The organism is Pseudomonas sp. AF32 (assembly GCF_022342325.2).
Classification (GTDB): domain Bacteria; phylum Pseudomonadota; class Gammaproteobacteria; order Pseudomonadales; family Pseudomonadaceae; genus Aquipseudomonas; species Aquipseudomonas uvaldensis.
The window spans coordinates 113,706-171,376 of the sequence record NZ_RQJK02000013.1 but is presented as its reverse complement, the minus strand read 5'-3'; the positions used below and the strand labels follow the sequence as shown (position 1 = coordinate 171,376).

Here is a 57,671-nt window from a genome sequence, read left to right as displayed (position 1 = left end):
ACCATTTCCCCGGCTTGCAATTGTTCCGGTACTTCTTTTGGCCAACCGAGGCAGTAACCCCCGGGGCTATGGTTGATGATCGGCAGTTCGTAGGTTGGGAAATGGTGCCGGTGGTCCGAGCCGCTGCCATCTTCGTCGGACGGGTTGGCCGGATACTCGATTTCTTCGTAGGGCAACAGGTCGCTGTCCCCGGCGGGTGCGGCGTCGAAGGCCTGTTTCCAGGTGTCGTTGGTCTTGCTTGTGGACGCTTCGAAGCGGGCCTTGCGTGTGGTGGGGGTCTTTAGAATTTCGCTGAAAGAGCGTTCGCCGCCGAGGTAGTAATGCAGCGCGCTCATGCCCACGCACAATGTCAGCGTGCCGTTGCCCTCGGTACGCTGGAAGCTGCGCTCGACGGCCTCGCCCCAAGCCGCTTGCAGGTGCTGCAAGGTATCTGCACTCATTCCGCCAGGTACCGGCAAGGTGTGGTCGGCAGGTTGCTGCAGATGGAGGGCGATGGCGCGTACCAGCGGTTGAGGATCGAACCCCAGCAGGCTTGGTTGTTGCTCGGGCCTGAATTTGGAGCGGTAGCGAGGCCCGACATCGAGTTCCGGTGCGACGGCAAACAAGCTGGCGGCCGAGTTGGCCGGGTCCAGCTTGATCGACTGGCTCCAGGTTTCAAGCACTTCGGCCAATCGGGCTATCTGGCCCTGGCGTAGCTGATTGCTGCGTGCTGCGCCCAATAGCAGGGCAACAACATAACTCTGTTCCGGGCTCAGTTGCTGGACCTGACTGGCCAGCTCGTCGCTGACGCCCTGATGCTGTAACCGATGTTGACAGGCGATTTGGTACAGCTGGTGCAAGTCGAGCCATAACCCTTCAGGCACCGGACTGTACAATTCCGTGGCGCGCATCAGCGGGCCGTTAAGGGCATGTATGGCCCGTTGCAGTGCGGTGGTCAGCAGGCGGGCGCGGTCTTTAGTGAATTTCGGTGCGATGCGCGCCGCGATCTGTTTGTAGCCCATCGCCAGATGGCTTTGCAGGGCCTGGCACAGGTTGACGATTTTGCGCGAGCGGTCGTCCAGCACGATAGCCTGCTGCAGGAAGTGCCGCTCCAGGTGCTTGCAGACGTAATACACCTCGGGGCGCAGCAATTCGAGCAGCTGCAGGCGGTTATCGCTGGGGGTGAGCATCAGGTTGAGTTCGCCGATGGCCTGGTACAGCAGGCGAGCCGTTTCGCCGATATTGGCCTTGGGCAGGTTGGCGATCCAGCGTTTGAGGTCGCGCGGTGTGGCATCGCAGAACGACAGGCGTGATTGCGTCGGGGTCAAGACGCGCAATAGCTGGAGAGGGCGGGTCTCATTCATGCCGTGGACGGGCTCCGGCTGAAAACGAAAAGGATGCCTTCAACTCTAGCAGGTGTGGCCGAAAGAGGTGTTTGATCTGTACTGGATACAACTGTGGGAGCGAGCAGGCTCGCTCCCACAGGGTGGTGGGTGACTCAGGCCTTGGGCAAAGCCAGGCCTTGGCCCATTCGTACCGGCGAACCGGCCACCAGTTCCTCGGCCCATTTCACCTGGCCCGGTCCGAACAGGACGATGGCCGTGGAGCCTAGCTTGAAGCGTCCCAGTTCGGCACCCTTTTCCAGATGGATCGGCGCACGGGCGGCTTCGTCGTAGCGGAAGGTCTTGAGCTCGCGCTTGGGGGGCGTGACCAGCCCGGCCCAGACGGTTTCGATGGACGCCACGATCATCGCGCCCACCAGCACCACGGCCATGGGGCCGCGTTCGGTGTCGAAGATGCAGGCTACGCGTTCGTTACGGGCGAACAGTTCCGGAACGTTTTCAGCGGTGGTCTGGTTGACCGAAAAGATCCGTCCCGGAATGTAGACCATCTCCCGCAGCGTGCCGGCCAGCGGCATGTGCACGCGGTGATAATCCTTGGGTGACAGGTAGATAGTGGCGAAATCGCCGCCCATGAATGGCGCTGCATTGGCCGAGTCGCCACCCAGCAGTTCCAGTACGCTGAAGCTGTGGCCCTTGGCCTGGAACACCCGGCCGTGCTCGATCGGGCCGAGCTGGCTGACAGCGCCGTCGGCGGGGCTGAGGATCGCGCCTGGCGTTTCGTCCAGCGGGCGGGCGCCGTCCTTCAGGGCGCGGGTGAAGAAGGCGTTGAAATGCTCGTACGCAGTCAGGTCTTCCACCAGGGCTTGGGACATATCCACTTGATAGCGCTTAGCGAACCAGGCGGTGAATGCATTCTTGAACCAGCGCACGCGGCATTCGGCGATGCAGCCGGCCAGCCGCGACAGCAGGTGGTGAGGCAGCAGGTACTGGGTGAGGATAAACAAGCGGTTTTTCATTAATTGTCCTTTTTTGGAACCTTCAAAGCTCGATAGGGGTATCGGGGTGGTTGCCCCATTCGCCCCAAGAGCCGGCATAGCCTTTGACCCGTGGGTAGCCGAGCGCCTTGGCCACCAGGTAGGTGAAGCCGGAGCGGTGGTGAGTCTGGCAATGGGTGATGATTTCTTTGTCCGGTGTGATGCCCAGGCGTTCGAGGATCTGGGGCATGTCCTGGCGGATGCGCAGGTTGCGTGCCGAGTCCATGCCGGCGGTCCATTCGAAATTGATCGCGCCAGGGATGTGTCCGCCTCGGGCCGCTACGACTTTTTCCCCGGAGTATTCCAGCGGGCCGCGAGCGTCCCAGATCGCCAGGTCGGCGGCGCCGAGACGGCTCTGCAAATATTCGCGGGTGGCGGTGGGCTCGTCGTGCAGTGTGAGCGCCACCGGGCCGCCAGCGCTGGCCGGTACTTCGGTGGTCACCGGCAGGCCTTCGTCCAGCCACGACAGCAGGCCGCCGTCGAGGTAGTGGTAGTTCGAGTGGCCGATGACATCCAGCAGCCAGATAAAGCGCCCGGCCCAGCCGCCGCCTTCGTCGTCATAGACCACGTAGACCGCATCCGGGTTGTGCCCGAGCTCGCCAAACAGCATTTCGAGATCGGCCTTTGCCGGCAACAGGCCTGGCGCCGGGGGCTGGCCCAGTTGCGTACGCTTGGGATCGACGAAGCGCGCGCCGGGAATGTGGCCGGTGCTGTAGCGGGCGGCGCTGGTCAGGTCCACCAGAATCAGTTCGCGGGCATCGAGGCGCGCAAGCAGGTCGCTCGGTTCGATCACCAGCGGCAAGCCAGAGAAGTCAGGCATGTGAGGTCTCCTGGGGCGCAAAGGGAAAGGATTGTACCAAGTTCAACGGCCGCGGTTGGTAAAGGTGTGCAGGGCCCGCTCGATACATTGCACGGTTTTGCCGAAAGCCTGGACTGTCACGTCCGAAAACGGTCCGCCGCCCTGATCCACGACCACCAGCATGATGACTCGACCATTGCAGGTCAGTGAGCGCAACAGCAGGTGCTCGCCCTTGAACAGGCCGCGCAGGACCGGCGGCAACAATGCCGAAAACTGGGCATTGTTTTCCGGGTTCAGGCGAACCTGTGCCTGTTGTGCCAGCAACCGTTGCAAGACCTTGCTCTGGCCGATGGGAAAGCTCATGGCCGTCGCCTCGCTGGGCAGGCCGGCGGTCTGGTGTACGCGCACGTTGGTCTGGCTGCGGTCGGCCATCAGAATCATCACCCGGCGCATGCCGCACGCCGCCAGGGCGTCGCGGGCGGCGGTGGTCAGGTGCATGGCGTTGCTGAAGGGGCTCGGTTCCACCAGCAAGGCGGTGCACTGTTGACGCCACCGGGCCAGGTCGACGGTGCTGGAGGGGGCGGTCGACGGTCGTCCAGAGGGAATGCGGCGGCTGCCAGGGGGCCAGATCAGGGCCACGGCCGGGTGCCAGAGGTCTGGCATGCTGTGCTGGCGGGCACTAATGGCTGCTTGCTGGTGCAGTTGCTGCTGGATCTCCTCTACGGGGATTTGCAGGTACAGGCTTGTGAGGTATTGCCAGCGTGCGCTGTGGGCGTCGTCCCAGGCATGGTGCGCCGAAAGCGCCAGGCCATTGGCCAGCAGCACGGTGTTGGCCGGTTGATTGAGCCAGCGCCGCAGAGTCGGGTCATCATCCAGGCGATTCTGCTGGCGCAGCGGATGTTCACTGTCCCGGGCGATGCGCAAGACCTTCACCAGCTCGCGACGTTCGTTGAGCAGCAACCGATAACCCTGTGCTACCCAGATCGGCAGGCGCCACGCTTCTACCATCGCCAGGCAGATGTTCAACAGGCCGACGCCGAACAGCTCGTGCTCTACCTCGCTGGCCTGCTGGCCCTGATGGAGGACCCGCTGCTCCCATTCTCCCAGCAGGCGCGGATGCGTCAGCGCCATGGGCCAGAGTGGCGAGAGGAACAACAAGCTGCCCCAGTGAATGTCCTGCCACAGCCGCGCCAGGCGGCTGGCGAAAAAACCATTGGCTTGTTGCGTGGCGTGTTGGCTTATCAATTGCAATTGGCGCAGCGCGACGGGAATCTCTCGCTCCGGCAACGAGGGCAGGCGTACCAGCAGCTCCTCGGTGCGCTTGAGGCCGAGACGGTTGATGGCCACTTCCAGATTTTCCGCGGGCGCGGCGAGGTTGCCATGGGTGTGATGGTTGGCTTCGCGGATGACGCTCAGGGCGAGGGCGGGGCTGTCCTGCATCAGCTCGGCGATATCGCGCAACGAGCGGTTGCTGTCGGCGACGGCCTTGCAGACCAGGTCATGACTGGCCTGCGGCACCGGCAGATGGACGCCCGCGAGCAGCTTTACCCAGCCTTCGAGCGTGGTCGGTCGCGGAGTTGGAACTTTCGTTTCGTTAGCCATGGCTGGACGTGATCATCCCATGCTGCAACAGGGCAAAATTGGCTTTTCGCCAGAACTGGCTATAGTCTGGCGCAGTTTTGCCGATAAGGAGAAGAAGAGATTTTCCAGCTTCCGAATATGACCTTGAACCCGACTTAAATAAGTACTTTCTATCTATGGCTAAAATTATCGGCATCATTGTCGTGTTCGCGAGCGTGCTCGGCGGATACGTGCTCTCCCATGGCAAGATTGCCGCCCTGATCCAGCCCTTCGAGGTGCTGATCATCGGTGGTGCGGCCCTTGGCGCATTTTTGCAGGCCAACCCCGGCTACATGACCATGCACGTGCTCAAGAAATCCCTGAGCATGTTCGGTTCGCGCTTCAGTCACACTTTCTATCTGGAAGTGCTGGGCCTGATCTACGAGATCCTCAACAAGAGCCGCCGCGAAGGCATGATGGCGATCGAAGGCGACATCGAAGACGCCGCCGCCAGCCCGATCTTCGCCAAGTATCCCTCCGTGCTCAAGGACGCCCGGATGACGGCGTTCATCTGTGACTACCTGCGCATCATGTCGTCCGGCAACATGGCTCCCCATGAGCTGGAAGGCCTGTTCGACATGGAACTGTACAGTCTCAAGGAAGACCTGGAGCACCCGTCCCACGCCGTCAACGGTATCGCCGACGGTATGCCCGGCTTCGGTATCGTCGCTGCGGTATTGGGCATCGTGGTGACCATGGCCTCCCTGGGCGATGGCGACCAGAAGTCCATCGGCCTGCACGTGGGTGCGGCGCTGGTCGGTACCTTCTTCGGTATCCTGGCTGCCTACGGGTTCTTCGGCCCGTTGGCTCATTCCCTGGCCCACGATGCCAAGGAAGAGCTCAACGTCTATGAAGCCATCAAGGCGTCCCTGGTGGCCTCGGCCTCGGGCATGCCGCCATCGTTGGCGGTGGAGTTCGGTCGCAAGGTCCTGTATCCGGCGCACCGTCCAAGCTTCGCCGAGCTGGAACAAGCGGTTCGCGGTCGTTAAGTTATGGAAAATAACCAGCCGATCATCGTAAAACGCGTCAAGCGCATTGCCGGCGGGCACCACGGGGGCGCCTGGAAAATCGCGTTCGCCGACTTCGCGACGGCGATGATGGCGTTCTTCCTGGTGCTGTGGCTGCTGTCCACCGCGACTCCGGAACAGAAAATCGCCATTGCCGGCTACTTCAAGGACCCGGTCGGTTTTTCCGAAAGCGGCACGCCGTACATCATTGACCTGGGCGGTTCTCCGGTCCTGGCACCGGAAAACACCCTCAACCCTGAAGTCAAATCCCAGCCTCAGCCCGACAAGGCAACGGTCGATGCCAATGAGGCCGAAGGCATGGCCGAGCAGGTCGAGCGCGAACGCCTGGAACTGCTGCTGCAGGAGTTGCAGAACAAGGTCGAAGAGAACCCGCAGTTGCAGAAGTTCAAGGACCAGATCCTGTTCGAGATCACGCCGAATGGCTTGCGCATCCAGATTATGGACGCCGAGAACCGGCCGATGTTCGACTCCGGAAGCGCGCGCCTGAAGCCTTATTTCGAGGACATCCTGCTGGCCATGGCCGACACCATCAAGGCGGTGCCGAACAAGATCAGCATCAGCGGCCATACCGATGCCACGCCTTATAGCGGTAAGGGCGACTTTGGTAACTGGGAATTGTCCGCCAACCGCGCCAACGCGGCCCGTCGTGCGCTGGTGGCGGGCAGTTATCCGGACGAGCAGGTGGCGCGGGTGGTCGGTTATGCCTCGTCGGCGTTGTTCGACCGCAAGGACCCGTTCAACCCGGTGAACCGGCGTATCGACATCGTGGTGCTGACCAAGAAGGCCCAGCAGGCCATCGAAGGTTCCCAGACCGATGAACCGTCGGCAGATCCTGCCCAGGGGCAGGGCGCCCCAGGCGAGGCGCCACCGGCCGCGACGCCGGGTGCAGCGGTTGATCCGAACGCCTTGCCGGCTGATCAGCAGCCGGTGCCGGCCCATGAGCTGCGCGAGCGCCTGAACCTGTTCGAGGATGCCGCGCCGAAGCCGGCCGCACCGCCCGCGCAGTGAACCCAAATAAAAAAGCCGCGATTATCGCGGCTTTCTTATTTGATGCGCGCCACAGAAGAGCGCCCTGCCGGGTCAGTAACTGCTTTCCGGCAAACTGGCAATGATCGAGCGATAGCTGTTCATCCGCTGCTGTTGCACCCGACCTTCTTCCAATGCCTTGAGCAGGGCGCAACCCGGCTCGCGGTCGTGTTTGCAGTCGCGGAATCGGCAAGTGCCGATCAGGTCGTTGAACTCGATGAACCCGGCCTCCACGTCAGCCCGGCTGACATGACCCAGGCCGAATTCGCGAATGCCCGGCGAGTCGATCAGCTCACCGCCGCCTGGGAAATGGAACAGGCGCGCGGTGGTGGTGGTGTGGGTGCCCTGGCCGGACAGTTCTGACAACGGCCCGACACGGGTTTCAACGTCTGGCAGCAGGCTGTTGACCAGCGAAGACTTGCCGACACCCGACTGGCCGACGAACACGCTGATGCGCCCGTCCAGTTGCCGTTGCAATTGTTCCATGCCGTTACCGTGATGGGCGGAGACTTCCAGCACTGGATAACCCAGCTGCCGATAGACCGCCAGCAAGGCGTTCAGCGCCGGGGCGTTGTGCTCATCGATCAGGTCGAATTTATTGAGCAGCAACAACGGGCGGATGCCCGCGTGTTCCGCCGCTACCAGGTAACGGTCGATCAGGTTGGCGTGGGGTTCGGGCATTGGGGCGAACACGATCACAATCATGTCGACGTTGGCCGCCACCGGCTTGAGCTGGCCGCGGCTGTCGGGACGGCACAGTTCGGTATGGCGCGGCAATTGGGCCACGATCACACCGATACCCTGGTTGCCGGCCCGCCAGACCACCTGATCGCCCGTCACCAGGGCCGGCAGGTTGGCTCGCAGGTGGCAGCGGAACACTTGTCCAGCCAGTTCGCCTTCCTGGGCCTCGACCTCGACTTGCACACCGAAATGGGCGATCACCAGCCCGGTCTGTTCCGGGCCCAGATCGCCGCCTTCCAGCGCCTGCACCGCGCTGGATTCACGTTTGGCGGCGCGGGCTGCGCGCTCGCCCTGGATCTTTTCGATGCGCCAGTTCTGGCGGCGATTGAGTTGGCGTTTGGCCATGGGTGTTCCGTATAGAAGAATGCAGCGATTGGATAAAACGGCGGCGAGTTTAGCACGCCCGATGGCCTGCCTAGGCTAAACTGCGCAGCTACGCCGAGGAGCCCCCCCATGCAAAATCCGCAAAACCTGATCTGGATCGACCTGGAAATGACCGGTCTGAATCCTGATACCGACGTCATCATCGAAATGGCCACTATTGTCACCGACAGTGATCTCAACACCCTGGCCGAAGGCCCGGTGATCGCGATCCACCACAGCGATGAAGTCCTGGCCCGCATGGACGAATGGAACACTCGCCAGCACGGTGGTTCGGGCCTGACCCAACGGGTGCGCGACAGCAAGATCAGCATGGCCGAAGCTGAAGCCCAGACCATCGCCTTCCTTGAGCAGTGGGTGCCCAGAGGCAAGTCGCCGATCTGCGGCAACAGCATCTGCCAGGACCGTCGCTTCCTCTATACCCATATGAAGTCCCTGGAAAGCTACTTCCATTACCGCAACCTGGACGTCTCCACCCTCAAGGAACTGGCCGCCCGCTGGGCGCCACAGGTGCGCGACAGCTTCCAGAAAGGCGGCAGCCACCTGGCATTGGACGACATCCGTGAGTCCATCGCCGAGTTGCAGCATTACCGCAAGCATTTCATCAAGTTCTAGGACGCTGCTGAAAAAGAGCTTTTGTGGCGAGGGGATTTATCCCCGCTGGGTTGCGCAGCAACCCTCAAACCTGACTGCCTCGCTGTGTCCGGTTGGCTAGGGGCTCGGCTGCATGGGGCTGCTGCGCAGCCCAACGGGGATAAATCCCCTCACCACAGATCCTGTGCTTGCCGAGTCGATGGCTGCCCTCTTTTGGTGCCTGCCCGAAATGGCTAGACTGCGCGCCTTCCTGCCAGGACCGCCGCCATGTTGCTGATGCTTTATCTGATCGCCATTACCGCCGAAGCCATGACCGGCGCCCTGTCCGCCGGGCGGCGTGGCATGGACTGGTTTGGCGTGGTGTTGATCGCTTGTGTCACGGCCTTGGGTGGCGGCTCGGTGCGCGACGTTCTGCTGGGCCATTACCCGCTCACCTGGGTCAAGCACCCGGAATACCTGGTGCTGACTACCGCGGCGGCGATGCTGACGGTGTTCCTGGCACGCTGGATGCGTCATCTGCGTTCGCTGTTTCTGGTGCTCGACGCCGCAGGCCTGGTGGCGTTCACACTGATCGGTTGCATGACCGCCCTTGAAATGGGCCATGGCATGCTGGTGGCGTCGGTCAGTGGGGTGATCACCGGTGTATTCGGTGGCATCCTGCGGGACATTTTCTGTAACGATATTCCACTGATCTTTCGTCGCGAGCTGTATGCCAGTGTGTCGTTTGCCGCGGCGTGGTGCTACTTGCTGTGCGTATACCTGCAGTTGCCGAGCGAACAGGCGATCCTCATCACGCTGTTCGGCGGGTTCCTGCTGCGGCTCCTGGCGATCCGCTTCCACTGGGAAATGCCGAAGTTCGTCTACAACGACGAGGTTTGACGCCCGTTGTGTTGCCGCAGCGCCCATTCCACATGTTCGCGTACCAGCTCTGAAGGATGATCGCGCCGCGCTTCCAACGCTTGCAGTACCGGAATCGTTGACGGTGCATTGCCCAGGCCCACCGCCAGATTGCGCAGCCAGCGCTCGTAGCCGGCCCGGCGCAGCGGCGAGCCTTCGGTGCTCTTGAGGAAGGTGTCCTCGTCCCACAGGAACAGTTCGGCCAGCCCGGCGTTGTCCAGGTTGTGACGGGGCTTGAAGTCGCTTTCCCCGGACGGTCGGGCAAAGCGATTCCATGGACAAACGATCTGGCAGTCATCACAGCCAAACACCCGGTTGCCGATCAACGGGCGCAGTTCTTCCGGAATAGCGTTCTTCAGCTCGATGGTCAGGTAGGAAATGCAGCGGCGAGCATCCAGCTGGTAGGGGCCGACAAAGGCGTTCGTGGGGCAGATATCCAGGCAGGCGGTGCATTTCCCGCAGTGCTCAGTGGCGTGGGGTGGATCGACTGGCAACGGCAGGTCGACGAACAACTCGCTCAGGAAGAAATAACTGCCGGCCTTGCGGTTCAGTACGAGGGTGTTCTTGCCGATCCAGCCGAGGCCGGCCTGTTCGGCAATGGCTTTTTCCAGTACCGGGGCGCTGTCGACAAAGGCACGGTAGCCGAAAGGGCCGATGACCGCCTGGATTTTTTCTGCCAATTGTTGCACGCGTTTACGGATCAATTTGTGGTAATCGCGGCCCAACGCATAACGCGAGACGTAGGCTTTTTCCGGTTGGCCGAGCATTTGCGCCATTTGCGTATCGCCCGGCAGGTAGTCCATGCGCAGGGATACTACGCGCAACGTGCCTGGCACCAGCTCCTCGGGGTGTGAGCGTTTGCTGCCATGGGCGCCCATATAGTCCATTTCGCCGTGGTAGCCGGCCTCGAGCCAGCGTTGCAAATGCTGCTCGTGCTCGGCGAGGTCCAGGCCGCTGATGCCGACCTGCTGGAAGCCCAGCTCGCGGCCCCAGTCCTTGATGGATTGGGCGAGGGCGGGGAGATCTGTGGAAGTGGCAGGCATGTGGCGAGAGAAACCGGAGCTGAGATGCGTATAATTCTGCCAGACATCGGAGCCCGAAGACGCATGCCGCACACTAAAGATGATTTTCCCGACGCGCTGTACAGTGCCGCGCAGATCCGGGCCCTCGACGCACAGTTGATCGCGGCAGGTACCAGCGGCTTCGAATTGATGCAGCGCGCCGCCCGTGCCACCTGGCGGGCGATCGTCCGGCGCTGGCCAAAGGCCGGTGAGCTGACCGTGATGACCGGCCACGGCAATAACGCCGGCGATGGATTTCTGGTGGCGACCCTGGCCCGCCGTGCCGGCTGGTCGGTGCGAGTGCTGACGGTGGGCGAGCCTCGTCGCCTGCAGGGCGACGCTGCCATTGCCCATGCCGAGGCCGTGGCGGTGGGCGTGCCGCTTGAAGCATGGACCGACGAATCCGAATTGCGTGGCGTGCTGCTGGACGCCTTGCTCGGCACGGGCTTGAGTGGCGATGTGCGTGAGCCCTATGTGCGAGCAATCGACACGATCAACGTCAGTGGGCTGCCCGTCACCGCGGTCGATATCCCTTCCGGCCTGTGCAGCGACACCGGACGTGTGCTGGGTACGGCGGTCACGGCTGACCTGACGGTAACGTTCATTGGCCTGAAGCAAGGCCTGTTCACCGGCGATGCGGCGGACCGAGTCGGCGAGCTGGTCTTTGATGACCTGCATGCCGATCCGGATCTCGTTGAATCGGCGGCGTTCAGTGCACGATTGCTCTCACAAAAAAATCTGCCTCGTCTGACGCCTCGCGCACCCACTTCCCACAAGGGCTCGTTCGGTCACGTCCTGTTGATCGGCGGCGACCGGGGGTTTGGCGGAGCGATCCTGATGAGCGCTGAAAGCGCCCTGCGTTGTGGCGCAGGAATGGTTTCCGTGGCGACCCGCAGCGAACATGTCTCGGCGTCGCTGACGCGTTTGCCGGAGGTCATGGTGCAGGGCACTCATTCGGCGAATCAGTTGATGGGGCTGCTGGAGCAGGCTGACGTACTGGTGGTCGGTCCCGGATTGGGGCAAGCCGCCTGGGGGCGCAGCCTGTTGTCGGCGGTGGCCAATGCGCCGTTGCCGCAAGTGTGGGACGCCGACGCGCTGAACCTGCTGAGCACCGATGCTGTCAGCTTGCCCGAGCACTGCGTGATCACTCCGCATCCGGGGGAGGCGGCACGGCTTCTGGAGATTTCCACCGCCCAGGTGCAGGCCGACCGGCCGGCAGCGGCCCTGGCGTTGAGCAAGAAATACACCGCCACGGTGATCCTCAAGGGCGCCGGCAGCCTGATTGCCAGCCCGGACGGTCGCCTGGCCGTTTGCAGTCAGGGCCATCCGGCCATGGCGACCGCCGGCCTGGGGGACGTGCTGGCTGGCGTGGTTGGCGCCTTGCTGGCCCAAGGCATGGAAGGCTTCGAGGCCGCGTGCCTGGCGGTCTGGCTGCACGCCAATGCCGGTGCGCAAGCCGGCCGGTCGGGCCGTGGCCTGGCGGCGACCGATCTGATCCCGGCCATTCGTCAGTTGTTGGAGGAGCAATCACCTTGCCTGAAGTAACCCTGTACGTGGCTGACGAGCAAGCCATGACGCAATTCGGTGCCCGCATTGCACGTACTACGGCAGGCCACGGCCTGATTTTTCTCGAAGGCGACCTTGGCGCGGGCAAGACCACGCTGTCCCGGGGCATCATTCGCGGCCTCGGGCATGTCGGCGCGGTAAAAAGTCCTACGTTCACACTGGTAGAGCCCTACGAAATCGGTGATATCCGCGCCTTCCATTTCGATTTGTATCGGTTGGTGGACCCTGAGGAGCTGGAGTTTCTCGGCATCCGTGATTATTTCGAAGACGACGCCTTGTGCCTGATCGAATGGCCCTGCAAGGGTGCAGGCTTTTTGCCAAAGCCTGACCTGACCATTACCATTGGCGCGCAGAATGGCGGGCGTTCGGTGAAACTGACCCCGCAAGGCTCGCGTGGCGAGTCGTGGTGTGCCGAGTTGGCACTGGAAACTAATTGATGATGGGGTTTGGTATGCGCTTTCGCGCGGTGGTTGCTGTCGTAGGACTGTTGCTTACGGCACTGGCCGTCGATGCTGTGGCTGAGACGAAGGTCAACAGCGTTCGCCTCTGGCGGGCGCCGGACAATACTCGGCTGGTGTTCGACCTGACGGGCCCGGTACAGCACAGCGTATTTACCCTGACCGCCCCGGATCGCCTGGTGATCGACATCAATGGCGCGTCCCTGGGCGCGCCGCTGAACGTGGCCACCGCCAACACGCCGATTACCGCGATGCGTTCGGCCCAGCGCACGCCGACCGACCTGCGGGTGGTCATCGACCTGAAAAAAGCCGTGACGCCGAAAAGCTTTACCCTGGCCCCCAATGCCCAGTACGGCAACCGGCTGGTGGTGGACCTGTTCGACAACCCGGCCGATGCCGCACCGCCGCCACCGCCGCCGACCAATGTCGCCACGGTCCCGGCGGTACCGGTGACGCCTGCCGAACCTGCAATCAAGCTGCCGCCGGCCCCTGCCGGCAAGCGTGACATCATCGTGGTGATCGACGCCGGCCACGGTGGCGAAGACCCGGGGGCCTCGGGCTCGCGCGGGCAGCGGGAAAAAGACGTGGTGCTGTCCATCGCCCGCGAACTGCAACGCCAGGTCAACGGCATGAAAGGCTTCCGCGCCGAATTGACCCGTACCGGTGACTACTTCATTCCATTGCGCGGCCGTACCGAGATCGCCCGCAAGAAGGGCGCCGACCTGTTCGTCTCCATCCATGCCGACGCTGCCCCTTCGGCAGCCGCGTTCGGGGCCTCGGTGTTTGCGTTGTCCGACCGTGGCGCCACGTCCGAGACGGCCCGCTGGCTGGCCGACAGCGAAAACCGTTCCGACCTGATTGGCGGTGCCGGCAACGTCAGCCTCGACGACAAGGACCGGATGCTTGCCGGCGTGTTGCTCGACCTGTCGATGACGGCCTCGCTGACGTCCAGCCTGAACGTCGGCCAGAAGGTCCTGAGCAACATCGGTCGTGTCACGCCGTTGCACAAGCAGCGCGTCGAGCAGGCCGGGTTCATGGTGCTGAAGTCGCCGGACATCCCGTCGATCCTGGTGGAAACCGGTTTCATCTCCAACGCCAACGAAGCTTCCAAACTGACGTCCTCCAGTCATCAGCAGGCGCTGGCCCGGTCCATCAGCAGTGGCGTGCGGCAATTCTTCCAGCAGAACCCGCCGCCGGGCACCTACATCGCCTGGTTGCGTGATTCCGGCAAGATTGCCCAAGGCCCGCGGGACCACCGGGTCACCCCTGGCGAAACCCTGGCGATGATCGCCGTTCGCTACCAGGTATCGCCCGCGCTCTTGCGCAGCGCCAACAACCTCAAGAGCGACGAGCTCAAGATCGGCCAGACCCTGACCATCCCCGGCAATGAAGTGGCGGCCCAGCAATGAGTGATGAAGTGATTGGCGGCAACGCCCGCATTGAGCTGCTCAGTCCCCGGCTGGCGAACCAGATCGCCGCTGGCGAGGTGGTCGAGCGCCCGGCGTCGGTCATCAAGGAACTGCTGGAAAACAGCCTCGATTCCGGTGCCCGGCGCATCGATGTGGATGTCGAGCAGGGCGGCGTCAAGCTGCTGCGGGTGCGCGACGACGGCGGCGGTATTCCCGCCGATGACCTGCCGCTGGCACTGGCGCGTCACGCCACCAGCAAGATCCGCGACCTGGAAGACCTCGAACGCGTCATGAGCCTGGGGTTCCGTGGCGAGGCCCTGGCGTCCATCAGTTCGGTGTCGCGCCTGACCCTCACCTCGCGCACCCGTGATGCCGAGCAGGCATGGCAAGTCGAGACCGAAGGCCGGGACATGGCTTCCCGGGTCCAGCCCGCTGCTCACCCGGTGGGCACCTCGGTGGAAGTGCGCGACCTGTTCTTCAACACCCCGGCCCGACGCAAGTTTCTAAAGGCCGAGAAAACCGAATTCGATCACCTGCAGGAAGTCATCAAGCGCCTGGCCCTGGCGCGTTTCGACGTGGCCTTCCATTTGCGCCACAACGGCAAGACCATCCTCAGCCTGCACGAGGCCCGTGACGATGCCGCCCGCGCCCGGCGCGTGGCGGCGGTGTGCGGCTCGGGTTTCCTGGAGCAGGCATTGCCCATCGAGGTGGAGCGCAATGGCTTGCACCTGTGGGGGTGGGTCGGGTTGCCGACCTTCTCCCGCAGCCAGGCGGATTTGCAGTACTTCTATGTGAACGGCCGGGCCGTGCGCGACAAGCTGGTGGCTCACGCGGTACGCCAGGCTTATCGCGATGTGCTGTTCAATGGTCGGCATCCGACCTTCGTATTGTTCTTCGAAGTCGATCCGTCGGTGGTGGACGTCAACGTGCACCCGACCAAGCATGAAGTGCGCTTTCGCGATGGGCGCATGGTGCACGATTTTCTTTACGGCACCCTGCACCGTGCCTTGGGCGATGTGCGCCCGGAAGACCAGTTGGCTGCGCCGGCTGCGGTGGCGGGCATGGTTCGCCCGACCGGCCTGGAAGCTGGCGAGTTCGGTCCCCAGGGAGAGATGCGCCTGGCAGCCAATACCTTGCTGGAGCAACCTCAATCCCAACCGAACTACAGCTCGGCGGGCAGCGGTGCAAGCAGCGGCTATCAGTATCAATACACCCCGCGTCCGCAGTCGAGCGTGCCGGCCGCCGAAGCCCAGGCGGCCTATCGGGAGTTTTTCAAACCCCTGCCTGAAACCGGCGCCCCGACGCTGCCCGATGAGCAGGGCGATGTCCCACCGCTGGGCTATGCCCTGGCGCAGCTCAAGGGTATCTATATTCTCTCGGAAAACGCTCAGGGCCTGGTCCTGGTGGACATGCACGCGGCCCACGAGCGGATCATGTATGAGCGGCTGAAGGTCGCCATGGCCAGCGAAGGCCTGAGCGGCCAGCCGTTGTTGGTGCCTGAATCCCTGGCTGTGAGCCAGCGCGAAGCCGATTGCGCCGAAGAGCATGCGAGCTGGTTCCAGCGCCTGGGCTTCGAGCTGCAGCGCCTGGGTCCGGAAACCCTGGCGATCCGGCAAATCCCGGCGTTGCTGAAACAGGCCGAGGCCAATCGCCTGGTCAGCGACGTGCTGGCGGACCTGATGGAGTACGGCACCAGCGACCGGATCCAGGCGCACCTGAACGAACTGCTCGGCACCATGGCCTGCCACGGCGCAATCCGCGCCAACCGGCGCCTGGCCCTGCCGGAAATGAACGGCCTGCTGCGGGACATGGAAAACACCGAGCGCAGCGGTCAATGCAACCATGGCCGGCCGACCTGGACCCAACTGGGCCTGGACGACCTGGACAAACTGTTTCTGCGCGGTCGTTGATGAGCCAGTTGCCACCCGCCATATTCCTGATGGGGCCGACCGCCGCCGGCAAGACCGACCTGGCCATCGAGCTGACCAAGGTCTTGCCTTGCGAGTTGATCAGTGTCGATTCGGCGCTGGTCTATCGGGGCATGGACATCGGCACCGCCAAGCCATCGAAAGCACTGCTGGCCGAGTTTCCCCATCGGTTGATCGACATCCTCGACCCGGCCGAAGCCTACTCGGCCGCCGATTTCCGTCGCGACGCCCTCCAGGCCATGGCCGAGATCACCGCACGGGGCAAGATCCCATTGCTGGTGGGCGGTACGATGCTGTATTACAAGGCCCTGGTCGACGGGCTGGCCGACATGCCCGCGGCGGACCCCGAGGTGCGCGCGCAGATCGAAGAAGAGGCCGCACGCCTTGGCTGGCAGGCGTTGCACGAGCAATTGGCAGTCATTGACCCGGTGTCGGCAGCCCGTATTCACCCCAACGACCCGCAGCGCCTCAGCCGGGCCTTGGAAGTTTATCGGGTCAGCGGCCAGAGCATGACCGCCCTGCGCCAGCGACAATCTGCGCAAAGTACTGAAGCAGCCGCTTCGGGACTGCAACAATTGCCCTATACTGTCGCGAGTCTGGCCATCGCTCCGGCGAACCGGCAAGTGCTGCATCGGCGAATTGAACAAAGATTCACATTAATGTTGGAACAGGGATTCATCGACGAGGTCGTAGCCCTGCGTGAGCGAAGTGACCTGCATGCCGGGTTGCCGTCTATACGTGCGGTGGGTTATCGACAGGTCTGGGATTACCTGGACGGCAAGCTGACGTCAGCCGAGATGCGGGAGCGTGGGATCATTGCCACGCGCCAGCTGGCCAAGCGCCAGTTCACCTGGTTACGCAGTTGGACTGACCTGCATTGGCTCGACAGCCTCGATTGCGACAATCTGCCACGCGCCTTGAAATACCTCGGGACCATCTCCATATTGGGCTGAGTCCTTGCAATTGCCGTCTATCCTTGGGGGTGTGACGGCCCAAGCCATCTGATTCCGTTTTTTATTATTGATCCTTAAAGGAGTGCGGCACATGTCAAAAGGGCATTCGCTACAAGACCCTTACTTGAACACTTTACGTAAAGAGAAAGTTGGGGTGTCCATCTATCTGGTCAACGGGATCAAGCTGCAAGGTACGATCGAGTCTTTCGACCAGTTCGTGATCCTGCTGAAGAACACCGTCAGCCAGATGGTCTACAAACACGCTATCTCGACAGTCGTGCCGGTTCGTGCAATTCGTCTGCCAAGCGCAACCGAATCCGATGGCGGTGACGCTGAGCCGGGTAACGCCTGATAGGAGTCTCCTTTGTTCTTTGAGCGCCACGGTGGTGGTGAACGGACTATTCTCGTTCACTTGGAAGGACAGGACCCTGAGGCGCGCGAAGATCCGCAGGAGTTTCAGGAATTGGCACTTTCGGCCGGCGCCGAGACCGTCGCGTTTTTCAACGTGCCGCGTCATCGGCCAACCGCCAAGTTCCTGATCGGCAGTGGCAAGGTCGAGGAGTTGCGCGACCTGGTCAAGGCCGAACAGGTCGATCTGGTGATTTTCAATCACATCCTCACGCCCAGTCAGGAACGCAACCTCGAACGTGTCTTCGAGTGCCGCGTGATTGATCGAACCGGGCTGATCCTCGATATTTTCGCCCAACGCGCCCGTACCCATGAGGGCAAGCTCCAGGTCGAACTGGCCCAGCTCGAGCACATGAGCACCCGGCTGGTCCGTGGCTGGACTCACCTTGAGCGGCAAAAGGGCGGTATCGGCCTGCGTGGTCCAGGTGAAACCCAACTGGAAACCGACCGGCGTCTGCTGCGGGTCCGCCTGCGCCAGATCAAAGGGCGCCTGGAAAAGGTCCGCAGCCAGCGCGAGCAGTCGCGCCGTGGCCGCAAGCGCGCAGACATCCCGACGGTTTCGCTGGTGGGCTATACCAACGCCGGCAAATCCACGCTGTTCAATAATGTGACCGAATCGGACGTCTACGCCGCCGACCAGTTGTTCGCCACCCTCGACCCGACCTTGCGCCGGCTTGACCTGGACGACCTCGGGCCGATCGTGCTGGCCGACACCGTGGGTTTCATCCGGCACCTGCCGCATAAGCTGGTCGAGGCTTTCCGGGCTACGCTCGAAGAGTCGAGCAACTCCGACCTGCTGCTGCATGTGATCGACGCCGCCGAGCCGGATCGTATGTTGCAGATCGAACAGGTCATGGTGGTGCTGGGCGAGATCGGGGCCCAGGACTTGCCGATCCTCGAGGTATACAACAAACTCGATTTGCTCGAAGGCGTGGAGCCGCAGATCCAGCGCGATGCCGATGGCAAGCCGCAGCGGGTCTGGTTGTCGGCCCGGGACGGTACCGGCCTCGATCTGCTCAAACAGGCCGTGGCCGAGCTGCTGGGCGACGATCTGTTTGTCGGCACCTTGAAGCTGTCGCAACGTTTCGCCCGGCTGCGTGCCCAGTTCTTCGAGTTGGGGGCCGTGCAAAAAGAAGAACACGACGAAGAAGGCACCTGCCTGCTGGCGGTACGCCTGCCTCGATCGGAGCTGAACCGTCTGGTCAGTCGCGAAGGGCTGCAACCGATGGAGTTCATCGAGCAACACACTTTGCAATAAAAGCCTGAGAACGCTGTGTCAGGCATTCTGTAGCATTGGTCGGCGCGCCGAGGGTGCGTCTTTGCTTTATCAGATGGAGAGCGCTATGGCTTGGAATGAGCCGGGTGGCAACTCGAATAATCAGGATCCCTGGGGTGGCAAGCGTCGTAACAATGGCGATCGCAAGGGGCCTCCGGATCTCGACGAGGCCTTCCGCAAGCTGCAGGAAAGCCTGAACGGTTTGTTCGGTGGTGGTAAAAAACGCGGTGACGATGGCGGTCGGCCAGGCAAGAGCGGCGGTTTTGGCCTGCTCGGCATCGGCCTGGTCGTGCTCGCGGCTGTCTGGCTGTACAGTGCGGTCTACGTCGTGGACGAGCAGGAGCAAGCCGTGGTGCTGCGCTTCGGCAAGTACTACGAAACCGTCGGCCCGGGCCTGAACATCTATTTCCCGCCGATCGATCAGAAATACATGGAGAACGTCACGCGTGAGCGTGCCTACACCAAGCAGGGCCAGATGCTGACCGAAGATGAAAACATCGTCGAGGTTCCACTGACCGTGCAGTACAAGATCACCAACCTGCAAGACTTCGTGCTGAACGTCGACCAGCCGGAAGTCAGCCTGCAACATGCGACCGAAAGTGCCTTGCGCCACGTGGTGGGTTCCACCGCCATGGACCAGGTGTTGACCGAGGGTCGTGAGTTGATGGCCAGCGAAATCAAGGAGCGCCTGCAGCGGTTCCTCGACACCTATCGCACCGGCATCACCGTCACCCAGGTCAACGTGCAGAGCGCCGCGGCGCCACGCGAGGTCCAGGAAGCGTTCGACGATGTGATCCGTGCCCGAGAGGACGAACAGCGTTCGCGCAACCAGGCCGAGACCTACGCCAACGGCGTCGTGCCCGAAGCTCGTGGTCAGGCCCAGCGCATCATCGAAGATGCCAACGGTTACCGCGACGAAGTGGTTTCCCGTGCCAAGGGTGAGGCCGACCGCTTCACCAAGTTGGTGGCCGAGTATCGCAAGGCACCTGAGGTGACCCGCCAGCGTCTGTACCTGGAAACCATGCAGGAAGTCTTCAGTAATACCAGCAAAGTCCTCGTGACCGGCAACAAGAACGGCCAGAGCAACCTGCTGTACCTGCCGCTGGACAAGATGATCGAGAGCGGTCGTACCACCAGTGCGCCGCCGGCCGGCATGGCGCCCGCCAACAATGAAGCGAATACCCGCCCGGCGGTTGAGCAACAGCAAGCACGTACCAGGGAGAGTCGCTGATGAGCAATAAATCGCTGATCGCCCTTATTGTCGGCGTCGTCGTGGCGATCGCAGCCTGGAACTGCTTCTACATCGTGTCCCAGACCGAACGTGCGGTGTTGCTGCAATTCGGTCGCGTGGTGGAGACGGATGTCCAGCCAGGTCTGCATGTGAAGGTGCCGTACGTCAACAAGGTGCGCAAGTTCGACGCCCGCCTGATGACGCTGGATGCGCCGACGCAACGTTTCCTGACGTTGGAAAAGAAAGCGGTCATGGTCGATGCCTACGCCAAATGGCGCGTGAAGGATGCCGAACGCTTCTACACTGCGACGTCCGGCCTCAAGCAGATCGCTGACGAACGCCTGTCCCGTCGCCTGGAGTCGGGCCTGCGTGACCAGTTCGGCAAGCGCACACTGCATGAAGTGGTATCCGGTGAGCGTGATGCGCTCATGGCCGACATCACCCGTTCGCTGAACGCGATGGCGGAGAAGGAACTGGGTATCGAAGTGGTCGATGTCCGGGTCAAGGCCATCGACCTGCCGAAGGAAGTGAACCGCAGCGTGTTCGAACGGATGAGCACCGAGCGCGAGCGTGAAGCCCGCGAACACCGCGCCAAGGGTAATGAGTTGGCCGAGGGCATCCGTGCCGACGCCGATCGTCAACGTCGCGTACTGCTGGCCGAAGCCTATCGTGAATCGGAAGAGGTTCGCGGTGATGGTGACGCCCAGGCCGCTGCGATCTACGCCAAGGCCTACGGTCAGGATCAGGAGTTCTACGCGTTCTACCGTAGCCTGAACGCTTACCGTGAAAGCTTCGGACGTAAATCCGATGTGCTGGTTCTGGACCCGAGCAGCGACTTTTTCCGCTACCTGGAAAAGACCAAGCCTTGATACAGCGTTGACTCGAGATACTCCGCCTGGCGGCTAAAGCGTCGGGCGGGGTGATCCTTTGGGAAAACGAGTGTATGATGCGGCAGCCGGGAAATTCCCGGCTTTTTTGCGTCTGCACGTTCGATTGCGGTTATCGATGGCAGGCGTCGGGTTGAACGACTCGACAGGTTTTTCGAGGAAAGTGCTGGACGAGGCCGATTCCGGGTCATTCGTCACGTCGCTCTTGCGCGTTGTTTGTGCATGGGCCGAGCATTTTCTGCTTCACTCAAGGCTTGCCCGAAGGCTGGCCGCCCGGACCATAGGGGAATGGCGTAATGGCAACGGTAGACCGCTGGCTGCTGCCAGATGGCATCGAAGAAGTACTGCCACCGGAAGCTGCGCGTATCGAAGTAGCGCGTCGGCAGGTGTTGGATCTGTTCCAGAGCTGGGGTTACGAGTTCGTCGTCACCCCTCATATCGAGTACCTGGAATCCCTGCTGACCGGCGCGGGCCAGGACCTGGACCTGCGTACCTTCAAGGTCGTTGACCCGCAGTCGGGTCGGCAGATGGGCTTTCGGGCCGACATCACGCCGCAAGTGGCACGCATCGACGCTCACACCTTGCGCCGGGAAGGGCCGAGTCGCCTTTGCTATGCCGGTAGTGTGTTGCATGCCCAGCCCCGTGCCTTGTCATCTTCCCGTAGCCCGATCCAGTTGGGTGCCGAGTTGTACGGTGATGCCAGCCCGAGCAGTGACGTGGAAGTCATCAGTCTGATGCTGGCCATGCTGCAACTGGCCGACGTACCGGATGTCCACATGGACCTCGGCCACGTCGGCATCTATCGCGGTCTGGCTCGTGCGGCCGGTCTGTCCGGTGAAGTGGAGCAGCAGTTGTTCGACGCTTTGCAGCGCAAAGCCATCGACGAAGTCATCAGCCTGACCGAAGGCCTCCCCGCCGATCTGTCCGACATGCTGCGGGCACTGGTGGACCTGTGCGGTGGTCGCGAAGTGCTGTCCGCTGCCCGCGAGCGCCTGGCCCACGCGCCAGCGGCTGTCCTGGCAGCCCTGGATGACCTGCTGGCGATTGCCGAGCGTCTGTCGGTACGTTTCCCGGAGCTGCCCTTGTACTTCGACCTGGGCGAGTTGCGCGGTTATCACTATCACACTGGCGTGGTGTTCGCGGTATTCGTACCGGGCGTGGGCCAGTCCATCGCCCAGGGCGGCCGTTACGATGACATCGGCGCCGACTTCGGCCGCGCCCGTCCGGCGACCGGCTTCTCTACTGATTTGAAAACCCTGGTGACCCTGGGGCGTGCTGAAGTCGAGTTACCGTCCGGCGGTATCTGGATGCCTGACAGTACGGATGCGGCTCTTTGGCAGACGGTCTGCCAGTTGCGCAGTGAGGGTCAGCGTGTCGTCCAGGCGTTGCCTGGGCAGCCTTTGGCCGCCGCCCGTGAAGCGGACTGCGACCGGCAATTGATTCAGCACAACGGGCTTTGGCAGGTACTGCCGCTGGCTTCTTGAGTTTTCCTGCCGGCCGCGGCCGGCACCAAGTTTGCGCGAATGAGGACAAGTGTTATGGGTAAGAATGTCGTAGTCCTGGGCACCCAGTGGGGTGATGAGGGCAAAGGCAAGATCGTCGATCTGCTGACCGAACATGCTGCCGCCGTAGTGCGCTACCAGGGTGGCCACAACGCAGGTCACACCCTGGTGATCGACGGTGAGAAAACCGTCCTGCACCTGATTCCATCGGGCGTGCTGCGCGAAGGCGTACAGTGCCTGATCGGCAACGGTGTCGTGGTGGCTCCCGACGCGTTGCTGCGGGAAATCGTCAAGCTGGAAGAGAAAGGCGTACCGGTGCGCGAGCGTCTGCGTATCAGCCCATCCTGCCCGCTGATCCTGTCCTACCACGTTGCGCTGGATCAGGCCCGTGAAAAGGCCCGCGGCGAGATGAAGATCGGTACCACTGGTCGCGGTATCGGCCCGGCCTATGAAGACAAAGTGGCTCGCCGCGGCCTGCGCATCGGCGACTTGTTCCACCGCGAGCGTTTCGCCGCCAAGCTGGGCGAGTTGCTGGACTACCACAACTTTGTCCTGGTCAATTACTACAAAGAGCCAGCCATCGACTTCCAGAAGACCCTGGACGAGTGCATGGAGTACGCCGAGCTGCTCAAGCCAATGATGCTCGACGTCACGGCCGAGCTGCATGAGCTGCGTCGCGCCGGCAAGGACATCATGTTCGAAGGCGCCCAGGGTTCGCTGCTGGATATCGACCACGGTACCTACCCATACGTCACCAGTTCGAACACCACCGCAGGCGGTATCGCCACCGGTTCGGGCTTCGGTCCGATGTATGTGGATTACATCCTGGGCATCACCAAGGCCTACACCACTCGCGTGGGTTCGGGTCCGTTTCCGACCGAGCTGTTCGATGACGTCGGTGCCTTCCTGGCCAAGCGTGGTCATGAGTTCGGTGCCACCACCGGGCGTGCCCGTCGTTGCGGTTGGTTCGATGCTGTCATCCTGCGCCGCGCCATCGATGTCAACAGCATCTCGGGCCTGTGCCTGACCAAGCTGGACGTGCTGGACGGCCTGGAAACCATCAACATCTGTGTGGGCTACAAGAACCAGGACGGCGCTGTCATCGACGCACCGACCGACGCTGACAGCTACATCGGCCTGGAGCCGGTGTACGAACAGATGCCGGGCTGGACCGAGTCCACCGTGGGTGCCAAGACCCTGGAAGAGTTGCCAGTGGCGGCCCGCAACTATATCCAGCGTCTCGAAGAGCTGGTCGGCGCGCCGATCGACATTATTTCGACGGGGCCGGATCGCAACGAAACCATCGTTCTGCGTCACCCGTTCGGTTGATAAGTCGTTGATGTAAAAAACAAAGGACCCTTGATTGGGTCCTTTGTTTTTTCTGGCTACCGCGCGGCACGACACTTGCTATGAATCTCCATTATTGGCGCTTCTTTGCAAGTGCCATCAATTTAATGGCGTTGGTAGAGGGATTTCACGTGTCGGCCGTTCTCTCACTGTTACAAAGCCGTTTGCTACGGCCTGTGTTCGTTACGCTTGGTATCGCCCTTTTGGTGCAAGTGCTGGTGGCTGTGGCGCTGACCCGGAGCACGGTCACGGCGCTGGAGGCTGACCTGAGTTCGCGCCTGGGGGCCGATAGCCAGAAGCTTTCCGGTGAGCTGGAGCAGGCTGGGCGCGAGGTGACTTCAAGCCTGGACAGCCTGTCCGCCAGTACGCGTCAGCGCCTGAATGCCGGCTTGTCTGTGCGCTTGAAGGAAGAGCAGGCGCAGTTGCGTGGCACTCTGGAAAAAGACCTGAGAGAGTCCGCCAATGATATGGCGCAGCTCCTCGCCTCCGTCGCTCCCCGGGCCATGTGGGACAGCGACATCCCGACGCTCTCCGAATTCGCCCGCCGAGCGCAGCGCAATCCCAACGTGTTGTTCGTCATCTATGACGATGCCAATGGCGAGCACCTGACCCGTTATCTGAACCGGGAGAACGCGATCAACAAGGCTTTGCTGGAAAAGGGCAAGGGCGAGCGGGCGTTGGACAAGGTGCTGGATGCGGCGAAAAACGATCCCTCTGTCTATTACATCGAGGCGCCGATCAACCCCAATGGCGTGGAAATCGGCAAGGTGTTGATGGGGGTTTCCACTGCATCGGTGGAAACCGACCTGAAGGCGCTGGACCAGCGTTTCTCGGCGTTGATTGCCAGTAGTGATCAGCTGGTCGGTGACAGCCTCAAGGGGGCGGCGGCCGACAGTGCCACCGCCATGCGTGGCCGGTTGCAGTCGGCGCAGGCCACTGCCACCGAAATGCAGACCAATACCGCCAGCACCGTGCAGCAGGCCGCGAATACCTTGCGCTGGCGCATCGGCCTTGGCCTGGCGCTGGTAGGCTTTGGCGTGCTGGTGCTGTTGGCCGTGGTATTGGGGCGTCGGGTCGTCAACCGCTTGAGGCTGTTGATCGCGGCAATGAACGATCTGGCGGCGGGTGAAGGTGATCTGACCAAGCGCGTGCAGATCAACAGCAAGGACGAGATTGGCGACATGGCCTCGGCGGTCAATCGCTTTGTGGACAAGTTGCAGCCCATCGTACGGGAGGCGGGTGAGGTGGCCCAGCGCACGGGGCTCGAGATCGGTGCGATGACGCTGCGTAATTCCGGCGCCGACGCGGCGGCCGGGATGCAGCGCGATGAAGTCGCCGAGAGTCTGCAAGCCTTGTCCCAGATGGCCGACGAGGCTCAATCGGAAAGCCAGGCAATGCAGGCAGCCTTGCAGCAAGTGGTGGAGATCCGCCAGGCCACCGATGAGACCACTCGAACATCGGCCAAGGTCGGTAGCCTGATCGAGGCGTTGGCCGGGCAGGTGGACACAGGGGCCAAAGTCATCGAGCGGTTGGCCCAGCAGAGCGAGCAGATCGAAGTTGTGCTGACGGTGATCCACGGTATCGCCGAGCAGACCAACCTGTTGGCCCTGAACGCGGCTATCGAGGCTGCGCGGGCCGGGGAGACCGGGCGGGGGTTTGCGGTGGTTGCGGACGAGGTGCGGGCGCTGGCAAGCAAGACCCAGAGTTCGACTGGCGATATCCAGGCCCATATCGTGGCGTTGCAGCAAGGTGCCCGCGAAGCGGTGGCTGCGATTGGCCAGGCCGGGCGCCAAGCCAACGAGGGACTGTTGGTCTTGCGAGACAGTGCTCGCTTGCAGCAGTCGGTGCAAGCCTCCGTGGAGCAGGTGCACGCGGCCATCGGTCTGGCGACCCAGGCGGCCGCTCATCAGGCCCAGGGCGCGCAAGCCGTGCGCGGGCGAGTGGAAACCATCCATGCTCAGGCCGAGAAAGCCGCCCAGGCCGTGGTCGAGACAACGGCCAGCGGTAAGGTGCTGGACAGCCTGGCCGCACAGTTGAAGGCGAGCCTGGGGCAGTTCAGGGCCTGATTGCTGGCGGTCTGGCCTCATCGCGAGCAGGCTCGCTCCCACAGTTGATCCTGGGTGTTCAATCGGGTCAATGTGGGAGCGAGCCTGCTCGCGATAGCGGTTCTGGCCATGAAACACAGAGCCCTGAAACGCAAAAACCCGCTTTCGCGGGTTTCTGTGAGGTTCAAGGCCTGGCGCCTTGAAGCTTGAATTGGTGCCCAGAAGAAGACTCGAACTTCCACGACCTTGCGGTCACCAGCACCTGAAGCTGGCGTGTCTACCAATTTCACCATCTGGGCAGCATCTTCAGCGTTGCCGCTGTTGATGTGGCGCACTATACGGAGCGCCTTTTGATCTGTAAACCCCTGTTTTTGTTTTAGTAATTGCGAAATCGGATTTTCAGGGGAGGCAAAACGAAAAAACCCGCTTTCGCGGGTTTTTGGTAGCTGGCAGACCGAGGGTCTGTCGCTGAAAATGGTGCCCAGAAGAAGACTCGAACTTCCACGACCTTGCGGTCACCAGCACCTGAAGCTGGCGTGTCTACCAATTTCACCATCTGGGCAGCATCGGCAACGTGTGTGCGTCGTCGATGGCGCGCACTATACGGAGCGTGTTTTTAACTGTAAACCCCTCTTGATAAAAAAAATGGGAAATTTCACGAGCGGTGCGATCTCAGGTACCAAAGGCGGGTCAAAAAAATTTTGAAAGGTCCTCCGAATGCCTGAAATTTCCCGTTTCATTAAGCCTATGCCAAACTAACCCGCATATAGACAAGGTGAAAACTCTCTAATGGCCGATTGGCAGTCCCTCGATCCCGAGGCCGCTCGTGAAGCGGAAAAATATGAAAACCCTATTCCTAGCCGCGAACTGATCCTGGCGCACCTCGCCGATCGGGGTTCGCCCGCCAGCCGCGAGCAGTTGGTCGAAGAATTCGGTCTGACCACCGAAGACCAGCTCGAAGCCCTGCGCCGCCGTCTGCGCGCCATGGAGCGCGACGCTCAACTGATCTACACCCGCCGCGGCACTTACGCACCGGTGGACAAGCTTGACCTGATCCTGGGTCGCATCGCCGGTCACCGCGACGGTTTCGGCTTCCTGATCCCGGACGATGGCAGCGACGACCTGTTCATGAGCCCGGCGCAGATGCGCCTGGTGTTCGACGGTGATCGCGCGCTGGCCCGTGTGTCCGGCCTGGACCGCCGCGGTCGCCGTGAAGGTGTGATCGTCGAGGTGGTGTCCCGCGCCCATGAGAGCATCGTTGGTCGTTACTTCGAAGAAGGCGGCATCGGCTTCGTCGTCGCGGACAATCCCAAGATTCAGCAGGAAGTGCTGGTCACTCCGGGCCGCAACGCCAATGCCAAGATCGGTCAGTTCGTCGAAGTGAAGATCACCCACTGGCCAACCCCGCGCTTCCAGCCGCAGGGCGATGTGATCGAGGTGGTCGGTAACTACATGGCGCCGGGCATGGAAATCGACGTTGCCCTGCGTACCTATGACATCCCTCACGTCTGGCCGGAAGCGGTCCTGAAGGAGGCCGGCAAGCTCAAGCCGGAAGTCGAAGAGAAAGACAAAGAGAAACGCATCGACCTGCGCCACCTGCCGTTCGTCACCATCGACGGCGAGGATGCGCGGGACTTCGATGATGCGGTCTACTGCGAAGCCCGGCCGGGCAAACTGCGCCTGTTCTCCGGTGGCTGGAAGCTGTACGTTGCTATCGCCGATGTATCCAGCTACGTGAAGCTCGGTTCGGCGCTGGACGCCGAGGCCCAGGTGCGTGGCAACTCGGTGTACTTCCCCGAGCGCGTCGTACCGATGCTGCCTGAGCAACTGTCCAACGGGCTGTGCTCGCTCAACCCCCACGTCGATCGCCTGGCCATGGTCTGCGAGATGACCATCTCCAAGACCGGCGAAATGACCGACTACTGCTTCTACGAAGCAGTCATCCATTCCCATGCCCGCCTGACCTACAACAAGGTCAGTGCAATGCTGGAGACGCCGAAGCTGGCCGAGGCGCGCAAGTTGCGTGGCGAATACACCGACATACTGCCGCACCTCAAGCAGCTTTATGCGCTGTACAAGGTGTTGCTGGCGGCTCGGCATGTACGCGGTGCGATCGATTTCGAAACTCAGGAAACCCGGATCATCTTCGGCTCCGAGCGCAAGATCGCCGAGATCCGTCCGACGGTACGCAACGACGCGCACAAGTTGATCGAGGAATGCATGCTGGCGGCCAACGTGGCTACCGCACAATTTTTGCAAAAGCATGAGATCCCTGCGTTGTATCGGGTCCACGACGGCCCGCCGCCGGAGCGCCTGGAAAAGCTGCGGGCTTTCCTCGGTGAACTCGGCCTGTCCTTGCACAAAGGCAAGGAAGGTCCGACGCCCAAGGACTACCAGGCGTTACTGGCCAGCATCAAGGATCGTCCGGATTTCCATCTGATCCAGACCGTGATGCTGCGCTCGCTGAGCCAGGCGGTATACACCGCCGACAACCAGGGCCACTTCGGTCTGAATTACGAGGCCTACACCCACTTCACTTCGCCGATCCGCCGTTATCCCGACCTGCTTACGCACCGGGCGATCCGCAGCGTGATCCATTCGAAGATGAATACCCCGCACGTCAAGCGTGCCGGTGCGATGACGATTCCGAAAGCACGTATCTATCCGTACGACGAGGCGGCCCTGGAGCAGCTCGGCGAACAGTGCTCGATGAGCGAGCGACGCGCCGACGAAGCCACTCGCGACGTGGTGAACTGGCTCAAGTGCGAGTACATGAAGGATCGCGTGGGTGAGTCGTTCCCGGGCGTGATTACCGCCGTGACCGGTTTCGGTCTGTTCGTTGAGCTGACCGATATCTATGTCGAAGGTCTGGTGCATGTCACCGCGCTGCCGGCCGATTACTACCACTTCGACCCTGTGCATCACCGTCTGGCGGGGGAACGTACCGGTCGCAGCTTCCGTCTGGGCGATACCGTCGAGGTGCGGGTGATGCGCGTCGATCTCGACGAGCGCAAGATCGATTTCGAGATGGCGGAAAACACCCTCAACGCGCCGATCGGTCGCAAGAAGCGCGGTGCCGAAACCGCTGCGCCTGCGGGCAAGGCCACGGCTGAACCTGCGTCGTCCAAGCCTGCTCGGCGTGGCGCGAAGGAAAAAGCTGTCGAAGCGTATCGCCCGAGCGATGCGGCGGCGAAAAACGCCGAGGTTCGCAAAAGCCGTGAGATGAAGAAGGCGTTGCTGGCTGAAGCCAAGACCGGTGGCAAGGCGTCGTCTGGAGCGAAATCTGGACGGTCCACTGCGGACAAGGCTGCCAGCAAGCCGAGCAAACACCGTAAGGGCCCGTCGAAAGCGGGCTCGGCCCCAGCCAAAAGTGGCGGGGCACGTAAACCCAAGGCCAAATCATGAGTCAGTTGGAAAAAATCTACGGCGTGCATGCCGTGGAAGCGTTGCTGCGTCATCATCCCAAGCGGGTCAAGCAGATCTGGCTGGCCGAAGGCCGTAGCGAGCCACGGGTCCAGACCCTGGTTGAGCTGGCCAATGAAAATCGCGTGGCGATCGGCCAGGCCGAACGACGCGAGATGGATGCCTGGGTCGAAGGCGTGCACCAAGGCGTGGTGGCGGAAGTCAGTCCGAGCCAGGTCTGGGGAGAGGCGATGCTCGACGAGCTGCTCGACCGTACCGAGGGCGCCCCTCTGCTGCTGGTCCTGGATGGCGTGACCGATCCTCACAACCTGGGTGCCTGCCTGCGTTCGGCGGATGCCGCCGGGGCGCTGGCGGTGATCGTGCCCAAGGACAAGTCGGCGACATTGACGCCGGTGGTGCGCAAGGTCGCCTGCGGGGCAGCGGAGGTCATCCCGCTGGTGGCCGTGACCAACCTCGCACGCACCCTGGAAAAACTCCAACAGCGCGGCCTGTGGGTGGTAGGCACGGCGGGGGAGGCCGAGGTCAGCCTATATGACCAGGACCTCACCGGCCCGACGATCCTGATCATGGGCGCCGAAGGCAAGGGCATGCGCCGCCTGACCCGTGAACATTGCGACTACCTGGTCAAGCTGCCGATGGCCGGTAGCGTCAGCAGCCTCAACGTTTCGGTCGCGACGGGTGTGTGTCTGTTCGAGGCGATGCGCCAGCGTGGGGCCAAGGCGGCTGCCAAGAAATCCTAAGGCCTGAAGCAACTCAAACAGTGGGAGCGGGCTTGCTCGCGAAAGCGGTGGATCAGTCGACATCGATGTTGAATGTCCGACCGCTTTCGCGAGCAAGCCCGCTCCCACAGTGGTTTGTGTTGGGGCAAAGATTGTGGCTGTTCAAATAATCACCAATTACCTTGCGCCTCCCTCGCCCCTTCTCTACAATTGCGCCCCTTGCTGTGATGGCAGGCACTTATGTGTCTAGCGTCCACAAGTCCATAAGTGTCATTCACTCCTTGTCTGACCGTTTTTGAGCGGCAGGCTACAACCCGTAAGGAGCATTCATGCGTCATTACGAAATCATCTTTTTGGTCCACCCGGATCAAAGCGAGCAAGTCGGCGGCATGGTTGAGCGTTACACCAAGCTGATCGAAGAAGACGGCGGCAAGATCCACCGTCTGGAAGACTGGGGCCGTCGTCAACTGGCCTACGCAATCAACAATGTTCACAAGGCTCACTACGTGATGCTGAACGTTGAGTGCACCGGCAAGGCCCTGGCCGAGCTGGAAGACAACTTCCGCTACAACGATGCAGTGATCCGTAACCTGGTCATCCGTCGCGAAGAAGCCATCACCGGCCAATCCGAGATGCTCAAGGCTGAAGAAAACCGCAGTGAGCGCCGTGAGCGTCGCGACCGTCCTGAGCATGCTGATAGCGCCGAAGGCGATGACAGCGATAGCGACAGCGACAACAGCGACAACGCTGACGAGTAATCCACGGACCTTCTAAGGAGCCAATCACATGGCACGTTTCTTCCGTCGTCGTAAATTCTGCCGCTTCACCGCTGAAGACGTGAAAGAGATCGACTACAAAGATCTCAACACCCTGAAAGCCTACGTATCCGAGACCGGCAAAATCGTTCCAAGCCGCATCACCGGTACCAAAGCTCGTTATCAGCGTCAGCTGGCCACCGCTATCAAGCGCGCCCGCTTCCTGGCCCTGCTGGCCTACACCGACAGCCACGGCCGCTGAGACCGGGCAGTCGACACGTAGCAAAGGATTGAATGCATGCGCGCCATAGCTGAGTTCATCATGCGCGGCCGTATGCAGGCCACTCTGGTAGTGGCTGGATGTGCGGCATTGCCGTTGTTGTATTGGTTGGGTGCTGCCGCCGGGAGTCTGGTACTCCTGCGGCGCGGACCGAGGGACGCCCTTGGCGTTCTTGCTCTGGGATTGCTGCCGGCCTTGCTCTGGTGGCTGACTTCCGCTGACCCGCGGGCACTGATGGTGCTGCTGGGGTCTTCGGCGCTGGCGTTGGTGTTGCGCGCAAGCGAATCCTGGAACCGCGTGCTGCTGGTCAGCATAGCGCTGGGAGTGGTGTTTTCAGTGGTGCTCGGGGCGGCTTTCGCGCCCCAGATCGAGATGCTGTCGCAGGCTTTGATAAAAATCCTGCCCGAAGCCCTCGGTGAGCTCTACCGACAGATGACGGTAGAGGAGCAAGCGCGCTTTGCGTCCCTGGTTGCCCCGGTCCTGACCGGCCTGATTGCGGCCTTGTTGCAAATCGTCAGTGTGCTGAGCCTGATTATCGGGCGCTACTGGCAGGCGTTGTTGTACAACCCGGGTGGTTTTGGTCGCGAATTTCGCGCCATCCGTTTCCCGCTTGGGCTGGCGATGTTGCTGCTGGCGGGCATGCTTCTGGGGCCGAACTTCGGTCCACAGATGGCCATGCTCACGCCGTTGTGCAGCGTACCGCTGGTCTTCGCCGCGCTGGCCCTGATTCACGGGCTGGTGGCGCAGAAGCGACTGGCCAGGTTCTGGCTGGTGGGGTTGTACGTCACGTTGTTGCTGTTCATGCAGCTGATCTATCCGTTGCTGGTGGTCCTGGCCATCGTCGACAGCCTGATTGATTTTCGCGGTCGTATGGCGCCGAAAGACGCCGACAACGCGAACGGTGAAGGTTAAAAGTTAGAGGATTTTCACATGCAACTGATCCTTCTGGAAAAAATCGCCAACCTGGGCAACCTGGGCGACAAAGTAAACGTTAAGGCCGGTTACGGCCGTAACTACCTGCTGCCTTTCGGCAAGGCCACCGCTGCGACCGCTGCCAACCTGGCTGCGTTCGAAGAGCGTCGCGCCGAGCTGGAAAAAGCCGCCGCAGACCGTAAGGCATCGGCTGAAAGCCGTGCTGCCCAACTGGCCGAGCTGGAAGTGACCATCACTGCCACCGCTGGCGACGAAGGCAAGCTGTTCGGTTCGATCGGTACTCACGACATCGCTGACGCACTGACCGCCTCTGGCGTTGAAGTTGCCAAGAGCGAAGTTCGTCTGCCGAACGGCACCATCCGCAACGTAGGTGAATTCGACGTAGCCGTGCACCTGCACGCCGAAGTTGAAGCCACCGTACGCGTTGTCGTGGTAGCAGCCTAAGCAGCACCTGTCGGCTGGCACCCTCGGGTGCGAGCCGGTAACATCGGGCACGATCCTGTTTACAGGTCGTGCCCTTTGTCTTTCTGCAATCCCTGCTTTTATCACCAGAATCCCAGTGGCCATGAACGAAATTACCGCCCCAGAGCAATACGATCTGCAAACCGCTGCCCTGAAGGTGCCGCCGCATTCCATCGAGGCCGAACAGGCCGTGCTCGGTGGCCTGATGCTGGACAACAACGCCTGGGAACGCGTGCTCGATCAAGTCTCCGACGGCGATTTCTACCGCCATGACCACCGCCTGATTTTCCGCGCCATCGCCCGGTTGGCCGACCAGAACCTGCCGATCGACGTGGTTACCTTGGCCGAGCAACTGGACAAGGAAGGCCAGACGTCCCAGGTCGGTGGCCTCGGTTACCTGGGCGAGCTGGCGAAAAACACGCCGTCCGTCGCCAACATCAAGGCCTATGCGCAGATTGTCCGCCAGCGGGCGACCTTGCGTCAGTTGATCGGCATCAGTAATGAAATTGCCGACAGCGCGTTCAACCCCGAAGGGCGGACCGCCGAAGAGATCCTCGACGAAGCCGAACGGCAGATCTTCCAGATCGCCGAGGCGCGGCCAAAGACCGGTGGCCCGGTCGGCGTCAACGACCTGCTGACCAAGGCCATCGACCGCATCGACACTTTGTTCAATACCTCCGATGCGATTACCGGCTTGTCCACCGGCTATACCGATCTCGACGAGAAAACCAGCGGCCTGCAACCGGCCGACCTGATTATCGTTGCCGGCCGTCCTTCGATGGGTAAGACCACTTTTGCGATGAACCTGGTGGAAAACGCCGTGTTGCGCAGCGATAAGGTCGTCCTGGTCTATTCCCTGGAGATGCCAGGTGAATCCTTGATCATGCGTATGCTCTCGTCCCTGGGGCGCATTGACCAGACCAAGGTCCGTTCCGGCCAACTGGAAGACGACGACTGGCCGCGCCTGACCTCGGCGGTCAACCTGCTCAATGACCGCAAGCTGTTCATCGACGACACCGCCGGTATCAGTCCGTCGGAAATGCGCGCCCGAACCCGTCGTGTGGCACGTGAGCACGGCGAAATCGGCCTGATCATGATCGACTACCTGCAACTGATGCAGATTCCGGGTTCCAGTGGCGATAACCGGACCAACGAGATTTCCGAGATCTCCCGTTCCCTCAAGGCCCTGGCCAAGGAATTCAACTGCCCGGTGGTGGCACTTTCCCAGTTGAACCGCTCCCTGGAGCAGCGTCCGAACAAGCGCCCGGTGAACTCCGACTTGCGGGAATCCGGAGCGATCGAGCAGGACGCCGACGTCATCATGTTCGTGTACCGCGACGAGGTGTATCACCCCGAGACGGAGCACAAGGGCATCGCCGAAATCATCATCGGCAAGCAGCGGAACGGCCCGATCGGCTTTGTCCGCCTGGCGTTCATCGGTAAGTACACGCGCTTCGAGAACCTGGCGCCGGGTAGCTATAACTTTGATGACGATGAGTAAGTTCGTCGTTGCCTGACCTGGCCTCATCGCGAGCAGGGCTCGCTCCCACAGGAGATGCATTCCAATGTGGGAGAGAGCCTGCTCCGGGCGGCGATCCGACGATGAAGGCGCCGCCAATTTCCGACCATAACCGTCGGACTTGATCATTTTTTGTGCTATATTCCGCGCCCGCGATTTTTCATCCTTTATACCGGTCATCGACATGCAAGCAGCCAAGCCGTTATTTGACTATCCCAAGTATTGGGCCGAATGTTTCGGCCCGGCGCCGTTCCTGCCCATGAGCAGGGAGGAGATGGATCAGCTTGGCTGGGATTCGTGCGACATCATCATCGTGACCGGTGACGCCTATGTCGACCATCCTTCGTTCGGCATGGCGATCATTGGCCGTTTGCTGGAAGCCCAAGGCTTTCGCGTGGGGATCATTGCCCAGCCGAACTGGCAGTCCAAAGATGACTTCATGAAGCTTGGCGAGCCCAACCTGTTTTTCGGTGTCGCGGCCGGCAACATGGACTCGATGATCAACCGTTACACCGCCGACAAGAAAATCCGTTCCGATGACGCCTACACCCCCGGTGGCCTGGCGGGCAAGCGGCCGGACCGTGCGAGTCTGGTCTACAGCCAGCGTTGCAAGGAAGCCTACAAGCATGTGCCGATCGTGCTCGGTGGCATCGAGGCGTCCCTGCGTCGCATCGCCCATTACGATTACTGGCAGGACCGGGTGCGCAACTCGATCCTGATCGACGCCAGCGCCGATATCCTGCTTTATGGCAACGCCGAACGGGCCATTGTCGAAGTGGCGCAGCGCCTGTCTTATGGTCAGAAGATCGAAGAAATCACTGACGTACGCGGCACGGCCTTCATCCGCCGTGACACGCCCCAGGACTGGTACGAAATCGATTCCACCCGTATCGACCGTCCGGGCAAGATCGACAAGATCATCAATCCGTACGTGAATACCCAGGACACCGCCGCCTGCGCCATCGAGCAGGAAAAGGGGCCGGTTGAAGACCCGAACGAAGCCAAGGTCGTGCAGATCCTGGCGAGCCCGAAGATGACCCGCGACAAGACCGTAATCCGCCTGCCGTCGGTGGAAAAGGTGCGCAACGACCCGGTGCTTTACGCCCACGCCAACCGGGTGCTGCATCTGGAAACCAACCCCGGAAATGCCCGGGCGTTGGTGCAGAAGCATGGCGAGGTCGATGTCTGGTTCAACCCGCCGCCCATTCCCATGACCACTGAGGAAATGGACTACGTGTTCGGCATGCCTTACGCACGTGTTCCGCATCCGGCGTATGGCAAGGAGAAAATTCCGGCCTACGAGATGATCCGTTTCTCGGTGAACATCATGCGCGGCTGTTTTGGCGGCTGCACGTTCTGCTCGATCACCGAACACGAAGGCCGGATCATCCAGAACCGCTCCGAAGAGTCGATCATCCGCGAGATCGAAGAAATCCGTGACAAGGTGCCGGGTTTCACCGGCGTCATTTCCGACCTCGGCGGCCCGACCGCGAACATGTACCGCATCGCCTGCAAGAGTCCGGAAATCGAATCCGCGTGCCGCAAGCCGTCCTGCGTGTTCCCGGGCATTTGCCCGAACCTCAACACCGACCATTCTTCGCTGATCCAGCTGTATCGCAGCGCCCGGGCATTGCCGGGGGTGAAGAAGATCCTGATCGCGTCCGGCCTGCGCTACGACCTGGCGGTCGAGTCGCCGGAATACGTCAAGGAACTGGTGACCCACCACGTCGGTGGCTACTTGAAGATCGCCCCGGAACACACCGAGGAAGGTCCGCTCAACCAGATGATGAAACCGGGTATCGGCACTTATGACCGGTTCAAGCGGATGTTCGAGAAGTTCAGCAAGGAAGCCGGGAAAGAGCAGTACCTGATTCCGTACTTCATCGCCGCCCACCCGGGCACGACCGACGAAGACATGATGAATCTGGCGTTGTGGCTCAAGGGCAATGGCTTCCGTGCCGACCAGGTGCAGGCGTTCTACCCGTCGCCGATGGCCAGCGCCACCGCGATGTACCATTCGGGCAAGAACCCGCTGCGCAAGGTCACTTACAAGAGCGACGGCGTCACCATCGTGAAGAGCGAGGAGCAGCGCCGTCTGCACAAGGCTTTCCTGCGCTATCACGACCCCAAGGGCTGGCCGATGCTGCGTGAGGCACTGACCCGCATGGGCCGCGCCGATCTGATCGGGCCGGGCAAGCATCAGCTGATTCCGCTGCACCAGCCGGCCACCGACAGCTACCAGAGCGCCCGACGCAAGAACTCGACGCCGGCGGGTAGCCACAAAGTGGGCAAGGAAACCACCCGGATCCTGACCCAGCACACCGGTCAGCCACCACGCGCCAGTGACGGCGGCAATCCGTGGGACAAGCGTGAGCAAGCCAAGGCCGCAGCCTTCGCTCGCAACCAGAAGGCGGCCAAGGAGCGCAAGGACGCCGCGAAGGGTAAGGGACCCAAGCCGGCGCGCAAGCCTGTCGTGCCGCGCTGATCCTTGAGCGACAAAGCAAAACGCCAGCCTGAGAGCTGGCGTTTTGCTTTCTGGTGCGGCGCTAAAGCCATTGCCCGGTTCCTGTGGCAGGAATGCGGGCGTCATGGGTTTTTAGTGCTCTACTGTCCTGTGCAGACGAAAAACGTGTCCGGCTTGCCTGCATGGCATAAGTCTTGCCCCGCTTTCGATAACGTTCCAGGCCCGCAGGAGGCACGCCGTGTCGATCCATGTCGCTTTGCACCACGTCACGCATTACCGCTACGACCGCGCCGTCGAATTGGGCCCGCAGATCGTTCGCCTGCGCCCGGCGCCCCATAGTCGTACACGCATTCTGTCTTATGCCTTGAAGGTTTCGCCCGATAAGCACTTCATCAACTGGCAACAGGATCCCCAGGGTAATTATCTGGCGCGACTGGTGTTTCCCGAGAAAACCCGGGAGCTGCGGATCGAAGTCGATCTGCTGGCGGAAATGGCGGTGTTCAATCCATTCGATTTCTTTCTCGAGCCCTACGCCGAGCAGATTCCGTTTACCTATGCAACTGATGAAAAGCACGAGCTGATGCCTTACCTGGAGAAGCTGCCGTTGACGCCTCGTTTCAAGGCTTACCTGGACAGCATCGAGCGGGCGCCGTTGCCGGCGGTGGATTTCCTGGTGGGGCTCAACCAGCGGCTGAGCAAAGACATCGACTACCTGATTCGCATGGAGCCGGGCGTGCAGACGCCGGAGCACACCCTTGAGCAAGGATCCGGCTCCTGCCGCGATTCGGCCTGGCTGTTGGTGCAGCTCCTGCGCCACCTTGGACTGGCCGCGCGTTTCGTTTCCGGCTACCTGATCCAGTTGACCGCCGATGTCAAAAGCCTCGATGGCCCTTCCGGCACGGAGGTGGACTTCACGGATCTGCATGCCTGGTGCGAGGTCTACCTGCCGGGCGCCGGCTGGATTGGCCTGGATGCGACGTCCGGGCTGTTTGCCGGCGAAGGACATATCCCATTGGCCTGTAGTCCTGATCCGTCCTCGGCGGCCCCCATCACAGGCCTGGTAGAACCCTGCGAGTGCGAATTCAGCCACGAAATGACTGTGGAACGGATCTGGGAAGCCCCCCGGGTGACCAAGCCCTATACCGACGAGCAGTGGTTGGCGATCCAGGCGTTGGGCCACCAGATCGACGCCGATCTGCTGGAAGGCGATGTGCGGTTGACCATGGGCGGTGAGCCGACATTTGTTTCCATTGATGACCCGGACGGCGCCGAGTGGAACACCGCCGCGCTCGGACCCGACAAGCGCAGGCTCTCCGCCGAGCTGTTCCAGCGGTTGCGCAAGCACTACGCGCCCCTGGGGCTGGTGCATTTTGGTCAAGGCAAATGGTACCCCGGCGAGCCGCTGCCGCGCTGGTCGCTTAATTGCTATTGGCGGCGTGACGGGGTGCCGATCTGGCACAACGATGCCTTGATTGCGGATGAGCAGCAGGATTACGGTGCCGATGGTGAGATGGCCGGGCGGTTTCTGACCAGCGTCGCTGAGCGTTTGAACATTCCGACGCGCTTCGTATTTCCTGCCTACGAGGACAATTTCTATTACCTCTGGCGTGAAGGCGCCTTGCCCTTGAACGTCACCGCGCAAGACCCGCGTTTGGAAGATGCCCTGGAGCGGGCACGGCTGCGCAAGGTATTCAGTCAGGGCCTGGATAAAATCATCGGCCAGGTCCTGCCGCTGGCGCGCACCGCCAAGGGTGACCAATGGCAAAGCGGCCGCTGGTACCTGCGGGACGAACATTGCCGGCTGGTGCCGGGAGACTCGCCCCTGGGCTATCGCCTGCCCCTGGCGTCCCAGCCTTGGGTGAAAGCGGCGGAGTATCCCTTTATCCATCCCACCGACCCGAACCAGGATCTGCCCGGGCTGCCGGACGCCGCGCAGTTGGCCGACCATGGCGACGCGGCTGTCCACCAGGACCGGGCGCCCGCCATCGACGAGTCGGCCGACTGGCTGACCCGCACGGCATTGTGTGCCGAAGCGCGGCAAGGGCGGTTGTATCTGTTTATGCCGCCGCTGGAGCGGGTCGAGGATTATCTGGAACTGGTCGCCGCCATCGAGGCGACGGCCGAGGAACTGCAATGCCCGGTGCTATTGGAAGGCTACGAGCCGCCGAGCGATCCGCGCCTCGGTAATTTCCGCATCACGCCCGATCCGGGTGTGATCGAGGTGAATGTGCAGCCATCAGCGAGCTGGGATGAACTGGTGGAGCGCACCGAGTTCCTCTACGAGCAGGCGCGACTCACCCGGTTGACCACCGAAAAATTCATGATCGATGGCCGGCACACCGGTACCGGTGGCGGTAACCATTTCGTACTGGGCGGTGCGACGCCCGGTGATTCTCCCTTTCTGCGGCGTCCCGACCTGCTGCGCAGCCTGATCAGCTATTGGCATAACCACCCTTCGTTATCCTATCTGTTTTCCGGATTGTTCATCGGCCCGACGTCCCAGGCGCCAAGGGTGGACGAAGCGCGTAACGACGCGTTGTATGAGTTGGAAATCGCCTTCGCGCAAATGCCGCGGCCCGGCGAAGAATGCCCACCCTGGCTGGTGGACCGGTTGTTGCGCAATCTGCTGATCGACGTGACCGGCAACACCCACCGCGCTGAATTCTGCATCGACAAGCTCTACTCACCGGACGGCGCCACCGGACGCCTCGGTCTCCTGGAGTTACGTGCATTTGAAATGCCGCCTCATGCGCGCATGAGCCTGGCCCAGCAACTGCTGTTGCGTGCGCTGGTGGCACGGTTCTGGCGCGAGCCTTACGCACCGGCGAAGCTGGCGCGCTGGGGCACCGAACTGCACGATCGTTTCCTGTTGCCGCATTTCATCGAGCAGGATTTTGCCGACGTCATTGCCGAGCTGAATGACGCCGGTTACCCGTTGCGAGCCGAATGGTTCGCTGCGCATCTGGAGTTCCGCTTCCCCAAGGTGGGCGATTACGCGGTGGGCGGTGTCGAGTTGCAACTGCGCCAGGCCCTGGAGCCCTGGCATGTGCTGGGAGAAGAGGGGGGCGGGGGCGGAACCGTACGCTACGTGGATTCATCCCTGGAGCGCTTGCAAGTCAAGCTCAGCGGCATGGCGCCGCAACGCTATCTGTTGACCTGCAATGGCGTGCCGGTGCCGCTCCAACCCACAGGCCGGGTTGGCGAGTTCGTGGCCGGGGTGCGTTTTCGCGCCTGGCAGCCGGCCAGTTGCCTGCAACCGACCATCCCGGTCCATGCGCCGCTGGTCTTCGACTTGCTCGACACCTGGGGGCAACGCTCCATGGGTGGCTGCCAGTACCACGTGGCCCATCCGGGCGGGCGCAATTACGACAGCCTGCCGGTGAATGCCAACGAAGCGGAAAGCCGGCGGATGGCGCGTTTCTTCCGTCTCGGACATACGCCGGGGAACCTGCCGATACCCAGTGTGGTGGTGGATGATGAGTTCCCGCTCACGCTCGATCTGCGGCGTTTTCATGGGGCCAGAAAAAGCTGACGCACGATCCTGTGACGAGGGGATCAATCCCCTCGCCATATCTTGCCGCGATCCAAACAGATTGCATCTATCCGGCCGTCATCTGCTTGCGCTAGTCTGATCTTTCATTGCCGTCTGCCGAGCTTTCCATGCCTGACCTGCTTGACCGTTACCCGCTGACCACGGGCACCTACCACGAACTGTTGGACGACAGCGGTGCGGTCCGTCCCCACTGGCGGCGACTGTTGGATCAGCTGCAGCGCAGTACCCCGGCCCAATTGGCCCAGCGCCAGGCATTACTGGCGCGGCAAATCCAGGAAAACGGCGTCACCTATAACGTCTATGCGGACCCGAAGGGGGCCGACCGGCCATGGGAGCTGGACCTGCTGCCCCATGTGATCGACGCGCAAGAATGGAAGCATTTGTCGGCGGGCATCGCCCAGCGTGCGCGCTTGCTCAACGCGGTGTTGGCCGACCTGTATGGGCCACAGCGGCTGATCAGCGAAGGGCTATTGCCAGCGGAGCTGGTGTTCGGGCACAACAATTTTCTCTGGCCCTGCCAGGGCATCACACCGCCGGACGGGACCTTTCTGCATCTGTATGCGGTGGACCTGGCACGCACGCCCGATGGTCGTTGGTGGGTAACGGCGGACCGGACCCAGGCACCTTCCGGAGCCGGTTATGCATTGGAAAACCGCATGATCGTCTCACGGGCCTTCCCTGACCTGTATCGCGACCTGAACGTGCGGCACCTGTCCGGTTTCTTCCGTACATTGCAGGAAACCCTGGCGCGTCAGGCGCCCAGCGATGGCGAGCCGCCGCTGGTGGTGCTGCTGACGCCGGGGCGGTTCAACGAAAGTTACTTTGAACATCTGTACCTGGCGCGCCAGCTCGGTTACCCGCTGGTGGAGGGCGGTGACCTGACGGTTCGGGACGCGACTGTGTACCTCAAGACCCTCAGCGGGCTGCGTCGGGTCCATGCCATCATGCGTCGGCTCGACGATGATTTTTGCGATCCCCTGGAGTTGCGCACCGACTCGGCCCTGGGGGTGCCGGGATTGCTGGAGGCGGTGCGCCAGGGCCGGGTGCTGGTGGCCAATGCCCTGGGCAGTGGGGTGTTGGAGTCGCCGGGCCTGTTGGGGTTCCTGCCGAAGATCAACCAGTTCCTGTTTGGCGAGCAATTGCTGCTGCCGTCCATTGCCACCTGGTGGTGCGGTGAACCACCGGTCCTGGCCCAGGCCTTGGAAAAGCTGCCTCAATTGTTGGTCAAGCCGGCGTTTCCTTCCCAAAGTTTCAAGCCGGTACTGGGGCGTGACCTGAACGAGGCGCAGCGCGTGCAATTGGCCGCACGCATGCAGGCTCGGCCCTACGCCTATGTCGCCCAGGAGCTGGCGCAGTTGTCCCAGGCGCCGGTATGGCAAGCCGAGGACGGCCAGATCCAGCCTCGGGCCATTGGCATGCGGGTGTATGCGGTGTCCGCAAAGGATGAGTATCGGGTGTTGTCGGGTGGCCTGACCCGCGTGGCCGCCAAGGCCGACGCCGAAGTGGTGTCGATGCAACGCGGCGGCGCCAGCAAGGACACCTGGGTGCTGGGAGAGCAGGTGCCCGGCGGCGAGCAATGGAAAGCCCAGCGAACCGTGGGCGTACACGATCTGGTCCGGCGCGATCCCTATCTGCCGTCCCGGGTGGTGGAAAACCTGTTCTGGTTCGGTCGCTATTGCGAACGCTGCGATGACAGTGCGCGGTTGTTGCGGATCATGCTGGCGCGTTATGTCGATGGCGATGATCCGCAAGCCCTGCAGTCGGCGGTAGCCCTGGGGGAGAGCCTGATGCTGCTGCCCGAAGAAGGCGAGTTGCCTGAGCGGTTACTGGCGGCGTTGCTGGGAGAGGATTGGTCGTTCAGCCTGCGCTCCAACCTTCAACGCTTGCAATGGGCGGCGTCGCAGGTACGCGGCAAGCTGTCCCGGGAGAACTGGCAAGCGCTGGTGGAATTGCAGCGCGAAGCCATGGAGCTGGAAACCGGAGAGCCGGACTTCGGCGAGCTGATGGATTTTCTCAACCGCTTGGTGATGTCCCTGGCGGCGTTGTCCGGCTTCGCCCTCGACGACATGACCCGCGATGAGGGCTGGCGCTTCCTGATGATCGGGCGGCGCCTGGAACGTCTGCAGTTTCTCAGCAGCAGCCTGTCAGCGTTCCTGCGGGGCGAGGCCGTGTTCGATCAGGCGGGGCTGGAATGGTTGCTGGAATTGGGCAACAGCAGCATCACGTATCGCTCCCGTTATCTGGCGGTGGCCCAGTTGATACCGGTGCTCGACCTCTTGCTGCTGGATGAGCAGAACCCCCACGCGGTGCTCTTCCAGCTAAAACTGGTGGCCCGAACGCTCAAGCGCCTGAACGATGACTTCGGCGCCCCCCGGGACACCGCGTTGCCGGAGCTGGTGATGCGCCTGTCGCGCTTCGACCTGCGCTGCCTCGAGGATCCGCTGTTCGGCGAAGCCAGCCTGCGCGCCGCGCTCGATGGTTTGGCCGACCTGTTGCAGGAGATCGCCGATGTCAGCGGCCAGGTGTCGGATCGCCTGGCCTTGCGCCATTTCGCCCATGTCGATGATGTCAGCCAGCGCACGGTGTCCGTCTGATGAACGCTCGTTACCAGATTTTCCACGACACCCATTACCACTACGACAGTCCGGTGTCCCTGGCCCAGCAGCTGGCCCACCTATGGCCGCGTACCTGTGATTGGCAGTGTTGCACCGAGCAGCAGTTGACGATCACTCCGGAGCCGACGATCCGGCGCGACGAACTGGATGTCTTCGGCAATCCGCTGACCCGCCTGGCCTTCGAACGGCCCCACGACGAGTTGCTGGTCAACGCACGCTTGAGCGTCGAGGTGCTGGCCCGCCCCGAACCGGATTTCAGCCTGTCACCGGCCTGGGAGTCGACCTGTAGCGCGCTGACCTACAGCAGCCGACCGTTGTCAGCCTCGGTCCTGGAGGCCTGTCGCTACCGTTTCGAGTCGCCTTATGTGCATCTCAAGCGCAGCTTCGTCGAATTCTCCGAAAGCTGCTTTGCGCCGGGACGCCCGCTGATGGCTTGCGTTCGGGCACTGATGGAAAAGATCTTCGACGAGTTCACCTTCGATGCCGAAGCGACCCAAGTGGCGACACCCTTGGTGGAGGTGCTGGAGCGGCGGCGAGGCGTTTGCCAGGACTTTGCCCACCTCATGCTGGCGTGTGTGCGCTCCCGTGGGCTGGCGGCGCGTTACGTCAGCGGCTACCTGCTGACCCAGCCACCTCCCGGCCAGCCACGGCTGATTGGTGCCGATGCGTCCCACGCCTGGATCTCGGTGTTTTGCCCGGTATTGGGCTGGGTGGACTTCGACCCGACCAACAACGTGCAGCCGGCTTTGGAGCACATCACCCTGGCCTGGGGCCGGGATTTTTCCGATGTGTCGCCGTTGCGCGGGGTGATTCTGGGGGGCGGTAGCCATGATCCCGAGGTGCGGGTGACGGTGATGCCGCTTGAATAGCGGATTGCTTATTGTGGGATTGAAGAGGAGGGCTTCATGTATCCGGTCTCCATCAAAGGCGTGCTGCAATCTCCCGAAGGCTTGATCGTGCTCATGCTCAACGAGCGGGATGAGTGGGAATTGCCCGGAGGGCGAATCGAGGTGGGCGAAACGGCGCCCCAATGCCTGGCGCGGGAAATCGTCGAGGAGTTGGCGGTCGAGGTCAGCGTGGGGGAGCCGCTGGACTCCTATCTGTTCGAAGTCATTCCCGGCAAGCACGTCTTCATTTCCACTTATCGCTGCCAGTTGCTGGGCGGCTTCGTGCCGACAATCAGTCATGAGCACAAAGAGATCGGACTCTTCGAGCCGGGCCGGTTGCCGGCCAATCTGCCGGAAGGCTATCGCCAGTCGATTGTCAAAGCGTTGGGGTTGTGAGGGCCGGTGTCGGCCCCCGACCTTTCAGTCGTTTTTTTGCCCGACCCATTTGGGGGGTACCGACGGCTGCCATTCATCCAGCGCGTCGAGCAGGTCCTGCGGCGACTCGCTGATTTGCAGCATGTCGCGATGAGCTGCGCGGACGAAGCCTTCCTCGACGATGTGATCGAGAAATCCGGTGAGCTTGCTGTAAAAGCCGTTCACCTCCAGCAACCCCAACGGTTTACCGTGATAGCCGAGCTGACCCCAAGTCCAGACTTCGAATAATTCTTCCAGTGTGCCGAGGCCGCCGGGCAGCGCGATGAAGGCGTCGCTGAGTTCAGCCATGCGGGCCTTGCGAGCGTGCATGCCATCGACCACTTCCAGGCGTGTCAGGCCGCTGTGGCCGATCTCTTTGTCCTTCAGGCTTTGCGGGATGATACCGATGACTTCACCGCCGGCCGCCAGGGCGGCATCGGCGACAACGCCCATCAGGCCCACGGCACCGCCGCCATAGACCAGGGTCAGCTTTCGTTCCGCCAAGGCCCGGCCCAGGGCTTGGGCCGCTTCGCGATAGGCCGGGTTGGCGCCGGTGCTGGCGCCGCAAAATACACAAACAGACGCTAAGGACATGCTTTACTCCAAGATCGGTAACCGGCCCAGAGTAAAGCCTGTCTTCAGTCGAGTGCAAAGGGTGAGCAGAGGCATCAAGCCTCGCGCTGGGGTTTTTCATAGGTGCCGCTGGCGCCACAAGCATAGGCGGCGAGCAGGCTGCATATCAGGCTGTTGAGGTTCATGGCGCAGGCTCCAGGGTGGTGATGGAGTCGATCATAAGGTGCCCATGTGCTTCTGGCCGGTTGATTGTGTCCATCAGGCTGATAGCCTTAAGTTGTATACAGTTTTTGATTCAGGTCATAGGAACTTGTCTGAAATTCAGGCAGTCTTCCCCTTTGAAGGAATTTTGTTAACCATGCCTTGGAGATTCATGATGTTCGCCAAACTTGTAGCAGTATCCCTGTTGACACTGGCCAGCAGCCAACTGATGGCAGCGGAGTGCAAGACCACCATCGACTCGACTGACCAAATGTCCTTCAGCGCCAAGGACATCGTGATCGACAAGAGTTGCAAGACGTTCACGGTTGAACTGAAGCACACCGGCAAATTGCCAAAGAACGTCATGGGTCATAACTGGGTGCTGAGCAAAGCGACTGACATGCAGCCAATTGCCACCGACGGTATGAGCGCGGGTGTCGATGGAAACTACCTGAAGGCCGATGATGCCCGCATCATCGCCCACACCAAGCTCATTGGCGGCGGGGAGACGGATTCCGTAACCTTCGACGTTTCGAAACTCAAAGCAGATGAAACATATGGTTTCTTCTGCTCGTTCCCTGGCCACATCTCGATGATGAAAGGCACCGTTACCCTGAAGTGAGTTTTTCTTCAGGCATAAAAAAAGCGCCCACGCAGGGCGCTTTTTTTTTGTCCGGTAAAGTAGTCGCTCCATTGTGGGAGCGAGCCTGCTCGCGATAGCGTCGGATCAATCAACTCTGAAGCTGGCTGACACACCGCCATCGCGAGCAGGCTCGCTCCCACAGGAAAAGACCTCGCCCGTTACGGCGTGTACGGCAACACCCGCTTGTGCTCGGTCTTGCGATAGGTTTCGCAAATGATCCTGGCCGCTTCTTCCCGTATCGTCTTGCCATGCAGGAAGGCATCGATCTCGCCGTAGGTCACGCCATGGGCGGCCTCGTCGGGCTTGCCCGGAGACAGGTCTTCGAGGTCGGCGGTAGGGACCTTTTCCACCAGCGACTCTGGCGCGCCGAAGTCACGGGCAATCGCCCGGACCTGGTTTTTCACCAGACCGCTCAACGGCGCCAGGTCACAGGCGCCGTCGCCGAACTTGGTAAAGAAACCCATCACGGCTTCGGCCGCATGGTCGGTGCCGATCACCAGGCCTTGTTCGGCGCCGGCGATAGTGTATTGCGCAACCATGCGCATCCGCGCCTTGGTATTGCCCAGTACGAAGTCCCGCGAGCCCGGTCCCTTGCCTTCGAAGGCCAGGATTTCCTTGGCCAGGGCCTTGACTGCCGGCCCGATGTTGACGGTGTGGCGCTCGTCCGGCTCGATGAAGTCCACACAGGCCTGCGCTTCATGCTCATCGAACTGGGTTTCGTACGGCAGGCGCACGGCGATGAACTTATAGGCTGCGTTGCCGGTTTTCTCCCGCAATTCGCGCACGGCACGCTGGGCCAGCAGGCCGGCGGTCAACGAGTCGACGCCGCCACTGATCCCCAGCACCAGGCTCTTGAGCCCGGAGTTGACGAGGCAATCCTGAATGAAGCCTACCCGGCGGGCGATCTCGGCCTTGAGGGCCGCGTCATCGGCGAACGGTGGCTGAACCTTGAGCTGTTCAGCAATCTCACGCTGTACGGCTTGCATGAATTCACTCCTTGCTTGATCTGTCAGAAAGGGCGGCAGGTACTTGGAAAACGTGTCGCATGTAGGCGACGAAATTCGGATCCTTGCAGTGGGTCTTGCCGGGCTCGTCTGAAATCTTGGCCACGGGTTGCCCGTCACAGCTGATCATTTTAAGCACGATGCTCATGGGCTCCACGCCTGGAATATCACAGGTCAGGTTGGTGCCGATACCGAAGCTCACATTGATGCGACCACGCAATGCCCGAAAAATCTCCAGGCATTTGGGCAGCGTCAGACTGTCGGAGAACACCAGGGTCTTGCTCATCGGATCGATACCCAGCTTGTGGTAGTGGGCAATGGCTTTCTCGGCCCAGATCACCGGGTCGCCCGAGTCGTGCCGCAGGCCGTCGAACAGCTTGGCGAAGAACAGATCGAAGTCGCCCAGGAAGGCGTCCATGGTGATGCAGTCGGTCAACGCGATGCCCAGCAGGCCACGGTACTCGCGCACCCAGCAATCGAGGGCAGCGATCTGGCTGTCGATCAGCCGTGGGCCCAGTTGCTGGTGGGCCATGATCCATTCATGGGCCATGGTGCCCAGGGGCTTCATGTCCAGCTCCCGGGACAGGTGCACGTTGCTGGTGCCGACGAAACGCCCGGGGAAATCGTGCTTGAGCACGTTCACCACTTCTTCCTGGGTACGGTAGGAGAACCGGCGACGGGTGCCGAAATCGGCGACCTGCAGTTCGGACAATTCGTCAGCGCTGGCGTTGGCGGTCAGCCAGTCGAACTTGCGGTACAACTGCTCCCGCGCCTGCTCCAGGACGACTTCACGGTAGCGGTAGCGATTGCGCACTTCGCTGACGATGGACAGCAGCGGCACTTCGAACAGGATGACGTGCAGCCACGGTCCACGCAGGCGGATGAACAGCTCGTTATTTTCGATGCCGGTGTGCACGTAGCGCAGGTTGAAGCGGAACAGCCCGAGGAAACGCAGGAAGTCCGGCTTGAGGAAGCTGATGCGCTCCAGGAAACCCAACTGGTCGGCGCTCAGGTTCAGCTCGGCGAGCCGTTCGATCTGGAAACGGATCTCCGCCAGATACGGGCGCAGGTCTTCGCTGTTGCGGCAACGAAATTCCCATTCGACTTCGACGTTGGGGTAGTTGTGCAGCACCGCCTGCATCATCGTCAGCTTGTAGAAGTCGGTGTCGAGCAGGTTCTGCACGATGCGATCGGCAAACACACTCTCGCTCATGGTGGGGGTCTCCAGACAATTCGCTGCGGCGGGCAGCGTCGGACAGCGGTTTGTAGTGGAAGAGCTAGTGGCGCATAACCCTTGGGGTGATTGCCAGTGTTTTTTGGTCGCAGCGGATTATCTGTGGCGAGGGGATAAATCCTCGCCACAGGGTATGCCGGTGGTTATTTTTTCGCATCGGCAATCTGCTCCAGCATCCACTCCACAAAGAGTTTTACCTTTGGCACTTCCGCCGAGTGTTCGGGGTACGCCAGATAGTAGGCATCGGTGCTGGGCATTGCATGTTGCCACGGGATCACCAGTTTGCCGTCGGCCAGTTCTTCTTCCACCAGGAAACGCGGTAGCAGGGCGACGCCGCAGCCGACCTGGGCGGCGCGAATGCACATGTAGAAGGTTTCGAAGCGCGGCCCGTGGTAGCTGTGTTCGGTGTGATAGCCCTGGTCGTTGAACCAGTCATGCCAGGCCTGGGGGCGCGAGGCGTTTTGCAGCAGCACCAGGTCCGTCAGTTGTGTCGGTTCGGTGAAAGGCTCGTCTGGCAGGCTCCCCGGCGCGCAGACCGGTACCAGTTGTTCGCCGAACAGCTTCAGCGATTCGGTACCGGGGCGTGAACCCTGGCCGAAGTAGAACGCCAGGTCGCTGCGGCCTTGCTGCAAGTCATCGGCCTCCTGCTCGCTGCACAGATCCAGGTGAATCGTCGGATGCCGCAGGCGCCAGCCCTTCAGGCGAGGGACCAGCCAGCGTGCTCCGAAGGTCGGGGGCGTCGAGACTCGCAGGACTTCGGTATCGCCGCCGTAGGAGCGCAGGTAATGGGTAGACATTTCCACCTGCGAGAGGATCTTTCGAACTTCCCCCAAGTACAAATTCCCGGCCGGCGTCAGTTGCAGGCGTCGACGCACGCGGCGAAACAGCAGATGCTGCAAGAGCTCTTCAAGCTGTGCGACTTGCTTGCTGACCGCGCTCTGGGTCAAGTGCAGTTCCTCGGCTGCGCGGGTGAAGCTCAGGTGACGAGTCACTGCTTCGAAGCACTGCAGCGCCGTGATCGACGGCAAATAGCGTTTGTTGAGCATGATGGGGCCTGGTTTCCTGTCGCTCGGCGTGTCCGAGAGTGGGCAGCATGAATAAACGGAATGATATCTCGCTTAAAGGTCGTTTGTTGGCAAGTCTCGGGCCAGCTAAAACTACAGGTCTGATCAGCCGTGAAGGTTCGGCTGCCAATCCTTTTTCTTTTGCTTGAGGAATTAACCATGGTTGCTGCATTGCTTGATCGTTTGGGCGTCGCCCCGGCCCTGTACCAGAACGGCACGCAGGCGGTGCATTCGCCCATCGATGGCAGTCGCATCGGCGCCGTGAACTGGGAAGGTGCCGCTGAAGTCGAGCAACAGGTCAGCCGCGCCCAGCATGCCTTCGACCTGTGGCGCCAGGTGCCGGCCCCGCGTCGCGGTGAGCTGGTGCGTCAGTTTGGCGACCTGCTGCGCGAATACAAAGCCGATCTTGGTGAGCTCGTGTCCTGGGAGGCCGGCAAGATCACCCAGGAAGGTCTGGGCGAAGTGCAGGAAATGATCGACATCTGCGACTTCGCCGTCGGCCTGTCCCGCCAGCTGTACGGCCTGACCATCGCTTCCGAGCGTCCGGGCCATCATATGCGCGAGACGTGGCATCCGCTGGGCGTGGTCGGCGTCATCAGCGCCTTCAACTTCCCGGTGGCGGTGTGGGCCTGGAACACCACGCTGGCGCTGGTCTGTGGCAACGCGGTGATCTGGAAACCGTCGGAGAAGACGCCACTCACCGCCCTGGCCTGCCAGGCGTTGTTCGAGCGCGTGCTGAAGAACTTCAGCGATGCGCCGCCGTACTTGAGCCAGGTGATCATCGGCGGCCGCGATGCCGGCGAGGCGCTGGTGGACGATCCGCGCGTGGCGTTGATCAGCGCCACCGGCAGCACCCGCATGGGCCGGGAAGTCGCGCCGAAGGTCGCGGCACGCTTCGCCCGCAGCATTCTGGAACTGGGCGGTAACAACGCCATGATTCTTGCCCCGAGCGCCGATCTGGACATGGCCGTACGCGCCATCCTGTTCAGCGCCGTCGGCACCGCTGGCCAACGCTGCACCACGCTGCGTCGCCTGATTGCCCATGAGTCGGTGAAAGAAGAGATCGTCACCCGCCTCAAGGCGGCCTACTCAAAAGTGCGCATCGGCCATCCATTGGAAGGCAACCTGGTCGGGCCGCTGATCGACAAGCAAAGCTTCGACAACATGCAGGACGCTCTGGAACAAGCCCTGAGCGAAGGTGGTCGGGTGTTTGGCGGCAAGCGCCAGCTTGAAGACACGTTCCCGAATGCCTATTACGTGTCGCCCGCCATCGTCGAGATGCCCGAGCAGAGCGACGTCGTCCGCCACGAAACCTTTGCGCCGATTCTGTATGTGGTCGGCTACAAGGATTTCGCCGAGGCACTGCACTTGAACAACTCGGTGCCACAAGGCCTGTCGTCCTGCATTTTCACCACTGATGTGCGCGAAGCCGAGCAGTTCATGTCGGCGGTGGGCAGCGACTGCGGCATCGCCAACGTCAACATCGGCCCGAGCGGCGCGGAAATCGGTGGCGCGTTCGGCGGCGAGAAAGAAACCGGCGGCGGGCGCGAATCCGGTTCCGACGCCTGGCGCGCCTACATGCGCCGCCAGACCAACACCGTGAACTATTCGCTGGAGTTGCCGTTGGCGCAGGGGATTACCTTTGATTAAGCAGCTTCAAGCTGCAAGCTCCAAGCTGCAAGCGACCCCTGCTTGTAGCTTGAGGCTTGAAGCTCGCAGCTGCTCCTGACCAGGAGCTGGCAATGCCGTTACGCGAAGAATGTCTGTGGGAAACACTGACGCCGCAACGACCCGAGAATGGGGCGCTCACCGGTGAAATCACCGTCGATGTCTGTGTGATCGGTGCGGGTTTTACGGGGCTGTCGGCGGCGGTGCATTTGCTGGAGCAGGGTAAGCGTGTCGCGGTGCTGGAGGCCCATCGGGTCGGGCATGGCGGCTCGGGGCGCAACGTCGGACTGGTGAACGCCGGCCTGTGGATCCCGCCGGACGATATAGAAGCCGGCTTCGGCGAAGCGGTGGGCAGCCAACTCAACCGTATGTTGGGGGCCGCACCGGCACTGGTGTTCAGCCTTGTCGACAAATACAGGATCGATTGCCAGTTGCGCCGTGAAGGCACCTTGCACATGGCCCACAATGCCCGGGGCGAGACGGACTTGCGCAGTCGTGAGGAGCAGTGGAAACGCCGTGGCGCACCCGTGGAGTTGCTCACCGGCCAAGCCTGCGTCGAGGCCACCGGCACGACGAAAATTGCTGCGGCGTTGCTCGATCGCCGTGCCGGCACGCTCAACCCGATGGCCTACGCCAGCGGGTTGGCCAAGGCGGTCAAAGACCTGGGGGGGCAACTGTTCGACCATTCGCCGGTCATTCGATTGGAGCGCCAGGGCCAGCGCTGGTCGGTGCAGACCGCCCAGGGCTCGGTGCTGGCGGAGCAGGTGGTGATCGCCTCCAATGCTTATACCGAGGGCGACTGGACCGAGCTGCGGCGCAATTTCTTTCCTGGCTATTACTACCAGGTCGCCTCCGTCCCGCTGACCGACGAGGCGGCGCGCCGTATCCTGCCGGGCGGCCAGGGGTCGTGGGATACCCGTCAGGTCCTGAGCAGCATTCGCCGGGACAAGGACGGGCGCCTGTTGCTGGGTAGTCTGGGCAATGGCAACCGCAAGCCCGCCTGGTTCCTCAAGGCGTGGGCCGACCGGGTCCAACAGCATTACTTCCCTTATCTCAAGACAGTGGAGTGGGAATGCACCTGGACCGGTTGCATCGCGTTCACCCCCGATCACCTGATGCGCCTGTTCGAACCCGCTCCGGGGTTGGTGGCCGTGACCGGTTACAACGGACGGGGCGTGACCACCGGCACGGTGGTCGGCAAGGCTTTCGCCGATTATCTGTGCCATGGTGACGCGAAGTCGCTGCCGATTCCGTTTGCTCCCATGCAGCCCGTGGCGGGTGCGGGGCTGCGCAGTTGCCTGTATGAGGCGGGGTTCTCGCTGTATCACGCGGGCCAGTGCCTGCGGATCGTCATTTGAGTGTTGAAAATTGTTGCCGGGGCCGGCGTTTTCCGGCGTAGCGTCTAGCCTGTTATGGTGCGGGTTGTAGCAATCGCGCACCGACAGTGTGCAGTTCGGTGACGCAGGTTGTTACAGGCTGGTTGCACGTCGTTTTGGAGAATGGTTGCAATGATGGCTCAAGGAGGGTTGCGCTCATTTTTATCGATGGTTGCACCTCGTGCGGTTTAGACGGTTGCACGCCCTATGAAAAAGGGCTCGAAACAGTCGAAATAACAATAAAGCAGCGACTTTTTTCAGAATAAAAAACCGATGGCACGGCCCTTGCTCTGAGCTTTTCAGTGAAGTCGCAGTGCCAACTAAAAAAAACCTTGGAGCACCACCTCATGTCCCAGACGTTTTACAAGAAAGGCTTTCTGGCCCTCGCAGTCGCTACTGCGATGGGTGTTTCTGCGTTTGCTCAAGCCGACATCAAGTTCGGTGTAGCGGGTCCCATGACTGGCGCCAACGCGGCATTTGGCGAGCAGTACATGAAGGGGGCACAGGCAGCGGCGGACGAGATCAACGCCAAGGGTGGCGTGAACGGCGAGAAGATCGTGCTGGTGCAGGGGGACGATGCCTGTGAGCCGAAACAGGCTGTGGCCGTGGCTAACCGTTTCGTCGACCAGGACAAGGTGGCCGGCGTGGTGGGGCACTTCTGTTCCTCGAACACCATTCCGGCCTCTGAGGTGTACGACGAAGCCGGCATCATCGCCATCACCCCCGGTTCCACCAACCCGCAGGTTACCGAGCGTGGCCTGAGCGCCATGTTCCGCATGTGCGGTCGTGACGACCAGCAGGGCATCGTGGCCGGCGACTACATCGTCGACGTGCTCAAGGGCAAGAAAGTCGTGGTACTGCACGACAAGGACACCTACGGCCAGGGCCTGGCGGACGCGACCAAGGCTCAACTGGAAAAGCGCGGCGTCAAGCCCGTGCTGTACGAAGGCCTGACCCGTGGCGAAAAAGACTTCAGCGCCGTGGTCACCAAGATCCGCGCGGCGGGCGCCGACGTGGTCTACTTCGGTGGCCTGCATCCGGAGGCCGGCCCGCTGGTCCGCCAGTTGCGTGAGCAAGGCCTCAAGGACGTGAAATTCATGTCCGACGACGGCATCGTGACCGACGAACTGGTTACCACCGCCGGTGGTGCGCAATACGTCGACGGCGTGTACATGACCTTCGGCGCGGACCCACGCCTGCTGCCTGACAGCAAGGCGGTGGTGGACGCTTTCCGCGCCAAGGGAACGGAGCCCGAAGGCTACACCCTGTATGCCTACGCTTCGGTTCAGGCCCTGGCCGCCGGTTTCAACGGTGCCAAGTCCAACAAGGGCGAAGACGCAGCCAAGTGGCTCAAGGCCAATCCGGTCCAGACCGTGATGGGCAAGAAGGAGTGGGACGCCAAGGGTGACCTGAAAATCTCCGACTACGTGGTTTATCAGTGGGACAAGGACGGCAAATACCATCAGCTGGAAAAACAGAAGTGATCTGAATGGATGATGGCCTGTGGCGAGGGCGCGAGCCCACGCCACGGAGCCGCTGTTCATCCTTCACGGGTTGGCCTTGCCACGAGCCCGTCTGTCTTTCTTCCGAGAGCTGCGCGCACATCGTGCAGCGTCGGCGGCTGAACCCCGGTCCGTCGCGGCGGTGTGCGTGCAATCTCTCAAATGCGTGAGATTGCGTTATGGATGGTATTTTCCTGCAGCAACTGATCAATGGCCTTACCCTCGGGTCGGTCTATGGTCTGATCGCCATCGGCTACACAATGGTCTATGGCATCATCGGCATGATCAACTTCGCCCACGGCGAGGTTTACATGATCTCTGCGTACCTCGCGGCGATCAGTCTGGCTCTGCTGGCTTACTTCGGTATCGAATCCTTCCCGCTTATGATCCTTGGCACGCTGGTGTTCACGGTCGTGGTCACCGGGGTATACGGTTGGGTCATCGAACGCGTCGCCTATAAACCCCTGCGCAACTCCACCCGCCTGGCGCCGCTGATCAGTGCCATCGGCATCTCGCTGATCCTGCAGAACTATGCACAGCTCAGCCAGGGCGCTCGTCAACAAGGCGTGCCGACGCTGCTCGAAGGCGCCATGCGCGTCGACATCGGCACCGGCTTCGTCCAGCTCACCTACACCAAGATCTTCATCCTGGTCGCGGCATTCGCCGGGATGGCCTTGCTGACCTACATCATCAAGTACACCAAGCTGGGACGCATGTGCCGTGCCACCCAGCAAGACCGCAAGATGGCTTCCATCCTGGGGATCAACACTGACCGGGTGATTTCCTACGTGTTCATCATCGGTGCGGCCATGGCCGCCCTGGCCGGTGTGCTGATCACCATGAACTACGGCACGTTCGACTTCTATGCCGGCTTCATCATCGGCATCAAGGCGTTCACCGCGGCGGTACTCGGCGGCATCGGCTCCCTGCCTGGGGCGATGCTCGGCGGGATCATCCTCGGGATCTCCGAGTCGCTGTTCTCCGGTCTGATCAACTCCGACTACAAAGACGTGTTCAGTTTCTCGCTGCTGGTGCTGATTCTGATTTTCCGTCCCCAAGGCCTGTTGGGTCGCCCACTCGTGGCGAAGGTATAAGTATGTCTGCTGCCAATAAACCGCTTGATATCAAACAAAGCGTCATCGACGCGATCCTGGCCGGTCTGATCTCGCTGATCGTGTTCGGGCCGATCGTTGGCGTGGTGCTCGACGGCTACAGCTTCAATCTGCAACCGGCCCGTGTCGGCTGGCTGGTGGCGATCGTAATGATCGGGCGTTTCGCCTTGAGTCTGTTCCTGCAGACACCCAAGGGCCTGAAGGTACTCCAGGGGTTCGAAAGCACCGGCTCCGGCGTGCATGTGTTGCCGCCGGACTACAAGTCGCGCCTGCGCTGGATCATCCCGGCGCTGATCGTGATCGCCATCGTGTTCCCGTTCTTCGCCAACAAATACGTGCTCACCGTGGTCATCCTCGGGTTGATCTACGTGCTGCTGGGCCTGGGCCTGAACATTGTGGTCGGCCTGGCGGGTCTGCTGGACCTGGGGTACGTGGCGTTCTATGCCATCGGTGCCTATGGCCTGGCGCTGGGTTATCAATACCTGGGGCTGGGGTTCTGGACAGTGCTGCCGTTGGCCGCCATTGCGGCGGCGATGGCCGGGTGCATATTGGGCTTCCCGGTCTTGCGAATGCACGGTGATTACCTGGCCATCGTGACCCTGGGGTTCGGCGAGATCATCCGTCTGGTGCTCAACAACTGGCTGTCGTTCACTGGCGGGCCAAATGGCATGCCGGTTCCATCGCCGACGATTTTCGGGCTGGAGTTCGGTCGCAGGGCGAAGGATGGCGGGGTGCCTTTCCATGAGTTCTTCGGCATCGACTACAACCCCAACTTCAAGTTTCTGTTCATCTACATCGTGCTGTTCATCGTCGTGCTGCTGGTGCTCTATATCAAGCATCGTCTGACCCGCATGCCGGTCGGGCGTGCCTGGGAGGCCCTGCGCGAAGATGAGATCGCCTGCCGCTCCATGGGCCTGAACCATGTGTTGGTCAAGCTCTCGGCGTTCACCATCGGTGCGTCCACTGCGGGTCTGGCCGGTGTGTTCTTCGCCAGTTACCAGGGGTTCGTCAACCCGTCGTCGTTCACCTTCTTCGAATCGGCGCTGATCCTGGCGATTGTGGTATTGGGTGGCATGGGCTCGACGGTGGGGGTGGTCATCGCGGCATTCGTGCTGACGATCACGCCGGAGTTGTTACGCAGCTTCTCCGAATACCGGGTGCTGTTGTTCGGCTTCCTGATGGTGTTGATGATGATCTGGCGCCCCCGTGGCCTGATCCGGATCAGTCGCACCGGGGTGGCGCCGCGTAAAGGTGTCATAGCGCATGACGGAGGGCAGCGCCATGAGTGAAGTCGTACTCCACGTTGAAAACCTGATGATGCAATTCGGGGGCATCAAGGCCCTCAGCGACGTCAGCCTGCAGGTCAAGCGCAACTCCATCTTCGCTCTGATCGGCCCCAACGGTGCGGGCAAGACCACGGTGTTCAACTGCCTGACCGGTTTCTACAAGGCGACGGGCGGCAAGATCGAGCTTAACGTGCGCGGCGAGCGGACCAACGTGATCCAGTTGTTGGGTGAAGCGTTTCGCCCGACGGACTTCGTGTCACCGAAGTCCTTTGCCAGTCGGCTGTATTACAAGATGTTCGGCGGCACTCACCTGGTGAACCGTGCCGGCCTGGCGCGTACGTTCCAGAACATTCGTCTGTTCAAGGAAATGTCGGTGCTGGAAAACCTGCTGGTGGCCCAGCACATGTGGGTCAACCGCAGTCTGGTGGCCGGCATCCTCAACACCAAGGGCTACCGCAAGGCTGAAAGCGATGCCCTGGACCACGCCTTCTACTGGCTGGAAGTGGTGGACCTGGTGGATTGCGCGAACCGTTTGGCCGGGGAGCTTTCCTACGGCCAGCAGCGGCGCCTGGAAATCGCCCGGGCGATGTGCACCCGTCCGCAGATCATCTGCCTCGACGAACCGGCCGCTGGCCTCAACCCTCAGGAAACCGAAGCGCTCAGCGCGATGATCCGGCTGTTGCGCGACGAGCACGATCTGACCGTGGTGCTGATCGAACATGACATGGGCATGGTAATGAGCATTTCCGACCACATCGTGGTGCTGGACCACGGCAACGTGATCGCCGAAGGCGGTCCCGAGGCGATTCGCAACGATCCGAAGGTGATCGCGGCCTACCTGGGTGCCGATGAAGAGGAGCTGGTATGAGTGGGCCAATCCTCGAACTCAAGGAACTGGATGTGTTCTACGGGCCGATCCAGGCCCTGAAGAAAGTCTCGATGCACATTGAGGCGGGCGAAACCGTGAGCCTGATCGGCTCCAATGGCGCCGGCAAGTCGACGCTGCTGATGTCGATCTTCGGCCAGCCCCGGGCGGCAAGTGGTCAGATCATCTACCAGGGTGTGGACATCACCCACAAATCGTCCCACTACATCGCCTCCAACGGCATCGCCCAGTCGCCGGAAGGGCGGCGGGTATTCCCCGACATGACGGTCGAGGAAAACCTGCTGATGGGCACCATCCCTATCGGTGACAAGTACGCCAGCGAAGACCTGCAACGCATGTTCGAGCTGTTCCCTCGGCTCAAGGAGCGGCGCAACCAGCGTGCGATGACCATGTCCGGTGGCGAGCAGCAAATGCTCGCCATTGCCCGGGCGTTGATGAGCCGGCCGAAGCTGTTGCTGCTCGATGAGCCGAGCCTGGGGTTGGCGCCGATCGTGGTCAAACAGATCTTCGCGACTCTGCGTGAACTGGCGGCCACCGGCATGACCATCTTCCTGGTGGAACAGAACGCTAACCATGCACTCAGGCTCTCGGATCGGGCCTATGTGATGGTCAACGGCGAAATCCGCCTGACCGGGACGGGCAAGGAGTTGCTTGCCAACGAAGAGGTTCGCAACGCGTACCTGGGCGGCCATTGAGGTCGAGGCAGTAATAAAAAAACCGGCGAGTGATCGCCGGTTTTTTTACTTCTTCAGAACGCCATCACGCCCACAGAGTTTTTCGTTGTGCCGGGCAATTGTGGACAACAATCCCAACCCCCTGCGAAACCGCGACATAAAGTCACTGCAAACAGTTGTTTTGTCACGGTTTTGACTTGTCCCCGTTTGTTGTGGAACCGGCTGTGGGTAACGTGGGAGTAGCTGGCTGGACGCCTTTGAATCCGTGGCTTGCAGCGCGGTGATTATTTTTTGATCAGGTGTTTTCAGCCAAGCTTAAGTGGCTGTTGTCAACTCTTTTTCAGGCTCGCGGATCGCTGTCCATTTCTGTGGGCAATCCTGTGGATAACTCTGTGATTAAACTCTGGAAAGACCGCTCGGAGGGCCGTAGTTGCTGGCTTGGAGCCATCTCGCTATCAGCCATCGGCTTATAGCAGATAACTGGAGCTGCACAACCTGACTTGTGCGGTCAAGGGAAAATATTTTCCAAATACCTCTCAAAGCCTTATGCACAGCGGCCTGCAGCGTTTTGACTTGCCCCCGATTACTGTGGATCCGCCTGTGGATAAGATGCGAGCAAACCGCTGCATCCCTTGCGCAGCAAGGCCAAGCGCGGTTTGCTCATTTAATGATCAGTTTTTCCTGGGGATCACATGAGCGGTGTTCAGTTGCCGCTCACCAGCGGGCCGGGCATCCTATGGGCCGATTCCATTCAATGGCTCAAGCAAGGAGAACACGATGTCCAACACCCTGTTTATCACCGGCGCGACGTCCGGATTTGGTGAAGCCTGTGCCCGTCGTTTTGCCGAGGCCGGCTGGAAACTGGTGCTGACAGGCCGTCGTGAAGAGCGTCTAAAGGCCCTGTGTGCCGA

At 61.5% G+C, this 57,671-nt stretch carries 47 protein-coding genes, 2 tRNA genes and 1 pseudogene (2 of these 50 cut by a window edge); 38 read left to right on the top strand and 12 right to left on the bottom strand.

Features of this window, described 5'->3' with window-relative positions; all coding sequences use genetic code 11:
• The 4 genes from EGM97_RS14465 to EGM97_RS14450 form a co-directional block, all read right to left on the bottom strand.
• On the bottom strand, positions 1 to 1,343 hold the 5' portion of the coding sequence (locus EGM97_RS14465) for a molecular chaperone (RefSeq protein WP_238965309.1). It extends 415 nt beyond the left edge of the window; the window shows 1,343 of its 1,758 coding nt (coding positions 1-1,343); its start codon is at positions 1,341 to 1,343; its stop codon lies beyond the left edge, outside the window.
• A 134-nt stretch (positions 1,344 to 1,477) separates the two neighbouring features.
• Positions 1,478 to 2,338: an archaetidylserine decarboxylase gene (gene asd / locus EGM97_RS14460; RefSeq protein WP_232777201.1), complete on the bottom strand. Its 861-nt coding sequence runs from the start codon at positions 2,336 to 2,338 to the stop codon at positions 1,478 to 1,480.
• 22 nt (positions 2,339 to 2,360) lie between these two features.
• Positions 2,361 to 3,176, bottom strand: coding sequence for a thiosulfate sulfurtransferase (gene rhdA / locus EGM97_RS14455; RefSeq protein ID WP_238965310.1), 816 nt, complete (start codon positions 3,174 to 3,176; stop codon positions 2,361 to 2,363).
• A 42-nt stretch (positions 3,177 to 3,218) separates the two neighbouring features.
• Positions 3,219 to 4,757, bottom strand: coding sequence for an HDOD domain-containing protein (locus tag EGM97_RS14450; protein ID WP_238965311.1), 1,539 nt, complete (start codon positions 4,755 to 4,757; stop codon positions 3,219 to 3,221).
• 155 nt (positions 4,758 to 4,912) lie between these two features.
• Here EGM97_RS14450 and motA point away from each other — a divergent pair, with 155 nt between their 5' ends.
• On the top strand, positions 4,913 to 5,764 hold the full coding sequence (gene motA / locus EGM97_RS14445) for a flagellar motor stator protein MotA (RefSeq protein WP_014336292.1): 852 nt from the start codon (positions 4,913 to 4,915) through the stop codon (positions 5,762 to 5,764).
• A gap of 3 nt (positions 5,765 to 5,767) precedes the next feature.
• Complete coding sequence (motB, locus tag EGM97_RS14440) at positions 5,768 to 6,811, top strand: flagellar motor protein MotB (protein ID WP_238965312.1); 1,044 nt, start codon at positions 5,768 to 5,770, stop codon at positions 6,809 to 6,811.
• Positions 6,812 to 6,883: 72 nt separating this feature from the next.
• Here motB and rsgA read toward each other — a convergent pair whose 3' ends face one another.
• The gene (rsgA, locus tag EGM97_RS14435) at positions 6,884 to 7,915 is read right to left on the bottom strand and encodes a small ribosomal subunit biogenesis GTPase RsgA (RefSeq protein WP_053155661.1); all 1,032 of its coding nucleotides are present in this window, start codon (positions 7,913 to 7,915) and stop codon (positions 6,884 to 6,886) included.
• Between the two features lie 108 nt (positions 7,916 to 8,023).
• Here rsgA and orn point away from each other — a divergent pair, with 108 nt between their 5' ends.
• Together orn and EGM97_RS14425 are read left to right on the top strand one after the other, a co-directional pair.
• On the top strand, positions 8,024 to 8,566 hold the full coding sequence (gene orn / locus EGM97_RS14430; RefSeq protein WP_053155659.1) for an oligoribonuclease: 543 nt from the start codon (positions 8,024 to 8,026) through the stop codon (positions 8,564 to 8,566).
• A gap of 246 nt (positions 8,567 to 8,812) precedes the next feature.
• On the top strand, positions 8,813 to 9,424 hold the full coding sequence (locus EGM97_RS14425) for a trimeric intracellular cation channel family protein (protein WP_238965313.1): 612 nt from the start codon (positions 8,813 to 8,815) through the stop codon (positions 9,422 to 9,424).
• Here EGM97_RS14425 and queG read toward each other — a convergent pair.
• Positions 9,406 to 10,485: a tRNA epoxyqueuosine(34) reductase QueG gene (queG, locus tag EGM97_RS14420; protein WP_238965314.1), complete on the bottom strand. Its 1,080-nt coding sequence runs from the start codon at positions 10,483 to 10,485 to the stop codon at positions 9,406 to 9,408. The two genes, EGM97_RS14425 and queG, sit on opposite strands and share 19 nt — an antisense overlap.
• Before the next feature lie 63 nt (positions 10,486 to 10,548).
• Between queG and EGM97_RS14415 the strand changes: the two genes are divergently transcribed.
• The 13 genes and pseudogenes from EGM97_RS14415 to EGM97_RS14355 all read left to right on the top strand — a co-directional run bounded on the left by EGM97_RS14415 (position 10,549) and on the right by EGM97_RS14355 (position 25,534).
• Entirely contained in the window at positions 10,549 to 12,048 is a 1,500-nt protein-coding gene (locus EGM97_RS14415; protein WP_238965315.1) for an NAD(P)H-hydrate dehydratase, read from the top strand.
• Positions 12,036 to 12,506: a tRNA (adenosine(37)-N6)-threonylcarbamoyltransferase complex ATPase subunit type 1 TsaE gene (gene tsaE / locus EGM97_RS14410; protein ID WP_238965316.1), complete on the top strand. Its 471-nt coding sequence runs from the start codon at positions 12,036 to 12,038 to the stop codon at positions 12,504 to 12,506. Before EGM97_RS14415 ends, tsaE begins: the two co-directional genes overlap by 13 nt.
• Positions 12,506 to 13,936, top strand: a complete 1,431-nt coding sequence (locus EGM97_RS14405; RefSeq protein ID WP_053155649.1) for an N-acetylmuramoyl-L-alanine amidase — start codon at positions 12,506 to 12,508, stop codon at positions 13,934 to 13,936. Before tsaE ends, EGM97_RS14405 begins: the two co-directional genes overlap by 1 nt.
• The gene (mutL, locus tag EGM97_RS14400; protein WP_238965317.1) at positions 13,933 to 15,846 is read left to right on the top strand and encodes a DNA mismatch repair endonuclease MutL; all 1,914 of its coding nucleotides are present in this window, start codon (positions 13,933 to 13,935) and stop codon (positions 15,844 to 15,846) included. Before EGM97_RS14405 ends, mutL begins: the two co-directional genes overlap by 4 nt.
• A complete protein-coding gene (gene miaA, locus EGM97_RS14395) occupies positions 15,846 to 16,817 on the top strand; it encodes a tRNA (adenosine(37)-N6)-dimethylallyltransferase MiaA (RefSeq protein WP_238965318.1) in 972 nt (323 codons plus the stop codon). The genes mutL and miaA overlap by 1 nt, the downstream gene beginning before the upstream one ends.
• 91 nt (positions 16,818 to 16,908) lie before the next feature.
• Positions 16,909 to 17,169, top strand: a complete 261-nt coding sequence (gene hfq / locus EGM97_RS14390; protein ID WP_053155644.1) for an RNA chaperone Hfq — start codon at positions 16,909 to 16,911, stop codon at positions 17,167 to 17,169.
• Positions 17,170 to 17,181: 12 nt separating this feature from the next.
• A complete protein-coding gene (gene hflX / locus EGM97_RS14385) occupies positions 17,182 to 18,483 on the top strand; it encodes a ribosome rescue GTPase HflX (protein ID WP_053155642.1) in 1,302 nt (433 codons plus the stop codon).
• A gap of 85 nt (positions 18,484 to 18,568) precedes the next feature.
• On the top strand, positions 18,569 to 19,732 hold the full coding sequence (gene hflK, locus EGM97_RS14380) for an FtsH protease activity modulator HflK (protein ID WP_238965319.1): 1,164 nt from the start codon (positions 18,569 to 18,571) through the stop codon (positions 19,730 to 19,732).
• Positions 19,732 to 20,601, top strand: a complete 870-nt coding sequence (gene hflC, locus EGM97_RS14375; RefSeq protein ID WP_053155638.1) for a protease modulator HflC — start codon at positions 19,732 to 19,734, stop codon at positions 20,599 to 20,601. The genes hflK and hflC overlap by 1 nt, the downstream gene beginning before the upstream one ends.
• A 314-nt stretch (positions 20,602 to 20,915) precedes the next feature.
• Positions 20,916 to 22,103: an ATP phosphoribosyltransferase regulatory subunit gene (locus EGM97_RS14370; RefSeq protein ID WP_238965320.1), complete on the top strand. Its 1,188-nt coding sequence runs from the start codon at positions 20,916 to 20,918 to the stop codon at positions 22,101 to 22,103.
• 54 nt (positions 22,104 to 22,157) lie between these two features.
• Positions 22,158 to 23,450, top strand: coding sequence for an adenylosuccinate synthase (locus tag EGM97_RS14365; protein ID WP_238965321.1), 1,293 nt, complete (start codon positions 22,158 to 22,160; stop codon positions 23,448 to 23,450).
• 80 nt (positions 23,451 to 23,530) lie between these two features.
• Positions 23,531 to 24,628, top strand: a pseudogene (locus EGM97_RS14360) (methyl-accepting chemotaxis protein); the annotation flags it as partial.
• Positions 24,629 to 24,649: 21 nt separating this feature from the next.
• Complete coding sequence (locus tag EGM97_RS14355; protein ID WP_477788816.1) at positions 24,650 to 25,534, top strand: methyl-accepting chemotaxis protein; 885 nt, start codon at positions 24,650 to 24,652, stop codon at positions 25,532 to 25,534.
• A 191-nt stretch (positions 25,535 to 25,725) separates the two neighbouring features.
• Here the strand turns inward: EGM97_RS14355 and EGM97_RS14350 are convergent.
• Positions 25,726 to 25,812 (bottom strand) — tRNA-Leu (locus tag EGM97_RS14350).
• Positions 25,813 to 25,988: 176 nt separating this feature from the next.
• Positions 25,989 to 26,075: transfer RNA gene (locus EGM97_RS14345), tRNA-Leu, on the bottom strand.
• A 227-nt stretch (positions 26,076 to 26,302) separates the two neighbouring features.
• On the opposite strand from EGM97_RS14345, the gene rnr reads away from it, so the two are divergent.
• The 12 genes from rnr (at position 26,303) to EGM97_RS14285 (ending at position 43,519) form a co-directional block, all read left to right on the top strand.
• Entirely contained in the window at positions 26,303 to 28,918 is a 2,616-nt protein-coding gene (gene rnr, locus EGM97_RS14340) for a ribonuclease R (RefSeq protein ID WP_238965323.1), read from the top strand.
• Positions 28,915 to 29,676, top strand: a complete 762-nt coding sequence (rlmB, locus tag EGM97_RS14335; RefSeq protein WP_238965324.1) for a 23S rRNA (guanosine(2251)-2'-O)-methyltransferase RlmB — start codon at positions 28,915 to 28,917, stop codon at positions 29,674 to 29,676. Before rnr ends, rlmB begins: the two co-directional genes overlap by 4 nt.
• A gap of 308 nt (positions 29,677 to 29,984) precedes the next feature.
• Complete coding sequence (gene rpsF, locus EGM97_RS14330) at positions 29,985 to 30,413, top strand: 30S ribosomal protein S6 (protein WP_053155628.1); 429 nt, start codon at positions 29,985 to 29,987, stop codon at positions 30,411 to 30,413.
• A gap of 28 nt (positions 30,414 to 30,441) precedes the next feature.
• Entirely contained in the window at positions 30,442 to 30,672 is a 231-nt protein-coding gene (gene rpsR, locus EGM97_RS14325; protein WP_002551829.1) for a 30S ribosomal protein S18, read from the top strand.
• 36 nt (positions 30,673 to 30,708) lie between these two features.
• Positions 30,709 to 31,602 (top strand): YybS family protein, encoded by an 894-nt coding sequence (locus EGM97_RS14320; RefSeq protein WP_053155626.1) that lies wholly within the window; start codon positions 30,709 to 30,711, stop codon positions 31,600 to 31,602.
• Between the two features lie 18 nt (positions 31,603 to 31,620).
• Positions 31,621 to 32,067, top strand: a complete 447-nt coding sequence (rplI, locus tag EGM97_RS14315) for a 50S ribosomal protein L9 (RefSeq protein ID WP_003186385.1) — start codon at positions 31,621 to 31,623, stop codon at positions 32,065 to 32,067.
• A 121-nt stretch (positions 32,068 to 32,188) separates the two neighbouring features.
• Positions 32,189 to 33,586, top strand: a complete 1,398-nt coding sequence (gene dnaB / locus EGM97_RS14310; RefSeq protein ID WP_238965325.1) for a replicative DNA helicase — start codon at positions 32,189 to 32,191, stop codon at positions 33,584 to 33,586.
• Positions 33,587 to 33,788: 202 nt separating this feature from the next.
• Positions 33,789 to 36,089 (top strand): YgiQ family radical SAM protein, encoded by a 2,301-nt coding sequence (locus EGM97_RS14305; RefSeq protein ID WP_238965326.1) that lies wholly within the window; start codon positions 33,789 to 33,791, stop codon positions 36,087 to 36,089.
• A gap of 217 nt (positions 36,090 to 36,306) precedes the next feature.
• Positions 36,307 to 39,600, top strand: a complete 3,294-nt coding sequence (locus EGM97_RS14300) for a transglutaminase family protein (protein ID WP_238965327.1) — start codon at positions 36,307 to 36,309, stop codon at positions 39,598 to 39,600.
• A gap of 128 nt (positions 39,601 to 39,728) precedes the next feature.
• Positions 39,729 to 42,215 (top strand): circularly permuted type 2 ATP-grasp protein, encoded by a 2,487-nt coding sequence (locus tag EGM97_RS14295; RefSeq protein ID WP_238965328.1) that lies wholly within the window; start codon positions 39,729 to 39,731, stop codon positions 42,213 to 42,215.
• Positions 42,215 to 43,105, top strand: a complete 891-nt coding sequence (locus EGM97_RS14290) for a transglutaminase family protein (RefSeq protein WP_238965329.1) — start codon at positions 42,215 to 42,217, stop codon at positions 43,103 to 43,105. Before EGM97_RS14295 ends, EGM97_RS14290 begins: the two co-directional genes overlap by 1 nt.
• Before the next feature lie 36 nt (positions 43,106 to 43,141).
• Positions 43,142 to 43,519: an NUDIX hydrolase gene (locus EGM97_RS14285; protein ID WP_238965330.1), complete on the top strand. Its 378-nt coding sequence runs from the start codon at positions 43,142 to 43,144 to the stop codon at positions 43,517 to 43,519.
• A gap of 24 nt (positions 43,520 to 43,543) precedes the next feature.
• Here EGM97_RS14285 and EGM97_RS14280 read toward each other — a convergent pair whose 3' ends face one another.
• Complete coding sequence (locus EGM97_RS14280; RefSeq protein ID WP_238965331.1) at positions 43,544 to 44,131, bottom strand: LOG family protein; 588 nt, start codon at positions 44,129 to 44,131, stop codon at positions 43,544 to 43,546.
• Positions 44,132 to 44,486: 355 nt separating this feature from the next.
• On the opposite strand from EGM97_RS14280, the gene azu reads away from it, so the two are divergent.
• Positions 44,487 to 44,933: an azurin gene (azu, locus tag EGM97_RS14275; RefSeq protein WP_238965430.1), complete on the top strand. Its 447-nt coding sequence runs from the start codon at positions 44,487 to 44,489 to the stop codon at positions 44,931 to 44,933.
• A 179-nt stretch (positions 44,934 to 45,112) separates the two neighbouring features.
• Here azu and nadE read toward each other — a convergent pair whose 3' ends face one another.
• The 3 genes from nadE to EGM97_RS14260 form a co-directional block, all read right to left on the bottom strand.
• Positions 45,113 to 45,940, bottom strand: a complete 828-nt coding sequence (gene nadE, locus EGM97_RS14270) for an ammonia-dependent NAD(+) synthetase (RefSeq protein WP_238965332.1) — start codon at positions 45,938 to 45,940, stop codon at positions 45,113 to 45,115.
• A 4-nt stretch (positions 45,941 to 45,944) separates the two neighbouring features.
• Positions 45,945 to 47,171, bottom strand: a complete 1,227-nt coding sequence (pncB, locus tag EGM97_RS14265; protein ID WP_238965333.1) for a nicotinate phosphoribosyltransferase — start codon at positions 47,169 to 47,171, stop codon at positions 45,945 to 45,947.
• A gap of 164 nt (positions 47,172 to 47,335) precedes the next feature.
• Complete coding sequence (locus EGM97_RS14260; protein WP_238965334.1) at positions 47,336 to 48,238, bottom strand: LysR family transcriptional regulator; 903 nt, start codon at positions 48,236 to 48,238, stop codon at positions 47,336 to 47,338.
• A 177-nt stretch (positions 48,239 to 48,415) separates the two neighbouring features.
• Here EGM97_RS14260 and amaB point away from each other — a divergent pair, with 177 nt between their 5' ends.
• The 8 genes from amaB to EGM97_RS14220 all read left to right on the top strand — a co-directional run.
• Positions 48,416 to 49,906, top strand: a complete 1,491-nt coding sequence (gene amaB, locus EGM97_RS14255) for an L-piperidine-6-carboxylate dehydrogenase (RefSeq protein ID WP_238965335.1) — start codon at positions 48,416 to 48,418, stop codon at positions 49,904 to 49,906.
• 92 nt (positions 49,907 to 49,998) lie between these two features.
• Entirely contained in the window at positions 49,999 to 51,282 is a 1,284-nt protein-coding gene (amaA, locus tag EGM97_RS14250) for an L-pipecolate oxidase (RefSeq protein ID WP_238965336.1), read from the top strand.
• A gap of 365 nt (positions 51,283 to 51,647) precedes the next feature.
• Positions 51,648 to 52,784 (top strand): ABC transporter substrate-binding protein, encoded by a 1,137-nt coding sequence (locus tag EGM97_RS14245; RefSeq protein ID WP_238965337.1) that lies wholly within the window; start codon positions 51,648 to 51,650, stop codon positions 52,782 to 52,784.
• Between the two features lie 197 nt (positions 52,785 to 52,981).
• Positions 52,982 to 53,896, top strand: coding sequence for an ABC transporter permease subunit (locus tag EGM97_RS14240; protein WP_053155599.1), 915 nt, complete (start codon positions 52,982 to 52,984; stop codon positions 53,894 to 53,896).
• A gap of 2 nt (positions 53,897 to 53,898) precedes the next feature.
• Entirely contained in the window at positions 53,899 to 55,203 is a 1,305-nt protein-coding gene (gene livM, locus EGM97_RS14235) for a high-affinity branched-chain amino acid ABC transporter permease LivM (protein ID WP_238965338.1), read from the top strand.
• Positions 55,196 to 56,068, top strand: a complete 873-nt coding sequence (locus EGM97_RS14230; RefSeq protein WP_238965339.1) for an ABC transporter ATP-binding protein — start codon at positions 55,196 to 55,198, stop codon at positions 56,066 to 56,068. Before livM ends, EGM97_RS14230 begins: the two co-directional genes overlap by 8 nt.
• The gene (locus EGM97_RS14225; RefSeq protein ID WP_238965340.1) at positions 56,065 to 56,781 is read left to right on the top strand and encodes an ABC transporter ATP-binding protein; all 717 of its coding nucleotides are present in this window, start codon (positions 56,065 to 56,067) and stop codon (positions 56,779 to 56,781) included. Before EGM97_RS14230 ends, EGM97_RS14225 begins: the two co-directional genes overlap by 4 nt.
• A gap of 756 nt (positions 56,782 to 57,537) precedes the next feature.
• Positions 57,538 to 57,671, top strand: partial view of an SDR family oxidoreductase gene (locus tag EGM97_RS14220; RefSeq protein WP_238965341.1) — the 5' portion only. Its footprint extends 634 nt past the window's final position; 134 of the gene's 768 nt are visible here — the first part of the coding sequence; it begins with the start codon at positions 57,538 to 57,540; its stop codon lies beyond the right edge, outside the window.

Excerpts from the sequence above, each read along its gene's own strand:
- asd (WP_232777201.1), bottom strand. The coding sequence starts at position 2,338 with ATGAAAAACCGCTTGTTTATCCTCACCCAGTACCTGCTGCCTCACCAC.
- rhdA (WP_238965310.1), bottom strand. The coding sequence starts at position 3,176 with ATGCCTGACTTCTCTGGCTTGCCGCTGGTGATCGAACCGAGCGACCTG.
- EGM97_RS14450 (WP_238965311.1), bottom strand. The coding sequence starts at position 4,757 with ATGGCTAACGAAACGAAAGTTCCAACTCCGCGACCGACCACGCTCGAA.
- motA (WP_014336292.1), top strand. The coding sequence starts at position 4,913 with ATGGCTAAAATTATCGGCATCATTGTCGTGTTCGCGAGCGTGCTCGGC.
- motB (WP_238965312.1), top strand. The coding sequence starts at position 5,768 with ATGGAAAATAACCAGCCGATCATCGTAAAACGCGTCAAGCGCATTGCC.
- rsgA (WP_053155661.1), bottom strand. The coding sequence starts at position 7,915 with ATGGCCAAACGCCAACTCAATCGCCGCCAGAACTGGCGCATCGAAAAG.
- orn (WP_053155659.1), top strand. The coding sequence starts at position 8,024 with ATGCAAAATCCGCAAAACCTGATCTGGATCGACCTGGAAATGACCGGT.
- EGM97_RS14425 (WP_238965313.1), top strand. The coding sequence starts at position 8,813 with ATGTTGCTGATGCTTTATCTGATCGCCATTACCGCCGAAGCCATGACC.
- queG (WP_238965314.1), bottom strand. The coding sequence starts at position 10,485 with ATGCCTGCCACTTCCACAGATCTCCCCGCCCTCGCCCAATCCATCAAG.
- EGM97_RS14415 (WP_238965315.1), top strand. The coding sequence starts at position 10,549 with ATGCCGCACACTAAAGATGATTTTCCCGACGCGCTGTACAGTGCCGCG.
- EGM97_RS14405 (WP_053155649.1), top strand. The coding sequence starts at position 12,506 with ATGATGGGGTTTGGTATGCGCTTTCGCGCGGTGGTTGCTGTCGTAGGA.
- mutL (WP_238965317.1), top strand. The coding sequence starts at position 13,933 with ATGAGTGATGAAGTGATTGGCGGCAACGCCCGCATTGAGCTGCTCAGT.
- miaA (WP_238965318.1), top strand. The coding sequence starts at position 15,846 with ATGAGCCAGTTGCCACCCGCCATATTCCTGATGGGGCCGACCGCCGCC.
- hfq (WP_053155644.1), top strand. The coding sequence starts at position 16,909 with ATGTCAAAAGGGCATTCGCTACAAGACCCTTACTTGAACACTTTACGT.
- hflK (WP_238965319.1), top strand. The coding sequence starts at position 18,569 with ATGGCTTGGAATGAGCCGGGTGGCAACTCGAATAATCAGGATCCCTGG.
- hflC (WP_053155638.1), top strand. The coding sequence starts at position 19,732 with ATGAGCAATAAATCGCTGATCGCCCTTATTGTCGGCGTCGTCGTGGCG.
- EGM97_RS14370 (WP_238965320.1), top strand. The coding sequence starts at position 20,916 with ATGGCAACGGTAGACCGCTGGCTGCTGCCAGATGGCATCGAAGAAGTA.
- EGM97_RS14365 (WP_238965321.1), top strand. The coding sequence starts at position 22,158 with ATGGGTAAGAATGTCGTAGTCCTGGGCACCCAGTGGGGTGATGAGGGC.
- EGM97_RS14355 (WP_477788816.1), top strand. The coding sequence starts at position 24,650 with ATGGCCTCGGCGGTCAATCGCTTTGTGGACAAGTTGCAGCCCATCGTA.
- rnr (WP_238965323.1), top strand. The coding sequence starts at position 26,303 with ATGGCCGATTGGCAGTCCCTCGATCCCGAGGCCGCTCGTGAAGCGGAA.
- rlmB (WP_238965324.1), top strand. The coding sequence starts at position 28,915 with ATGAGTCAGTTGGAAAAAATCTACGGCGTGCATGCCGTGGAAGCGTTG.
- rpsF (WP_053155628.1), top strand. The coding sequence starts at position 29,985 with ATGCGTCATTACGAAATCATCTTTTTGGTCCACCCGGATCAAAGCGAG.
- rpsR (WP_002551829.1), top strand. The coding sequence starts at position 30,442 with ATGGCACGTTTCTTCCGTCGTCGTAAATTCTGCCGCTTCACCGCTGAA.
- EGM97_RS14320 (WP_053155626.1), top strand. The coding sequence starts at position 30,709 with ATGCGCGCCATAGCTGAGTTCATCATGCGCGGCCGTATGCAGGCCACT.
- rplI (WP_003186385.1), top strand. The coding sequence starts at position 31,621 with ATGCAACTGATCCTTCTGGAAAAAATCGCCAACCTGGGCAACCTGGGC.
- dnaB (WP_238965325.1), top strand. The coding sequence starts at position 32,189 with ATGAACGAAATTACCGCCCCAGAGCAATACGATCTGCAAACCGCTGCC.
- EGM97_RS14305 (WP_238965326.1), top strand. The coding sequence starts at position 33,789 with ATGCAAGCAGCCAAGCCGTTATTTGACTATCCCAAGTATTGGGCCGAA.
- EGM97_RS14295 (WP_238965328.1), top strand. The coding sequence starts at position 39,729 with ATGCCTGACCTGCTTGACCGTTACCCGCTGACCACGGGCACCTACCAC.
- EGM97_RS14290 (WP_238965329.1), top strand. The coding sequence starts at position 42,215 with ATGAACGCTCGTTACCAGATTTTCCACGACACCCATTACCACTACGAC.
- EGM97_RS14285 (WP_238965330.1), top strand. The coding sequence starts at position 43,142 with ATGTATCCGGTCTCCATCAAAGGCGTGCTGCAATCTCCCGAAGGCTTG.
- EGM97_RS14280 (WP_238965331.1), bottom strand. The coding sequence starts at position 44,131 with ATGTCCTTAGCGTCTGTTTGTGTATTTTGCGGCGCCAGCACCGGCGCC.
- azu (WP_238965430.1), top strand. The coding sequence starts at position 44,487 with ATGTTCGCCAAACTTGTAGCAGTATCCCTGTTGACACTGGCCAGCAGC.
- nadE (WP_238965332.1), bottom strand. The coding sequence starts at position 45,940 with ATGCAAGCCGTACAGCGTGAGATTGCTGAACAGCTCAAGGTTCAGCCA.
- pncB (WP_238965333.1), bottom strand. The coding sequence starts at position 47,171 with ATGAGCGAGAGTGTGTTTGCCGATCGCATCGTGCAGAACCTGCTCGAC.
- EGM97_RS14260 (WP_238965334.1), bottom strand. The coding sequence starts at position 48,238 with ATGCTCAACAAACGCTATTTGCCGTCGATCACGGCGCTGCAGTGCTTC.
- amaB (WP_238965335.1), top strand. The coding sequence starts at position 48,416 with ATGGTTGCTGCATTGCTTGATCGTTTGGGCGTCGCCCCGGCCCTGTAC.
- amaA (WP_238965336.1), top strand. The coding sequence starts at position 49,999 with ATGCCGTTACGCGAAGAATGTCTGTGGGAAACACTGACGCCGCAACGA.
- EGM97_RS14245 (WP_238965337.1), top strand. The coding sequence starts at position 51,648 with ATGTCCCAGACGTTTTACAAGAAAGGCTTTCTGGCCCTCGCAGTCGCT.
- EGM97_RS14240 (WP_053155599.1), top strand. The coding sequence starts at position 52,982 with ATGGATGGTATTTTCCTGCAGCAACTGATCAATGGCCTTACCCTCGGG.
- livM (WP_238965338.1), top strand. The coding sequence starts at position 53,899 with ATGTCTGCTGCCAATAAACCGCTTGATATCAAACAAAGCGTCATCGAC.
- EGM97_RS14230 (WP_238965339.1), top strand. The coding sequence starts at position 55,196 with ATGAGTGAAGTCGTACTCCACGTTGAAAACCTGATGATGCAATTCGGG.
- EGM97_RS14225 (WP_238965340.1), top strand. The coding sequence starts at position 56,065 with ATGAGTGGGCCAATCCTCGAACTCAAGGAACTGGATGTGTTCTACGGG.